Annotated in this window: 56 protein-coding genes, 2 tRNA genes and 1 pseudogene; 30 read left to right on the top strand and 29 right to left on the bottom strand. The window is 64.3% G+C overall.

Going from position 1 to position 54,254, the window contains the following annotated elements; all coding sequences use genetic code 11:
- Positions 1-52: 52 nt before the first annotated feature.
- From AB7531_RS37360 to trxB, 5 genes are all read right to left on the bottom strand, one after another.
- The gene (locus AB7531_RS37360) at positions 53-199 is read right to left on the bottom strand and encodes a hypothetical protein (protein WP_014492080.1); all 147 of its coding nucleotides are present in this window, start codon (positions 197-199) and stop codon (positions 53-55) included.
- Between the two features lie 340 nt (positions 200-539).
- Complete coding sequence (locus AB7531_RS37355) at positions 540-710, bottom strand: hypothetical protein (protein ID WP_161495798.1); 171 nt, start codon at positions 708-710, stop codon at positions 540-542.
- Between the two features lie 115 nt (positions 711-825).
- Positions 826-1,734: a 4-hydroxy-tetrahydrodipicolinate synthase family protein gene (locus tag AB7531_RS37350; RefSeq protein WP_063985508.1), complete on the bottom strand. Its 909-nt coding sequence runs from the start codon at positions 1,732-1,734 to the stop codon at positions 826-828.
- A 463-nt stretch (positions 1,735-2,197) separates the two neighbouring features.
- Positions 2,198-3,121: a LysR family transcriptional regulator gene (locus tag AB7531_RS37345; protein ID WP_027534296.1), complete on the bottom strand. Its 924-nt coding sequence runs from the start codon at positions 3,119-3,121 to the stop codon at positions 2,198-2,200.
- A gap of 5 nt (positions 3,122-3,126) precedes the next feature.
- Positions 3,127-4,092: a thioredoxin-disulfide reductase gene (trxB, locus tag AB7531_RS37340; RefSeq protein WP_063985507.1), complete on the bottom strand. Its 966-nt coding sequence runs from the start codon at positions 4,090-4,092 to the stop codon at positions 3,127-3,129.
- Positions 4,093-4,357: 265 nt separating this feature from the next.
- Between trxB and AB7531_RS37335 the strand changes: the two genes are divergently transcribed.
- On the top strand, positions 4,358-4,837 hold the full coding sequence (locus AB7531_RS37335; protein ID WP_028150670.1) for an Lrp/AsnC family transcriptional regulator: 480 nt from the start codon (positions 4,358-4,360) through the stop codon (positions 4,835-4,837).
- A 119-nt stretch (positions 4,838-4,956) separates the two neighbouring features.
- Here AB7531_RS37335 and greA read toward each other — a convergent pair whose 3' ends face one another.
- The 3 genes from greA to AB7531_RS37320 all read right to left on the bottom strand — a co-directional run bounded on the left by greA (position 4,957) and on the right by AB7531_RS37320 (position 10,419).
- The gene (gene greA / locus AB7531_RS37330) at positions 4,957-5,430 is read right to left on the bottom strand and encodes a transcription elongation factor GreA (RefSeq protein WP_063985506.1); all 474 of its coding nucleotides are present in this window, start codon (positions 5,428-5,430) and stop codon (positions 4,957-4,959) included.
- A 210-nt stretch (positions 5,431-5,640) separates the two neighbouring features.
- Positions 5,641-9,105, bottom strand: coding sequence for a carbamoyl-phosphate synthase large subunit (gene carB, locus AB7531_RS37325; RefSeq protein WP_063985505.1), 3,465 nt, complete (start codon positions 9,103-9,105; stop codon positions 5,641-5,643).
- Positions 9,106-9,249: 144 nt separating this feature from the next.
- The gene (locus AB7531_RS37320; protein ID WP_063985504.1) at positions 9,250-10,419 is read right to left on the bottom strand and encodes an MFS transporter; all 1,170 of its coding nucleotides are present in this window, start codon (positions 10,417-10,419) and stop codon (positions 9,250-9,252) included.
- A 112-nt stretch (positions 10,420-10,531) separates the two neighbouring features.
- Between AB7531_RS37320 and AB7531_RS37315 the strand changes: the two genes are divergently transcribed.
- On the top strand, positions 10,532-10,903 hold the full coding sequence (locus AB7531_RS37315; protein ID WP_028150674.1) for an ArsR/SmtB family transcription factor: 372 nt from the start codon (positions 10,532-10,534) through the stop codon (positions 10,901-10,903).
- A gap of 132 nt (positions 10,904-11,035) precedes the next feature.
- Here AB7531_RS37315 and AB7531_RS37310 read toward each other — a convergent pair.
- Together AB7531_RS37310 and AB7531_RS37305 are read right to left on the bottom strand one after the other, a co-directional pair.
- Positions 11,036-11,111: transfer RNA gene (locus tag AB7531_RS37310), tRNA-OTHER, on the bottom strand.
- 54 nt (positions 11,112-11,165) lie between these two features.
- The gene (locus AB7531_RS37305; protein ID WP_231143628.1) at positions 11,166-11,867 is read right to left on the bottom strand and encodes a class I SAM-dependent methyltransferase; all 702 of its coding nucleotides are present in this window, start codon (positions 11,865-11,867) and stop codon (positions 11,166-11,168) included.
- 115 nt (positions 11,868-11,982) lie between these two features.
- Between AB7531_RS37305 and AB7531_RS37300 the strand changes: the two genes are divergently transcribed.
- Positions 11,983-12,507: a Dps family protein gene (locus AB7531_RS37300; protein WP_063985503.1), complete on the top strand. Its 525-nt coding sequence runs from the start codon at positions 11,983-11,985 to the stop codon at positions 12,505-12,507.
- Between the two features lie 123 nt (positions 12,508-12,630).
- Here the strand turns inward: AB7531_RS37300 and AB7531_RS37295 are convergent, their stop codons facing one another.
- Positions 12,631-13,158 carry a cupin domain-containing protein gene (locus AB7531_RS37295; protein ID WP_063985502.1) on the bottom strand — a complete coding sequence of 176 codons (528 nt, stop codon included), beginning with the start codon at positions 13,156-13,158 and terminating at the stop codon, positions 12,631-12,633.
- A gap of 155 nt (positions 13,159-13,313) precedes the next feature.
- Entirely contained in the window at positions 13,314-14,504 is a 1,191-nt protein-coding gene (gene carA / locus AB7531_RS37290) for a glutamine-hydrolyzing carbamoyl-phosphate synthase small subunit (protein WP_063985501.1), read from the bottom strand.
- 146 nt (positions 14,505-14,650) lie between these two features.
- Here carA and AB7531_RS37285 point away from each other — a divergent pair, with 146 nt between their 5' ends.
- The 7 genes from AB7531_RS37285 (at position 14,651) to AB7531_RS37255 (ending at position 20,213) form a co-directional block, all read left to right on the top strand.
- Positions 14,651-15,379 carry an alpha/beta fold hydrolase gene (locus AB7531_RS37285; RefSeq protein WP_063985500.1) on the top strand — a complete coding sequence of 243 codons (729 nt, stop codon included), beginning with the start codon at positions 14,651-14,653 and terminating at the stop codon, positions 15,377-15,379.
- 33 nt (positions 15,380-15,412) lie between these two features.
- On the top strand, positions 15,413-15,868 hold the full coding sequence (locus tag AB7531_RS37280; protein WP_028150679.1) for a GatB/YqeY domain-containing protein: 456 nt from the start codon (positions 15,413-15,415) through the stop codon (positions 15,866-15,868).
- A gap of 95 nt (positions 15,869-15,963) precedes the next feature.
- Positions 15,964-17,103, top strand: a complete 1,140-nt coding sequence (locus AB7531_RS37275; RefSeq protein WP_063986690.1) for an epoxide hydrolase family protein — start codon at positions 15,964-15,966, stop codon at positions 17,101-17,103.
- 123 nt (positions 17,104-17,226) lie between these two features.
- Positions 17,227-18,837 carry an acyl-CoA synthetase gene (locus AB7531_RS37270; protein ID WP_063985499.1) on the top strand — a complete coding sequence of 537 codons (1,611 nt, stop codon included), beginning with the start codon at positions 17,227-17,229 and terminating at the stop codon, positions 18,835-18,837.
- A gap of 13 nt (positions 18,838-18,850) precedes the next feature.
- Positions 18,851-19,318: a MarR family winged helix-turn-helix transcriptional regulator gene (locus tag AB7531_RS37265; protein ID WP_028159428.1), complete on the top strand. Its 468-nt coding sequence runs from the start codon at positions 18,851-18,853 to the stop codon at positions 19,316-19,318.
- An 80-nt stretch (positions 19,319-19,398) separates the two neighbouring features.
- Positions 19,399-19,767: a YybH family protein gene (locus AB7531_RS37260; protein ID WP_063985498.1), complete on the top strand. Its 369-nt coding sequence runs from the start codon at positions 19,399-19,401 to the stop codon at positions 19,765-19,767.
- 2 nt (positions 19,768-19,769) lie between these two features.
- Positions 19,770-20,213 carry a hypothetical protein gene (locus tag AB7531_RS37255; protein ID WP_028159430.1) on the top strand — a complete coding sequence of 148 codons (444 nt, stop codon included), beginning with the start codon at positions 19,770-19,772 and terminating at the stop codon, positions 20,211-20,213.
- A 2-nt stretch (positions 20,214-20,215) separates the two neighbouring features.
- Here the strand turns inward: AB7531_RS37255 and AB7531_RS37250 are convergent, their stop codons facing one another.
- A complete protein-coding gene (locus tag AB7531_RS37250; protein WP_063985497.1) occupies positions 20,216-22,447 on the bottom strand; it encodes an ATP-binding protein in 2,232 nt (743 codons plus the stop codon).
- Positions 22,448-22,746: 299 nt separating this feature from the next.
- Here AB7531_RS37250 and AB7531_RS37245 point away from each other — a divergent pair, with 299 nt between their 5' ends.
- The gene (locus AB7531_RS37245; RefSeq protein ID WP_063985496.1) at positions 22,747-23,520 is read left to right on the top strand and encodes a DUF2189 domain-containing protein; all 774 of its coding nucleotides are present in this window, start codon (positions 22,747-22,749) and stop codon (positions 23,518-23,520) included.
- Positions 23,521-23,548: 28 nt separating this feature from the next.
- Here AB7531_RS37245 and AB7531_RS37240 read toward each other — a convergent pair whose 3' ends face one another.
- Complete coding sequence (locus AB7531_RS37240; protein WP_063985495.1) at positions 23,549-23,734, bottom strand: hypothetical protein; 186 nt, start codon at positions 23,732-23,734, stop codon at positions 23,549-23,551.
- The gene (locus AB7531_RS37235; RefSeq protein WP_063985494.1) at positions 23,734-24,540 is read right to left on the bottom strand and encodes a transglutaminase-like domain-containing protein; all 807 of its coding nucleotides are present in this window, start codon (positions 24,538-24,540) and stop codon (positions 23,734-23,736) included. Before AB7531_RS37235 ends, AB7531_RS37240 begins: the two co-directional genes overlap by 1 nt.
- A gap of 394 nt (positions 24,541-24,934) precedes the next feature.
- Here AB7531_RS37235 and AB7531_RS37230 point away from each other — a divergent pair, with 394 nt between their 5' ends.
- Positions 24,935-25,114 carry a hypothetical protein gene (locus tag AB7531_RS37230; protein WP_063985493.1) on the top strand — a complete coding sequence of 60 codons (180 nt, stop codon included), beginning with the start codon at positions 24,935-24,937 and terminating at the stop codon, positions 25,112-25,114.
- 18 nt (positions 25,115-25,132) lie between these two features.
- Here the strand turns inward: AB7531_RS37230 and AB7531_RS37225 are convergent, their stop codons facing one another.
- From AB7531_RS37225 to AB7531_RS37215, 3 genes are read right to left on the bottom strand one after another with little or no spacing between them, the layout of a single operon-like run.
- Positions 25,133-25,645: an SRPBCC family protein gene (locus AB7531_RS37225; RefSeq protein WP_063985492.1), complete on the bottom strand. Its 513-nt coding sequence runs from the start codon at positions 25,643-25,645 to the stop codon at positions 25,133-25,135.
- The gene (locus tag AB7531_RS37220) at positions 25,642-26,112 is read right to left on the bottom strand and encodes an SRPBCC family protein (protein ID WP_014492102.1); all 471 of its coding nucleotides are present in this window, start codon (positions 26,110-26,112) and stop codon (positions 25,642-25,644) included. Before AB7531_RS37220 ends, AB7531_RS37225 begins: the two co-directional genes overlap by 4 nt.
- The gene (locus AB7531_RS37215; RefSeq protein WP_063687468.1) at positions 26,105-26,419 is read right to left on the bottom strand and encodes an ArsR/SmtB family transcription factor; all 315 of its coding nucleotides are present in this window, start codon (positions 26,417-26,419) and stop codon (positions 26,105-26,107) included. The genes AB7531_RS37220 and AB7531_RS37215 overlap by 8 nt, the downstream gene beginning before the upstream one ends.
- A gap of 116 nt (positions 26,420-26,535) precedes the next feature.
- On the opposite strand from AB7531_RS37215, the gene AB7531_RS37210 reads away from it, so the two are divergent.
- From AB7531_RS37210 to AB7531_RS37195, 4 genes are all read left to right on the top strand, one after another.
- Positions 26,536-27,984: an LVIVD repeat-containing protein gene (locus AB7531_RS37210; RefSeq protein WP_063985491.1), complete on the top strand. Its 1,449-nt coding sequence runs from the start codon at positions 26,536-26,538 to the stop codon at positions 27,982-27,984.
- Positions 27,985-27,986: 2 nt separating this feature from the next.
- Entirely contained in the window at positions 27,987-28,523 is a 537-nt protein-coding gene (locus tag AB7531_RS37205; RefSeq protein WP_063985490.1) for a hypothetical protein, read from the top strand.
- Positions 28,524-28,568: 45 nt separating this feature from the next.
- A complete protein-coding gene (locus AB7531_RS37200; protein ID WP_080586526.1) occupies positions 28,569-29,189 on the top strand; it encodes a LysE family translocator in 621 nt (206 codons plus the stop codon).
- Positions 29,190-29,273: 84 nt separating this feature from the next.
- Complete coding sequence (locus AB7531_RS37195) at positions 29,274-30,257, top strand: DUF3592 domain-containing protein (RefSeq protein WP_084795399.1); 984 nt, start codon at positions 29,274-29,276, stop codon at positions 30,255-30,257.
- Here the strand turns inward: AB7531_RS37195 and AB7531_RS37190 are convergent.
- Complete coding sequence (locus tag AB7531_RS37190; RefSeq protein WP_441280247.1) at positions 30,254-31,060, bottom strand: N-formylglutamate amidohydrolase; 807 nt, start codon at positions 31,058-31,060, stop codon at positions 30,254-30,256. The genes AB7531_RS37195 and AB7531_RS37190 overlap by 4 nt on opposite strands.
- A 206-nt stretch (positions 31,061-31,266) precedes the next feature.
- On the opposite strand from AB7531_RS37190, the gene AB7531_RS37185 reads away from it, so the two are divergent.
- Positions 31,267-31,665 carry a gamma-glutamylcyclotransferase family protein gene (locus AB7531_RS37185; protein WP_063985489.1) on the top strand — a complete coding sequence of 133 codons (399 nt, stop codon included), beginning with the start codon at positions 31,267-31,269 and terminating at the stop codon, positions 31,663-31,665.
- Positions 31,666-31,741: 76 nt separating this feature from the next.
- Here the strand turns inward: AB7531_RS37185 and AB7531_RS37180 are convergent, their stop codons facing one another.
- Positions 31,742-32,305: a chlorite dismutase family protein gene (locus AB7531_RS37180; RefSeq protein ID WP_063985488.1), complete on the bottom strand. Its 564-nt coding sequence runs from the start codon at positions 32,303-32,305 to the stop codon at positions 31,742-31,744.
- 203 nt (positions 32,306-32,508) lie between these two features.
- Here AB7531_RS37180 and dnaG point away from each other — a divergent pair, with 203 nt between their 5' ends.
- Together dnaG and rpoD are read left to right on the top strand one after the other, a co-directional pair.
- Complete coding sequence (gene dnaG, locus AB7531_RS37175; protein ID WP_063985487.1) at positions 32,509-34,527, top strand: DNA primase; 2,019 nt, start codon at positions 32,509-32,511, stop codon at positions 34,525-34,527.
- Positions 34,528-34,906: 379 nt separating this feature from the next.
- Complete coding sequence (gene rpoD / locus AB7531_RS37170; RefSeq protein ID WP_063985486.1) at positions 34,907-37,066, top strand: RNA polymerase sigma factor RpoD; 2,160 nt, start codon at positions 34,907-34,909, stop codon at positions 37,064-37,066.
- Between the two features lie 109 nt (positions 37,067-37,175).
- On the opposite strand, the gene AB7531_RS37165 is transcribed toward rpoD, so the two are convergent.
- On the bottom strand, positions 37,176-37,412 hold the full coding sequence (locus AB7531_RS37165; protein WP_028150700.1) for a hypothetical protein: 237 nt from the start codon (positions 37,410-37,412) through the stop codon (positions 37,176-37,178).
- A gap of 634 nt (positions 37,413-38,046) precedes the next feature.
- Entirely contained in the window at positions 38,047-38,979 is a 933-nt protein-coding gene (locus tag AB7531_RS37160) for an OmpA family protein (protein WP_187387816.1), read from the bottom strand.
- 167 nt (positions 38,980-39,146) lie between these two features.
- Here AB7531_RS37160 and AB7531_RS37155 point away from each other — a divergent pair, with 167 nt between their 5' ends.
- Complete coding sequence (locus AB7531_RS37155; RefSeq protein ID WP_063985485.1) at positions 39,147-39,953, top strand: lytic murein transglycosylase; 807 nt, start codon at positions 39,147-39,149, stop codon at positions 39,951-39,953.
- A 187-nt stretch (positions 39,954-40,140) separates the two neighbouring features.
- Here the strand turns inward: AB7531_RS37155 and AB7531_RS37150 are convergent, their stop codons facing one another.
- Positions 40,141-40,977, bottom strand: a complete 837-nt coding sequence (locus AB7531_RS37150) for an SDR family NAD(P)-dependent oxidoreductase (protein WP_063985484.1) — start codon at positions 40,975-40,977, stop codon at positions 40,141-40,143.
- Positions 40,978-41,097: 120 nt separating this feature from the next.
- Between AB7531_RS37150 and AB7531_RS37145 the strand changes: the two genes are divergently transcribed.
- The 4 genes from AB7531_RS37145 (at position 41,098) to AB7531_RS37130 (ending at position 44,653) form a co-directional block, all read left to right on the top strand.
- Positions 41,098-41,472, top strand: coding sequence for a response regulator (locus AB7531_RS37145; protein ID WP_028150703.1), 375 nt, complete (start codon positions 41,098-41,100; stop codon positions 41,470-41,472).
- A 55-nt stretch (positions 41,473-41,527) separates the two neighbouring features.
- On the top strand, positions 41,528-42,139 hold the full coding sequence (locus AB7531_RS37140; RefSeq protein WP_063985483.1) for a LysE family translocator: 612 nt from the start codon (positions 41,528-41,530) through the stop codon (positions 42,137-42,139).
- A 641-nt stretch (positions 42,140-42,780) separates the two neighbouring features.
- A complete protein-coding gene (locus tag AB7531_RS37135; protein WP_063985482.1) occupies positions 42,781-43,992 on the top strand; it encodes a GGDEF domain-containing protein in 1,212 nt (403 codons plus the stop codon).
- A gap of 34 nt (positions 43,993-44,026) precedes the next feature.
- Complete coding sequence (locus AB7531_RS37130; RefSeq protein ID WP_063985481.1) at positions 44,027-44,653, top strand: peptidoglycan recognition protein family protein; 627 nt, start codon at positions 44,027-44,029, stop codon at positions 44,651-44,653.
- Positions 44,654-44,764: 111 nt separating this feature from the next.
- Here the strand turns inward: AB7531_RS37130 and AB7531_RS37125 are convergent, their stop codons facing one another.
- The 4 genes from AB7531_RS37125 to AB7531_RS37110 form a co-directional block, all read right to left on the bottom strand.
- Positions 44,765-45,112, bottom strand: a complete 348-nt coding sequence (locus AB7531_RS37125; protein ID WP_223153852.1) for a hypothetical protein — start codon at positions 45,110-45,112, stop codon at positions 44,765-44,767.
- 333 nt (positions 45,113-45,445) lie between these two features.
- Positions 45,446-45,787, bottom strand: a complete 342-nt coding sequence (locus AB7531_RS37120) for a hypothetical protein (RefSeq protein WP_063985480.1) — start codon at positions 45,785-45,787, stop codon at positions 45,446-45,448.
- A gap of 334 nt (positions 45,788-46,121) precedes the next feature.
- Entirely contained in the window at positions 46,122-47,021 is a 900-nt protein-coding gene (gene rpoH / locus AB7531_RS37115) for an RNA polymerase sigma factor RpoH (protein WP_014492123.1), read from the bottom strand.
- Positions 47,022-47,237: 216 nt separating this feature from the next.
- Positions 47,238-48,245 carry an RluA family pseudouridine synthase gene (locus AB7531_RS37110; RefSeq protein ID WP_063985479.1) on the bottom strand — a complete coding sequence of 336 codons (1,008 nt, stop codon included), beginning with the start codon at positions 48,243-48,245 and terminating at the stop codon, positions 47,238-47,240.
- Between AB7531_RS37110 and AB7531_RS37105 the strand changes: the two genes are divergently transcribed.
- From AB7531_RS37105 to AB7531_RS37090, 4 genes and pseudogenes are all read left to right on the top strand, one after another.
- Complete coding sequence (locus AB7531_RS37105; protein ID WP_063985478.1) at positions 48,244-48,588, top strand: hypothetical protein; 345 nt, start codon at positions 48,244-48,246, stop codon at positions 48,586-48,588. The two genes, AB7531_RS37110 and AB7531_RS37105, sit on opposite strands and share 2 nt — an antisense overlap.
- A 98-nt stretch (positions 48,589-48,686) precedes the next feature.
- A complete protein-coding gene (locus tag AB7531_RS37100; RefSeq protein ID WP_063985477.1) occupies positions 48,687-49,277 on the top strand; it encodes a DUF2846 domain-containing protein in 591 nt (196 codons plus the stop codon).
- A gap of 139 nt (positions 49,278-49,416) precedes the next feature.
- Positions 49,417-49,491: transfer RNA gene (locus AB7531_RS37095), tRNA-Glu, on the top strand.
- A gap of 158 nt (positions 49,492-49,649) precedes the next feature.
- Positions 49,650-49,931: pseudogene (locus AB7531_RS37090) on the top strand (2'-5' RNA ligase family protein); the annotation flags it as partial.
- Here AB7531_RS37090 and AB7531_RS37085 read toward each other — a convergent pair.
- Together AB7531_RS37085 and AB7531_RS37080 are read right to left on the bottom strand one after the other, a co-directional pair.
- A complete protein-coding gene (locus AB7531_RS37085; RefSeq protein WP_341850541.1) occupies positions 49,867-50,586 on the bottom strand; it encodes a HigA family addiction module antitoxin in 720 nt (239 codons plus the stop codon). The pseudogene AB7531_RS37090 and the gene AB7531_RS37085 sit on opposite strands and share 65 nt — an antisense overlap.
- Positions 50,520-51,614, bottom strand: coding sequence for a tetratricopeptide repeat protein (locus AB7531_RS37080; protein ID WP_084795304.1), 1,095 nt, complete (start codon positions 51,612-51,614; stop codon positions 50,520-50,522). The genes AB7531_RS37085 and AB7531_RS37080 overlap by 67 nt, the downstream gene beginning before the upstream one ends.
- Positions 51,615-51,799: 185 nt before the next feature.
- On the opposite strand from AB7531_RS37080, the gene AB7531_RS37075 reads away from it, so the two are divergent.
- Together AB7531_RS37075 and AB7531_RS37070 are read left to right on the top strand one after the other, a co-directional pair.
- A complete protein-coding gene (locus tag AB7531_RS37075) occupies positions 51,800-53,290 on the top strand; it encodes an amidohydrolase family protein (RefSeq protein WP_063985473.1) in 1,491 nt (496 codons plus the stop codon).
- A 4-nt stretch (positions 53,291-53,294) separates the two neighbouring features.
- The gene (locus tag AB7531_RS37070; RefSeq protein WP_063985472.1) at positions 53,295-54,224 is read left to right on the top strand and encodes a CobW family GTP-binding protein; all 930 of its coding nucleotides are present in this window, start codon (positions 53,295-53,297) and stop codon (positions 54,222-54,224) included.
- Positions 54,225-54,254: the final 30 nt, after the last annotated feature.

Raw genomic sequence — 54,254 nt, 5'->3', positions numbered from 1 at the left:
GGAAAGCGCGCGGAAGTCCGCGCGTTTTGCGTTTTGGCCCGGTGGAGATGCGTTACGCCACCATCAGCATGTAGAACACGATGACCGGCGACAGCGTCAGGATCACCGACCAAATGCCGGCGGCCCAGAGAATGTCCTCGGTGGTAAAGCTCTGCTGTCCGGCGTCGTAATGCGACGCCACTTCATTCTGGATATTCACAAAACGCCCCCGCGATTTCTTCGCTTATGGGCGCCAGTGATAGCCGCGATGTTTTAAGAATCCGGATCGCAATTTCGGGCGCATTCGAACACAGGTGCTACCACGGATTAACCATGCCAGCGCGGTGCGCGCGTTCGCGCGGGTTAACTACGGGCACGTTCTAACCCTCCCCTGGAGGGGGAGGGTCGCTACGCATTGCGCGAAGTGAAATGCGTAGCGGGGCGGGGTGACGGTGCCTCCGCAGCCAACAGTGCCCGAGTGGAGAGATCACCCCACCCCGCTCGCGCTGCGCGCGACCGACCCTCCCCCTCCAGGGGAGGGTGAAGGACTCGCGCCGCCGCTAAACCCACTCGCTGTATTTCCTTCTGATCTCGTCGATGTAGTCCGCGCGCGATTTCACCTCATCCGCGGTCAATCCGATATCGCGCCGCAGCCAGTCGGATAACTCGCTCGCATATGAAACGCGTTCCCATGCCGCCTTCAGCGCATCGCGCCATTGACGAATGTCCATAGGTCGATCTCTTTTCCGGATTGAGATGGTGTCGAGCGGACACGACGCTGCCTTCCCTCTCCCGCACGGGGAGAAGGGGGTGGCGGCGTGCGTGTGAAGAGAGGAAGCGGAGGCGCTACGCGGCGACTTTCATCCGTCGCTCGATCTCGCGGTCGATCTGGGCTGCGAGCTCGCTGCTCACTTCCACCATTGGCAGGCGCACTTCGGGGCTGTCGATCAGGCCGCACCGCCACAGCCAGTACTTCGCCGGCGCCGGGCTCGGCTCGGTGAACAACAGGCGCGTCAGCTCGGCGACCTCGTGCCAGCGCGCCTGCGCCGCGTCGTGGTTGCCTCGCTTCACCTCGGCATACACGGCCGCAAACGTCGCGGTCTCGACATGGGCGGATAGCACGATGCCTCCGTCGGCGCCGTCGGTGAGCGCCTCAAGGTAGTTCGCATCCTCGCCGGTGAGCACGCGAAAGCCCTTCGGCCTGTCGCGCAGGAGCGCGATGGATTGATCGCGGTTCGCGCCGCAATCCTTCAGCCCGACGATGTTCCGATGTTCGGCAAGCCGCAGCAGCGTCTGGTTGGTGATGTTCACCGAGGTGCGATAGGGGATGTTGTAGAGCGCGATCGGCCACGCCGCGTGATCGGCAAGGGCTTCGAAATGAGCCAGGAGCCCGCGCTGCGACGGCCGCACATAATAGGGGCTCGCGATCAGATAACCGTCGATCGGCCAGTCCGCGGTCTCGTCGAGGCGTTCCTTCAGCCGCGAAGTGTCCGCGCCCGACAGTCCGAGGCAGATCGGAATGCTGCGGCGCTCCGTCGCCATCTCGTCGCGCACGATGGCGACGAGACGCTCGAGCTCGACCTCGCGCAGCGTCATGCCCTCGCCGGAGGTCGCCCCCAGGATGAAGCCGTCGACGGCCTGTCCGCTGTAATGTCGCGTCAGCCGCCGCAACGACCTCTCGTCGATAGCGCCGTCGCGAAACGGCGTCACCAGCGGCAGCCAGAGTCCGTGCAAATGATCTTGTAGACCGGTCATGTTCCATCTCCTTCTCGGGAAAAAACCTGAGACGGAGGGCACATGAAAAAACCCCGTCCAGGCGGCGGGGTTTCGGGATTTGCTAGCGATGACGAAGCTGTGTTAGCGCGCGCAAAAATCCGAGGTCCCCGGATGGGGGCCTTTTTTCGAGGCGACTGCCTTGAACGAGATTGCGCACGACTTCGTGATCATTCGCAAATGATGCGGGGTGTACGTGGAACTGTCAATACACGCGGAACGTGAAACCAGAATGGGACAGAAAAAAAGCCGGGCTCAAGCGAGCCCGGCTTAAGGTATTGGCCACGTGAGGCCGACACAATCACCTTCCAAGAGGGATTACTGAACTCCCGCGCCACTGGAGGAGGGGGACAAATGCGCAACGCGAAGGCTCAGCGTGGAAACATTATGGGCTCGACGAGCGCCATGCAGCAACCGTTCAGGTCGCATGTCAGACATGCGGAAATCAGGAAGGCCAGCGCTGCGCCTTGCTCACCACGAAGTCGCGGAACACCTGCACGCGCGCGACCGTCTTCAACTCCTCGGGATAGACGAAATAAGTGTCGAGCTGGATCGAATCCGATTCTCCGAACAGCTGCACCAGGCGGCTCTGTTCCTCGATCAGATAATCCGGCAGCGCCGCGATGCCGAGGCCTTGCTGACAGGCGCGGACGAGGCCGAGGATGTTGTTCACTCTGAAATAGGCCTCGCGCGGACCAGAGCCGTTGCGGCCGGCTTCGACCAGCCAGTTGCGGTTCTGAAGATGCGGCGCGAAGTTGCCGTCGGAGAGCGTGATGATGCGGTGGGAGTCGAGCTCCTCGAGCGTGCGCGGCGTGCCGAAGCGCTTGATGTAATCCGGCGAGCAATAGGCGTGGAAGCCCATCGCGAACAGCTTGCGCTGGATGAGATCCGGCTGCGTCGGCTTGCGGGTGCGGATCGCGACGTCCGCTTCGCGCATCGACAGGTCGAGCTCCTCGTCGGTGACGATCAGCGAGATCCGGATCTCCGGATAGAGCGCAGTGAATTCGCCGAGCCGCGGGATCAGCCAGTTGATGCCGACGCCGGGCGTGGTGGTAATCTTGAGGTCGCCGCTCGGCCGCTCGCGGCTGTCGGTCAGCTTGGCGCGCGCCGCCTGCAGCTGCATGAACACGTCATGCGCGGTGCGGAAGAGCAGGTCGCCCTGCTCGGTGAGGATCAGGCCGCGGGCGTGGCGGTGGAACAGCGAGACCGAGAGCTCCTGCTCCAGTGCCGAGACCTGGCGTGAGACCGCCGATTGCGACAGGCCGAGCTGCTCGCCCGCATGCGTGAAGCTGCCCGCTTCCGCCGCCGCGTGAAACACCTTCAGCTTGTCCCAATCCATATCCGTAAATCCGTCGCGTGTTCGAGGCATGATCTTTATTCCGCTGCAGCGCGCTCGCTGGCGCGCAGGGCCAGGAAACGTTCGGCTTCGAGAGCTGCCATGCAGCCGAGGCCGGCAGCCGTCACGGCTTGGCGATAGGTCTCATCGGCGACGTCGCCGGCGGCGAACAGGCCGGGCACCGAGGTGGCGGTCGAGTTCGGGGCAACCTCGACATAGCCCGACCGTTTCAGCTTGACCTGGTCCTTCACGAGCTCGGTCGCCGGCGCGTGTCCAATGGCGATGAAGACACCGTCGGTCTTCACGTTCGTGAGCGCGCCGGTCTTGACGTTCTTGAGGCGGACATGGGTGACCTTGTTCGGGTTCTCGGTGCCGCAGATCTCGTCGACAGCCGAGTCCCAGACCACCTTGATCTTCGGGTGCTTGAACAGACGCTCCTGCAGGATGCGTTCGGCGCGGAAGTGATCGCGACGATGCACGATGGTGACCTGCGAGGCATGGTTGGTGAGGTACAGGGCTTCCTCGACCGCGGTATTGCCGCCGCCGACCACCACGACTTCCTTGTTGCGGTAGAAGAAGCCGTCGCAGGTGGCGCAGGCCGACACGCCGCCGCCCTGGAATTTCGTTTCCGACGGGAGCCCGAGCCAGCGCGCTTGCGCGCCGGTGGCAAGGATGACGCTGTCGGCGAGATAGACGTCGCCGCTGTCGCAGGTGAGGCGGAACGGCCGCTGCATAGTCTCCAGCTTGGTGACCAGGTCGGAGACGATCTTGGTGCCGACATGGACCGCCTGCTTCTCCATCTGCTCCATCAGCCAGGGGCCCTGGATCACGTCGGCGAAGCCCGGATAGTTCTCGACGTCGGTGGTGATGGTGAGCTGGCCGCCCGCCTGGATCCCCTGGATCAGGATCGGCTCAAGCATTGCGCGCGCGGCGTAGATCGCCGCCGTGTAGCCGGCGGGGCCGGAGCCAATAATGACGACCTTTGCATGAACAGTGGCAGACATTTTGACGGACGCCTTTCACGGGGGATCTGCAGCGCGGGTGCGGAACGTGCCGGGAGGCGTCGCGGAAGCGCTGAAATATCAGAGCTAATCTAAGCCTTCTGGTGAGCTATGCAAGAATTGCATTCCCTGTCGGCGGATTTTTCCAACAGGGAACAAAAGTCGATTGCGCTGCACGCGCAATAAAATTGCGCAATTGCTGCGGACTGGCTATGAGGATTGCGTCAAATCCACCAATACAGCCGCAAAGGCCAGGAGTTCCAATCACGTGTCGCGGAACCTAGACGAGATCGACCTGAAAATTCTCACCGAGGTCCAGGCCGACGGTCGAATCACGAATGTCGAGCTGGCCAAGCGCGTCGGCATCTCGCCGCCACCCTGCCTCCGCCGCGTCCGCGCGCTGGAGGAGGAGGGCTATATCCACGGCTATCGCGGCCTGCTCGACGCCCGCAAGCTCGGCTTCGACGTCACTGTGTTCGCCGCCGTGCACCTGTCCAGCCAGGCCGAGGCGGATTTGCGCGCCTTCGAGGAGTTCGTCCGTGCCGAGCCCCTGGTGCGGGAATGCTGGATGCTGTCGGGCGAGGTCGATTTCATCCTGAAATGCGTCGCGCCGGACATGGCCACCTTCCAGGATTTCGTGACGCACCTCACCGCCGCACCCCATGTGCGTAACGTGCGCACGTCGCTGGTGCTGCATAATTCGAAATACGAGGCGGCCGTGCCGCTTGATGTGAAGGGGAGAAGGTAAGCCTTCTCCCTCTCCCGGTTCTTGCGGGGAGAGGCACACGGCCCTCGCAATACCCCGAAACAAAAAGGCCGCGCAGGGCGCGGCCTTTTCAAAACATCATCACGCTTAGCGGCAAATCCTTACCGCCACTCTACCTTGGTGATCTCATACGCCTTGGCGCCGCCGGGGGCGTTGACCTCGACGGTTGAACCCTTCTTCTTGCCGATCAGCGCGCGCGCGAGCGGCGAGGTGATGGAGATGCGGCCCTTCTTGGCGTCGGCCTCGACCTCGCCGACGATCTGCCACACCGTCTTCTTCTCGGTGTCCTCGTCGACCAGCGTCACAGTGGCGCCGAACTTGATGGTGTCGCCGGACAGCTTGGAAATATCGATGATGTCGGCGCGCGCGAGCTTGTCCTCGAGCTCGGCGATGCGGCCCTCATTGTGGGACTGCTCTTCCTTCGCGGCATGATATTCCGCGTTCTCCGACAGGTCGCCGTGCGAGCGCGCTTCCGCAATATGCTCGATGATGCGCGGACGGTCCTCGGACTGGCGCCTCTTCAATTCTTCTCCGAGCGCGGCAAAGCCGCCCGCTGTCATCGGAACCTTTTCCATCTCTTCTCTCGTCCTTCGGCCGCGCGCCCCGGCAAGACACAGGGCGCGGCAACCTTGATTCGTCAGTACTTCCGGGGCTGAGTATACGGCCACCGGAACGGTTATGTGGGTCTGGCGCCGGAACAGAACAACCACAACGGCCGGACAGTTCCTCCGGCCATTGTGGCTTCATTGCCAGTCACTTAGCGGAAGCGTCGCCGTTGCTAGCGATCAGGTTTCCGAAAAGTAGCTCTGCAGGGTACGAACCTCAAGGTCCCCGCCCAGATAGGCGCGGATGCCCTGCGCGGCCGCCACGGCCCCGGAAAGAGTGGTGTAATACGGCACTTTATGCAAGAGGGCCGCGCGCCGCAGCGAGCGGCTGTCGGCGAGCGCCTGCGGGCCCTCGGTAGTGTTGAGGACGAGCTGGACGTCGCCATTGGTGATGGCATCGACGATGTGCGGCCGTCCCTCAAGCACCTTGTTGACCCTCTCGGTCGGGATGCCCTGATCGGTCAGGAAGCGCGCCGTGCCCGATGTCGCCAGCACCTTGAAGCCGAGCGAATGCAATTCGCGAACGGCCTCGGCGATGCGCGTCTTGTCGCTCTCGCGAACCGAGACGAACACCGTGCCCTTGCGCGGCACCCGCGTGCCGCCGCCGAGCTGACTCTTGGCAAAGGCTATCGCGAAGGAGCTGTCGATGCCCATCACCTCGCCGGTCGAGCGCATCTCGGGGCCGAGCACCGTGTCGACGCCGGGGAAGCGGGCGAACGGAAACACCGATTCCTTCACACCGACATGCTTGAAGTCCGCCTTCTTCAGCTTGAAGTCGGCGAGCTTCTCGCCGGCCATGATGCGCGCTGCGATCTTGGCGACCGGCGTGCCGACCACCTTGGCGACGAAGGGCACCGTGCGCGAGGCGCGCGGATTGACTTCGAGCACGTAGATCTCGCCGTCCTTGATCGCGTACTGCACATTCATCAGGCCGACGACGTCGAGGCCGAGCGCCAGCTCACGCGTCTGCCGCTCCAGCTCCTCGATCATCCTGGCGTCGAGCGAGTGCGGCGGCAGCGAGCAGGCGCTGTCACCGGAATGGATGCCGGCTTCCTCGATGTGCTCCATGATGCCGACGATGAAAGTGTCCTTGCCGTCGCAGAGGCAGTCGACGTCGATCTCCGTTGCATCGGACAGATAGCGGTCGAACAGCAGCGGGTTCTTGCCGAGCACGGTGTTGATCTGCCCGGTCTTGTCGTTCGGGTAGCGCGCCTTGACGTCGGCCGGCACCAGCTCTGGCAGTGTGCCGAGCAAATAGTCGCTGAGCTGGTTCTCCTCGCGGATGATCTGCATCGCGCGGCCGCCGAGTACGTAGGACGGGCGCACCACCAGCGGCAGGCCGAGATCGGTTGCGACCAGGCGCGCCTGCTCGACCGAATAGGCGATGCCGTTCTTCGGCTGCTTCAGCCGGAGCTTGTCGAGCACGCGCTTGAAGCGGTCGCGGTCTTCGGCAAGGTCGATGGCGTCGGGCGAGGTGCCGAGGATCGGCACTTCGGCGGCTTCCAGCGCGCGCGCCAGCTTCAGCGGGGTCTGGCCGCCGAACTGCACGATCACGCCGTGCAGCGTGCCGTTGGTGCGCTCCTTCGCGATGATCTCCAGCATGTCCTCGGCGGTGAGCGGCTCGAAATAGAGCCGGTCGGCGGTGTCGTAGTCGGTCGACACCGTCTCGGGGTTGCAGTTGACCATGATGGATTCGTAGCCGGCGTCATGCAGTGCGAAGCAGGCGTGACAGCAGCAATAGTCGAACTCGATGCCCTGGCCGATACGATTGGGCCCGCCGCCGAGGATGATGACCTTCTTCTTGTCCGACGGCGAGCTCTCGTCCGCAGGCGCGCCCGCAAACAGCGCCTCATAGGTCGAATACATGTAGGCGGTGGGCGAGGCGAACTCGGCCGCGCAAGTGTCGATGCGCTTGTACACCGGGCGGACGTCGAGCGCGTGGCGCTTCGCTGTCACCTCGGCCTCCGTCGACGCCACCAGCACGGCGAGCCGCGCATCGGAGAAGCCCATGGCTTTGAGCGTGCGCATGCCGAAGGCGTTGCCCGGCAGGCCGTTCTTCCGGACCTTCTCCTCCATGTCGACGATGCCGCGCATCTCGCTGAGGAACCACGGATCGATCTTGCAGGAGTTGAAGATGTCCTCGTTCGACCAGCCGAGTCGCATGGCCTGGGCGACCTGGAGCAGCCGGTTCGGCGTCGGCGTGCCGAGCGCGGCGCGGATCGCGTTCTTGTCGTCGTGCTGGCCTAGCCCCTCGATCTCGATCTCGTCGAGCCCGGTCAGGCCGGTCTCGAGTCCGCGCAGCGCCTTCTGCAGGCTCTCCTGGAAGGTACGGCCGATCGCCATCACTTCGCCGACCGACTTCATCGACGTGGTCAGCGTGGTCGACGCGCCCGGGAATTTCTCGAAGGCGAAGCGCGGAATCTTGGTGACGACGTAGTCGATGGTCGGCTCGAACGAGGCCGGCGTCGCGCCGCCGGTGATGTCGTTGGCGATCTCGTCCAGCGTGTAGCCGACCGCGAGCTTGGCGGCGACCTTGGCGATCGGGAAGCCGGTGGCCTTGGAGGCCAGTGCGGACGACCGCGACACGCGCGGATTCATCTCGATCACGACCATGCGGCCGTCTTCGGGATTGACGCCGAACTGCACGTTGGAGCCGCCGGTCTCGACGCCGATCTCGCGCAGCACCGCCAGCGAGGCGTCGCGCATGATCTGGTATTCCTTGTCGGTCAGCGTCAGCGCCGGCGCGACCGTGATGGAGTCGCCCGTGTGCACACCCATCGGATCGAGGTTCTCGATCGAGCAGACGATGATGCAATTGTCTTTCTTGTCGCGCACGACCTCCATCTCGTACTCTTTCCAGCCGAGCACGGATTCTTCGATCAGCACTTCGTTGGTCGGAGACGCATCGAGGCCGCGCTCGATGATGTCGAGGAATTCTTCCTTGTTGTAGGCGATGCCGCCGCCGGTGCCGCCCATCGTGAAGGAGGGACGGATGATCGCGGGCAGGCCGATCTCGGACAGCGCCATCAGCGCCTGGCCGAGCGCATATTCCTGGTAGCGCTTGCGGCGGTCGCTTTCGCCGAGCACCCATTGCCGTTCGTGTTCCTCGAGGGCGGCACCCGACAGCTTCTCGCGTTCGGCCCGGTGCTTGTCGCGGAAGGACTTCTTCAACTCGGACGCGTTGGCGAGCCGCGACTTTGGCGTCTCAAGTCCAATCTTGGTCATGGCCTCGCGGAACAGCTGACGGTCTTCCGCCTTGTCGATCGCATCCGCGGTCGCGCCGATCATCTCGACATCGAACTTTTCCAGCGTGCCCTGCCGGCGCAGCGACAGCGCGCAGTTCAGCGCGGTCTGTCCGCCCATGGTCGGCAGCAGCGCGAAGCCGCCGGGAATGACGTGACGTTCCTTCTCGATGATTTTTGCGACGATCTCGGGCGTGATCGGCTCGATATAGGTCGCATCGGCCAATTCCGGATCGGTCATGATGGTGGCCGGATTGGAATTGACGAGGACGATGCGATAGCCCTCTTCCTTCAGCGTCTTCACCGCTTGCGTGCCCGAATAGTCGAACTCGCAGGCCTGGCCGATCACGATGGGACCAGCGCCGATGATCAGGATGGTGGTGATGTCTGTACGTTTGGGCATCAACTCTCGCCGAAGTGGATTTTGGGCACAAAAAAAGGGCGCGCTTGCCGCGCGTCCCCTTGAGCCGAGAGCGCGGGGTCTCCCCTCGCGCGCGGGTGGGTCTTAGACCAGTTTTCGGGGCGGCGAAACCCCGAAAAACGCCCATCAACCGGCAATTTTGACGGGTTTTGGCCGTGCCTGCCAGCCACGGGCGAGATGCACCAGCAGCGAGGCCGCAACGCTCGATCCGCCGATCCAGCCAAGATCAGTAGGCGAAAGGGTGGCCAGCACCGCGCCACCCAGGGCCCCGCCGATGGCAAAGCCGAGATACATGGCGGAGGCGTTGAGCGAGAGTGCGATCATCGAGGCCTGCGGCTCGATCCGGATGATGCTAGCGACCTGGGCCGGATAGAACGCCCAGCCCGAGATGCCCCAGAGGAAGATCGCGCCCAGCACCGCATAATGCGCCTGTCCAGGCATCAACTTCAGGACCAGCGAATGCAGGATCAGGGCGCTCGCCATGCCGGCGAGCCCGAGGCCTGCGGTGGCGAGAGTCCCGAGCCGGTCGGCCAGGACACCGCCCAGCATGTTCCCGATGGCGGCGGCGCCGCCGAACACCAGCAGCGCGAGGCTGATCTGCGCGGCGTCGAAGCCGAGGCCGCGCAGCGGGACCGCGAAATAGGTGAACACGGTGAAGCCGCCGAGCGCCCATAAGATGGTGATCAGCAGCGCGATCACGACATTGCTGTGACGCGCCACTGCCAGCCGTTCGCTGAGCGAGGCGGTGTTGCGCGGCAGGCCGCGGGGCAGGCCAAGCAGCAGGCCGGCAAGCGCAACCGCGCCGATCAGGGCCACCATGGCAAAGGTCGCGCGCCATCCGAGCAGGCTGCCGACGAGATTGCCGAGCGGGACGCCGATCACGGTTGCAATCGTGAGGCCCGAGGTGACCAGCGCCACCGCGCGGCCGCGCCGTTCGGGCGCGGCGACCGCCACCGATACGGCGAGCGCCGTCGGCATGCACAGTCCGGAGCCCAGCGCCATCAGCATGCGGGAGGCCAGCAGCAGGGCGTAGCTGGAAGCCACCATCGCGACGAGATTTCCGGCAATGAAGGTCGATAGCGCCAGGGCCAGCACGGTGCGGCGGTCGATATTGTTCAGCGTCACCGCCAGGATCGGCGAACCCACCGCATAGGTGAGGGCGTAGGCGGTGACCAATTGGCCGGCGGCCGGGACGGAAATCGAAAGATCGCTGGCGATCGATGGCAAAAGCCCTGCAATGACAAAGCCTTCCGTACCAATCGCGAAGGCCGCGAGAGCCAGCCAGAACACGCTCATTGGACGATATCCCTATGTTCAACGTTTATTGAACTATTGAATGCAAAGGCTAAGAAGTCAATTGGTTCAAGAACTATTGAACATCACGGTCAGTTTGCTATGATTCCAGACCATGAGCCGCACGCCCCTTCATCCCACCCGCGAGCAGATCGAGCTGCCGATGGTTCTGGATTGCCTGAGCGATCCGATCCGGTTGGCCATCGTCTATCAGCTCGCCCAGCAGGAACGTGTCAGCAGCGAACTCTGCTGTGGCGACTTCAGCGGCCTTTCCGGCAAATCCAACCTCGCCTACCATTTCGCCAAGCTGCGCGAATGCGGCCTGATGCTGACGCGCGTGGCGGGCACCAACCGCTTCATGCGGCTCCGCCGCGAGGATCTGGACGCACGCTTTCCGGGGCTGCTCGATGCTGTCCTCAGCTCCGCAGCCAAGGATGCCGACCGGCTACAGCTGCTGTCGGAGTGCGAAACGGTTGAAGTGGATTGAAGTTTGCGAGTTTTCGAGAATTCGCTTTGGGCGGTCCGTCGAAGCGTGCCCGTCTTCGCCCTTCGGGCTTCGCCGAGGCAGCCTTCGCACGATACGGCTTGCCTAGCCGAAGCTGGCGGAGCCAGCGAAGGCTGGAGACCCGGCCTGGATTTGAACCAGGATGAAGAGCGTTGCACCGCCCTCGCGTAGACGCTTCCGCCACCGGGCCGCGACGATCTTTACCTATCGGCGTGTGACAAGCCACCTCGGGCAGTCATTATGCTTAACGGACCAGAGGCGGCCGCGCGATGAAGGTCATGCGCCAGCGATTATGGCCGATATTGGTGTGGGCGCGCTGGACAGCGAAGCCGGCCGCGGTCAGCTTGGCGACGATCTCGTCCTCGCTATAGCGCTGGAGCCCGATGCGCGTGCGCAGATGACGGTAATCTGACAGCGCGGTGCTGATCAGCCCGATCAGCGCGTCCTTCAGGAAGCCGTGACGCAGGCCGAAGCTGAGCAGCGCCATCACATCCCTGAACATGCCGACATTGGGCTGCAAGATATCTCCGAGCACGAGCTTGCCGGATGGGGTCAGCAATCGCCGGATGTTCACAAGCGCGGCATCGAGCTCGTCCGGCGTCATGTATTGCGCGACCGAGTTCATCACCGCGAGGTCGATCGACTGGTCCTGCATTTTGCGGACGTCGTCGAGGGAGCGGACGCGGATCCTGGTGTTCGGGGCAAATCGCGCGATCAGCCGGCCACGCACGCCGGGGGCGGGCTCGGCGAGAATCAGCTTGCCGCAGGCCGCGGCCACCTGGCTCGCCGACAGCGCCTCGCCGCAGGCATAGTCGAGCACGGTCGCCTCGGGCGATGAGATGTAGCCGATGATGTCCCGCGCGATGATCTGGAAGTGCAAGTCGCGATGCAGCTTGCTGACATAGATCGTATGCGTGGAGTCGTAATAATCGATCCAATCGTCCATGGTATTTCGTAGGTCCCGGCCAAACGGTTCCTGTCAAGGAACCGGCGCTGCCCGCCTTGCGTTAGGGGTGCGACGGCGCGCCGTCAATGTCCGCGTCCTAACAGGAAGGTTTCCCGTGAGCAAAGCCCCCACCAAGGTCTCGCCCGATCTCGATACCCCCACCGATCTGTCGCCCGATGGGGTCAAGAAGGTCTCTGAGGCGCTCAACGTGCTTTTGGCTGATGCGTTCGCGCTCTATCTGAAGACCAAGAATTTCCACTGGCACATCAGCGGCCGGCATTTCCGCGACTATCATCTGCTGCTCGACGAGCAGTCCGACCAGATCTTCGCCACCACCGACCAGCTCGCCGAACGCGTCCGCAAGATCGGCGGCACCACGCTGAAGTCGATCGGCCAGGTCGCCAAACTCCAGACCATCAAGGACAACAACGAGGACTACGTCCCGCCACGCGAGATGCTGCGCGAGCTGATGCAGGACAACAAGCACGTCGCGAGCGCGATGCGCAAGGCACACGAGGTCTGCGACGACGCCGGCGATGTCGCCAGCGCCAGCATCCTCGAAAACTTCATCGACGAGACCGAGCGCCGGACGTGGTTCCTGTTCGAGGCCACCCGCCAGGAGGGTGGCAACGAGGCGTAGGGGGTACGCGACTGCGTAGGGTGGGCAAAGGCGCGCTTCTTGCGCGCCGTGCCCACCATCTATCCTTGCGGCTTGAACTGATTGGTGGGCACGCTCCGCTTTGCCCCCCCTACGGCGTCGCGCTTATGGCCGGCTCCACAGCCTCATCAACGCCCCGTTCTTGCCCGTCACCGGATCGGCCGGCGGCAGCGCGACCTCGGGAATCGTCTTCAGTGCCCTGGCGTGGTTCTCCGGAGTTGCCCGCGTCACCACCATCTTCGATCCCGGCGGATAGGCGCCGATGATGCAGAAATCGTCGCTCGCCCTGATGCACTGATGCCCCGTGCCGGCAGGCAGGATCGCGACGTCGCCTGCCTTGATCTCCAGCTCCTGGCCATGATCGCCGCCGAAGCGGACGCGGGCACTTCCGCGCGCGACGCCGAGCACCTCATGCACCGTCGCGTGATAGTGCAGATAGTCGTAGACACCGTTGCGCCACGTGCCGCCCCAGCTATTCGCTTCGAACAGGTTTTCGATGGTCGCCTCGGGACGCCTGGAATCGAGCTTCACCGCACCCCGATAGACCAGGAAGGGAAGGATGTTGTTCGGCACGAGCCCGTCATCTTCGAACACGATGGCGCGTGGCTCGGCATTGTCGCGGACAACGGACATGGCAGGGCTCCTGCGTGAGCGTAGCAGGAATCAACGAGGGGCGTGAGACGACGTTCCTTGCGTCCGGGCGAACCGCAGCGTCGAGCCCGGAATGACAAGAGCCCGGGTCAAGGCCCGGGCTCGATGTCGTCAAGGCAATTGCAGGAGAGCCGGCGTTACGCGCTCTTCTTCTGCCGCATCAGATCCGCGAAGCGCTGGAACAGATAGTGCGAGTCGCGCGGGCCTGGAGAGGCCTCGGGGTGGTACTGCACCGAGAACACCGGCTTGCCGTCGAGCTGGATGCCGCAATTGGAGCCGTCGAACAGCGAGATGTGGGTCTGCGTCGCGCCCTTCGGCAGCGTCGCCTCGTCCACCGCAAAACCGTGGTTCATCGAGGTGATCTCGACCTTGCCGGTGGTCTCGTCCTTCACGGGATGATTGGCGCCGTGATGGCCCTGATGCATCTTCTTGGTCTTGGCGCCGACGGCGAGGCCGAGCATCTGGTGGCCGAGGCAGATGCCGAAGGTCGGCGTGCCCGACTTGATCACGTCCCGGATCACCGGCACCGCGTATTTGCCCGTCGCGGCCGGATCGCCGGGGCCGTTGGACAGGAACACGCCGTCCGGCTTCATCGCCAGAATGTCTTCCGATGAGGTCGTCGCCGGCACCACCGTCACCTTGCAGCCGACGCCGGCGAGCAGGCGCAGGATGTTGCGCTTGATGCCGTAGTCGATGGCGACGACGTTGAACTCCGGCTTGTCCTGGCGGCCAAAACCCTTGTCCCACAGCCAGGGCGTCTCGTCCCAGGTGAAGCGCTGGCCCGAGGTGACCATCGGCACGAGGTCCATGCCCTCGAGGCCCGGCCATTCGCGCGCTTCTTCCTTCATGCCATGCAGGTCGAACTCGCCGTTCCTGGCATGCGCGATCACGGCGTTGGGCATGCCCTTGCTGCGGATCAGCGCGGTCAATGCGCGGGTGTCGATGCCGGACAGGCCGATGATGCCGCGGGCCTTGAGCCAGGCGTCGAGATGCTTGGTGGCGCGGTAGTTCGAGGGATCGGTGATCGCGGTGCGCAGGATCACGCCGCGCGCGCCGGGCGTCGCGGCCATGTTCACCGTCTCGATGTCTTCCTCGTTGGTACCGACATTGCCGATATGCGGGAAGGTGAAGGTGATGAGCTGGCCGGCATAGGAGGGATCGGTGAGGATCTCCTCATAGCCGGTCATCGCGGTGTTGAAGCAGACTTCACCGACGGCATGGCCTTCGGCGCCGAGACCGAAGCCTTCGAGCACCGTGCCATCGGCGAGCACGAGGAGCGCGGTCGGTTTATGGTCCGGCCAGGCGGTATCGTTGTCATGTTGTGTCATGAGCCCGGTTCATAGTCCGGGCCGGCGCCGCCGTCAAAGCGGACGAGCGCCGATTCACATGCGTTTTTGCATATTTGACAGGTCTCCTCAGGCACTTAAGCTTGGCAGAATAATTTCCGCCAATTTCCCGGGCTTGCGAGGCAATAATGGACCAGACCACCCCGCTTCTGCTGGTTCCGGGGTTGGCCTCTTCGGCCCGGATCTACGCCCCGGTGGTCCCCGCGCTCTGGCGGTTCGGCCCGGTGATGATTGCCAACCATATCCGCGACGACAGCATAGCGGCGATCGCCCGGCGCGTGCTGAGCGAGGCCCCGCCGCGCTTTGCGCTCGCCGGCCACTCCATGGGCGGCTATATCGCGCTCGAGATCATGCGCCAGGCGCCCGAGCGGGTTTTGAAGCTCGCGCTGATCAACACCCAGGCCCGGCCCGATACACCGGAAGCGACCGCGCGCCGCCGCGGCCTGATGGAACGGGCCAGGCGCGGCGAGCTGAGCGCGGCGCGCGAGGAGATGTTTCCGGAGCTGGTGCATCCCTCGCGCCGCGACGATGTCGGCATTCGAAAGCTCGTGCATGAGCAGGGCGAGGACGTCGGGGTCGAAGGCTATCTGCGGCAGCAGACCGCGATCATTGCGCGGGTGGATTCACGGCCGACGCTGGCGACGATCAAATGCCCGACGCTGGTGCTGACAGGCGATCAGGACAACACGATTCCGAACGCGTTCTCCAAGGAGATGGCGGAGGGCATAGCGGGCGCGAGACTGGTGATCCTCGAGCGTTGCGGGCACCTGCCGCAGCCGGAGCAGCCCGGGGCGACGACGCGGGCGCTGGTCGAATGGCTGGCCGCCCCGGTTGTCTCAGGGCCGCGAACGGCCTAGATCAGGCGTCGGATATTCGAAGGGATCACGATCATGCTGCGCGACGACATCAACAACGCGGTCAAGGAGGCCATGAAGGCCAAGGACGAGCGCAAGCTGTCCACCCTGCGCATGGTCAACTCGACCATCAAGAACGCCGACATCGAGGCGCGCGGCAACGGCAAGCCGCCGCTGTCGGACGCCGACCTGCTCGGTGTGTTTCAGAAGATGATCAAGCAGCGCCAGGAGTCGGTCGAGCTCTACGACAAGGGCGGCCGTGCCGAACTCGCCGCCCAGGAGCGCGAGGAGATCGCGGTGATCTCGGCCTATCTGCCGAAGCAGATGTCGGACGACGAGGTCAAGAAGGCGATCGCGGATGCGATCGCCGAGACGGGCGCAGCCGGCATGAAGGACATGGGCAAGGTGATCGCGGTGTTGCGCGCGAAGTACGCCGGTCAGATGGATTTCGGCAAGGCCAGCGGCCTGGTGAAGGCGGCGCTGACAGGCTAGCTTCTTCCCTCTCCCGCAAGGGGAGAAGGTGCACCTTTGATGCCGCGTGAGTTCGGTCTACTCTCTCCCGATAGACAAATCGGGGGCAACCGATGATCGGCGCCATCAAACCGTTTCGCATCGCCATCAGCGACGACATTCTCACCGACCTCAAATCGCGCCTCGCCCGCACGCGCTGGCCGGAGGCGGAGCTGGTCGACGACTGGAGCCAGGGCGCGCCGCTGAAATGGATCCAGGAGATCTGCGCCTACTGGGCCAACAGCTATGACTGGCGCGCCCGCGAGGCAAAGCTCAACCGCTTCGACCAGTTCACCACCGAGATCGACGGGCTCGATATCCACTTCCTGCATGCGCGCTCGAAGGAGCCGTCCGCACTGCCGCTGATCATCACCCACGGCTGGCCGGGGTCGATCGTCGAATTCCAGAAAGTGATCGCGCCGCTGGTCGATCCTGCCGCGCATGGCGGTAATCCTGCGGATGCGTTTCACGTGATCTGCCCGTCGCTGCCGGGCTTTGGCTTCTCCGCCAAGCCAAGGACCACCGGCTGGGGCGTCGACCACATCGCCGCGACCTGGGCGAAGCTGATGGATCGGCTCGGTTACGCGCGTTACGGCGCGCAGGGCGGCGACTGGGGCTCGGCAGTGACGACATCGCTGGGCGCGCAGGACGCCGAGCACTGCGCCGGCATCCACATCACGCTCGCTTTCAACGCGGCGCCGAAGGTCGAGGGCGAGCCGACGGCGGAAGAGAAGCGCGCGCTCGCCGGCCTGAAGCATTATGTCGATCTCGATTCCGGCTATTCCAAGCAGCAATCGACGCGGCCGCAGACGCTCGGCTATGGCCTGACGGATTCGCCGAGCGGGCAGGCGGCCTGGATTTTGGAAAAATTCTGGGCCTGGACCGATTGCGACGGCCATCCCGAAAATATTTTTGACAAGGACGAGCTGCTCGACAACGTCATGCTCTATTGGGCAACGGAGACGGCGACCTCCTCCGCACGGCTCTATTGGGAGAGTTTTGGCAAGCGCCGCACCACGCCCAGGGTCAACGTGCCGACCGGCGTCGCCGTATTCCCGAAGGAGATCATCACGCCGGTCAGGCGCTGGATGGAGCCGAACTTTCCTAACATCACGCACTGGAGCGAGATGGAGAAGGGCGGGCATTTCGCCGCATTCGAGCAGCCGGAGCTGTATGTTGGCGACGTCAGGAAATTCTTCCAGACGGTGCGCCGTTAGGGGATGCCTCCGCATCGTCATGCCCGGGCTTGTCCCGGGCACCCACGCGCATAAACTCAGGTCCAACAAGAACGTGGATGGCCGGGACAAGCCCGGCCGTGACGACGCTGCCGGGAAACGACCATGCTGACCGAAGCCGCAACCTACGACGAGCTCTATCGTAACTTCCGCTGGGACGTCCCGGCGCGCTTCAACATGACGGAGGCGTGCTGCGACCGCCATGCCGACGGCACGGGCCGCCTCGCGCTGGTCTATGTCGACGAGAACGGCGCAACCACGCGTACCTCCTTCGACGAGGTCGCGGAGATGTCGCGCCGCTTCGCCAATGTGCTGAAGGCCGATGGGCTCGTGCGCGGCGACCGCGTCGCGGTGTTCCTGTCGCAGTCGCTGGAGCTGCCGATCGCGCATATGGCCGCGTTCCGCTCCGGGCTGATCTCGATCCCGCTGTTCGCGCTGTTCGGCGAGGACGCGCTGGAATTCCGCCTGTCGAATTCGCAAGCAAGAGCCATCATCACTGATGAGGCGGGCTGGGAGAAGCTCACGAAGGTCCGCGATCGGCTGCCCTATCTGCAGGACATCTATATCACGAGCGGCGCCGTCCACGCCGGCGCAAAACCGTTCTGGCCGGCGATCGAAACCGCGTCCGAGGACTTTGCGACCGTCGACACCTCCGCCGATGATCCCGCCCTGATCATCTACACGTCAGGCACGACAGGCAATCCGAAGGGCGCGCTGCATGCGCATCGCGTCGTGCTCGGCCACTTGCCGAATGTCGAGATGTGCCACAATTTCCTGCCGCGCCCCGGCGATCTGATGTGGACGCCGGCGGACTGGGCGTGGATCGGCGGCCTCGTCAACGGCCTGTTCGCGTTCTGGTATCACGGCATCCCCCTGGTCGGTCACCGCGCGCGAAAGTTCGAGCCGCAGGCGGCGATGCAGATGATGGCCGACCTCGGTGTCCGCAACGTCTTCCTGCCGCCGACCGCGCTGAAGCTGATGCGGCAGGCCGGCGTGAAGCATCCGGGCGTCAAGCTGCGCAGCATTTTCACCGGCGGTGAATCGCTCGGCGGCGAGCTGCTGGGCTGGGTACGCGAGACGTTCGGCATCGATGCGCATGAAGTGTTCGGACAGACCGAGTGCAATCTCGTGATCGGCAGCAACTCCAACCTGTTTCCGATCCGCCCGGGGTCGATGGGCAAGGCGACGCCGGGCTTCGACGTCCGCATTGTCAACGACAAGGGCGAGGAGCTGCCGACGGGGCAGCGCGGCATCATCGGCGTGCGCCAGCCATGTCCGTGCACGATGCTCGAATACTGGCGCAATCCAGACGCGACGGCGAAGAAATATGCCGGCGAATTCCTGCTGACCGGCGATCTCGGTACCCGGGATGAGGACGGTTATTTCTGGTATGTCAGCCGCGAGGACGACGTCATCACCACCGCCGGCTATCGCGTCGGCCCGTCCGAGATCGAGCACACGCTGATGAAGCATCCGTCGGTGGCGATGGCGGCGGTGGTCGGCATCCCCGATCCGATCCGCACCGAATCGATCAAGGCCTGGATCGTGCTGCGTCCCGGCTTCGCGGCAAGCGACACGCTCGCGCGCGAGATCCAGGAGTTCGTGAAGGTGCAACTCGCCGCGCACGAATATCCACGCTTCGTCGAGTTCGCGGAGACGCTGCCGATGACGGCTACGGGCAAGGTGCTGCGGCGCGAGCTGCGGGCGCGGGGTTAGGCTCTTTCAGACAATGGCAAAGACGTCTCAAGCTGCGGGGCTTCACCGCGCCTCACTTCCGAAGCTGCACGATCTCGATGCGGCGCTGGAGCTGATGTATTACGGCTGGCGCGGGATGACGCTGGAGGCCGACGAATATCTTGCGAAGCAGGGCCTGTCGCGTCCACACCACCGCATCCTCTACGTGGTGGCGCGCCGTCCCGATATCGCGATCGGCTCGCTGATCGAGATCCTCGGCATCTCCAAGCAGGCCCTGAACCGGCCGCTCAACCTGCTGCTGGAGCGCAAGCTCCTGACGTCGAAGCGGGCACCCGAGCAGCATCGCTCCAAGCTGTTGCGCCTGACGGAGGCCGGGCGACGCATCGAGCAAAAGGCATCGGATCACGAGCGCAAGGTCCTGCGCGAAGCGTTTGATCGCGCCGGGGCGTCGGGTGCGGCGGCATGGATGGCCGTCATGGGGGCGATCGCCGACAACAACTGACGGTTCCTCAAGTCAATATAGTTGACATGAGGCGCGAGCTTTGCCACTTTCCCGGCAACGAGCCAGGGGAGGGCTCCGCCATGAGCGGATGGAAAATGGATCGCGCAGCCGCCGAGCGCTTTGTCGCGGCATGGTGCGCGAGCTGGCGCCGGGTCGATATCGACGCGGTCGTCGCGCATTTCGCCAACGATGCGCAGATGCGCAGCCCTCTGGCACTATCATTGACCGGTTCTCCGGTCGTCAGCGGCGCCGAGAACATCCGCGCTTATTGGCGCGAGGCTTATGGCCACATCGAAAGCGCCGACCTGAAGATCCTGAGCTGGAGCTGGGACGAGGCGATCGCGCGCCTGACGGTGTGGTGGCAGCTCGGCGACACGCGCGCCAGCGAGTTCATGGATTTCGACGATGCGGGCCGTGTGGTGCGCAGCGAAGCCTTCTACGGAAAATGATCATGCATCTTTCGGATTTCGTCCTGCTCCTCAACACGCTCTGGTTCGGCGGCGCGTTCATCCAGTTCAGCGTCGCCCAGGGCAACACGCTGAAGATACTCCTGCCGCGCGAAGAGCGCAGCAATCCGATCGCGCCGACGCTGGCGGCCAGCGTGGCGTTCCTGGGCGGGATGAATCTGCCGATCGGGCTTTTGTCGTTCTATCTTCTGGCCGCTCGTCCGGCCTTCTTCCAGCCGATCGAGGCGCAGCTCGCGCTGTTCCTGTTCTTTGCCGCCTGCCACTTCAGCCAGTTCGCCTATAACCTTCCGGTCCTGATGCGCGGAGGGCGCGTCGGGGTGGCCTACTGGCCCGTGCTGAAAGGTCCGATGCTCAGGATCTTCGTCATCGACGCGGCTCTGTTCGTAGCCAATCTCGGCGTAGCGCTCCGGCTGGCGTTTTCTTCCTGATTTCAGCGCGGCGACGCCGACAGGGCGGACCGCAGCATCGCGGCAAGATCCTTCCGCCGGAACGGTTTTGTCAGGATGCGGGCGTCGCCGACCCCGTCGGGCGTCTTGACGGGATTTTGGGTGTAGCCCGAGGTGAAGAGCACCTTGAGCCCGGGCCGCAAGCCGGTCGCTTGCCTGGCAAGCTCTGGTCCGAACATGCCGCCCGGCATCACGACGTCGGTGAGCAGCAGGTCGATGTCGCCGGGGCGGCGCAACAGTTCGAGAGCCGCGGGACCGTTCGACGCCGCGATGACGCGATAGCCGAGGGTCTTCAGCTCGCTCTCGACATAGGCCCGAACCATGTCGTCGTCCTCGACGACAAGAATGGTCTCGCTTCCGTCGGGGGCGACGATCCGTTCCGCCGGTGACGGATGCTCGTTTGGTGGCGCCGCAAGGCGGGGAAAGAACAGCCTGACGACGCTGCCTTGTCCCGGTTCGGACTGCATCTGCACAACGCCGCCGGATTGCCGCACAAAGCCGTAGACCATGCTCAGGCCGAGGCCGGTGCCCTTGCCGACCTCCTTGGTGGTGAAGAACGGCTCGAACGCCCGGCTCGCCACCTCGGCGGTCATGCCGCTGCCGGTGTCGGTCACGGCCACCATGACGTAGTCGCCCGGCCGCGGCTCGCCATTGACGTCAAGGTCGGATTCACCGAGCGAGGTGTTGCGCGCCTCGATCGTCAGCTTGCCGCCGAGCGGCATGACGTCGCGCGCGTTGAGCACGAGATTGAGCAGCGCCGTTGTCAGCTCGCCGGGATCGACGCTGGTCAGCCACACATCCGATTCGAGCGCGAAGGTGCATTCGATGTACTCGCCCAGGGGCCGGCGCAACAGCTGCTCCATCTCGTGAATCTTCACGGCGATGTCGATGTCTCGCGGCCTCAGGGGCTGCTTGCGCGCGAAGGCGAGCAGGCTCCGCGTCAGGTCGGAGCCGCGCTCGGCGGCGGTCGCGATGTCGTTGGCGATCCGGTGCAATTCCTTGTTGCCCGCCAGTCTGTCGGCAAGATGCTCCGAATTGCCGAGAATGACGGTCAAGAGGTTGTTGAAATCGTGCGCCACGCCGCCGGTGAGCTGGCCCATGGCTTCCATCTTCTGGGATTGGCTGAGCTTGTGGCTGAGGTCGGCGATGGCGGCGCGTTGCTGTTCGAGCGACTCGGCGGTGTCGTTGAGCAGGGTCATCAATCCGCCCAGTTCGCCGCCCGGGTGGGGAGGCGGAATTCGCGCGCTGAGATCTCCGAGCCCAAGTTTCTTCGCCATGGTGGCGAGACGTCCGACCTGGCGCCCGACGCTCACGGTGGCAAGGATCCAGACGGCCGCCAGCAGCAGCAGCGAGGCCACCGCGAGTATCGCCACATCCTCGTAGAGCCGGCGATTCGCCGCGGCGACCAGTCCGTCCTTGGACCGTCCGACCATGATGTAGAGGCCGGCATCGCGGGTCGAAGGCGAGCGCGCGGCGACAGCCCAGACCTGCGTCCGGCCGTCGCGATCGGTCACCTCCTGATACGCCTTCCGGTCCGGCGTTGCAGCGAAGCGGAGCAGATCGGATCCCGCGATCGACGTGCCGACCGGCTCGGTCCATCCTCCGCGGGAGGGGGCGACCAGAACCGTTCCCTTGCTGTCGAGGAGCAGGATCTCCTTCTGGCCGAGCAGCCGCTTGTCGTGAAACTCCGCGAATTTGCGCAGGTTGAAGGAGGCGAGCAGGATCAGCTTCAGGGCGCCCGTCTCCGATCGCACTGGATAGGCGATCTGGAGCACCGATAGTCCGGTCAGCCGGCCGAATACCGGCTCGAGCGCGATGCCGCGCGACGCCAGGGCCTGCTTGAAATAGGCGCGATCCCGGAGGTCGAGGGTGCGGTTGGTCCGCAGCGAATCGCAGAACAGGCTGCCGTCGGGATCGATGGTCAATATCCCGGTGAACTGTGGGTATTCCTCGCGCACTTCCGACAGGAACGCCGAGCACGCCGCCTTGTCGCGCGTGTCGAGGTCGCGTGCACGGGCGAGACCATAGTGAAGCTGGGCGGTGCCCTGGATCTTCTCGTCCAGGTCGCTCGCAATGTCGTCGGCTGTCGCGGTCAGATTGGCCAGGGCTGCGTTGATTTCGCTGCTGCGATTTTGCACGAAACGTAAGCCGACGAGGATGGCCGGCACCAGCATGGCCGCAATGACGAGTATCAGTAGCCGGGTACGCAAGCTCATCGGTCGGGCGGTCCAATTTGGTCGTCGCGCGTGCTGGTTCGAAGATGCAATCTGCGGCACCACCCTCCGCTCAGTCCATAGGCATCCGCCGAAAAAGCCCCGCGGGGAAAGATTTCGGCCGCGTACATCACGGATGAGTCCCCGGAAAGTTCGCCCGCGAGGCCCTGTCGGGCTGGTGTCGGGCCTCCCGGGATACCGTCATCCCGCAATCAACGCGCGCGTGCGCGCCGGTCGCGAGGGCGCTAATATCGGGATCGCGCGCGACGGAGATCGTGCCGGTGATGAGGAGAGGGAGCCGCATGTCGATCTCGGGCAAAGTCGATCCGGTGGTGCGTCCCGTGGCGGCGACCGACATCGCCGAGGCGCTGGTCGAGGGTTTGCGCGATTTCCAGGCGCTGCCGCTCTACGGGCTCTGCTTCGGCGCGCTCTACGCAGGCGGCGGCATCGCCATCATGCTCTGCCTCACCGCCTTCGGCATGGTCTATCTCGTCTATCCCCTTGCGGCCGGCTTCGCGCTGATCGGGCCGTTCGTCGCGATCGGCCTCTACGAGGTCAGCCGTCGCCGCGAATGCGGCGAGCCGGTCTCCTTCGGCGCGATCTGGTCGGCGATACGCGCGCGCAGCGAGATCGGCTGGATGGCCTTCGTCACGCTGTTCGTGTTCGTGATCTGGATGTACCAGGTTCGGCTGCTCATCGCGCTGCTGCTCGGCCTGCACGCCTCGTTCTCGAGCTTGCAGGAATTCATGACGGTGGTGCTGACGACGAATGAGGGCCTGCTGTTCCTCGTCATCGGCAATGCGGTCGGTGCCGCGCTGTCGCTGATTTTGTTCTCGCTGACGGTGGTGTCGTTTCCGCTGCTGCTCGACCGCGAGGTCGATTTCGTCACCGCCATGGTGACGAGCGTACGCGCGGTGGTGACTAGCCCGCTGCCGATGATCTCGTGGGCCGCGGTGATCGTGATGCTGCTGATCGTCTCGGCGCTGCCGTACTTTCTCGGACTGGTCGTGACGCTGCCCGTGCTCGGACATGCGACATGGCACCTTTACCGGCGGTTGGTGGTGCCGGTGGCGTAAAGGGGAAGCCGGACGCAACGGAAGCGAGCTATTCGCCCGTTGCCAGGCGGCGAGCGCCTGACGAAGTCAGCTCGAGTTCGCCGAGCCGCCTGATCGCATAACCCAGATTGGCCAGACGTTCGCCGTGCGCCTGCGGAATGTCGCCTTGACCCTTGCCGACTATGGCCAAGGACGCAAATTCATCGGCGGTGAGCGCAGGGGTGCTGTCTGTCATCAGGCAACCTCGTCGGTCCATACCTTGAAATTGAGCAGGGTATTCGGACCGAAGGTCTGGACGATCGGGACGTCTGCGGCATCGCGCCCCTGCGCAATCAGCACGCGGCCGATCCGCGGCGTATTGTTGCGCGGATCGAACATGTGCCAGCTTCCACCGACGAAAGCCTCGAACCAGGCGGCGAAATCTCCAGCAGGCCATGGTTGTGGGGTGCCGATGTCGCTGAGGTAGCCGGTGCAGTAACGCGCCGGAATGTTCATGCTGCGGCAGAACGCGATGGCGAGATGGGCATAGTCACGGCACACGCCCTTGCCTTCGTCGTAGGCTTCCCGGGCTGTCTTGGTCGCACGCGCGTGCTCATGGCCGAACGTGATGTGGCGATGAACAAAATCGCAGATGGCCTGGACCCGCGCCCAGCCCGGCGGCGTCTGTTCGAACAACTTCCATGCGATATCCGACAGGCGATCGGTCTCGCAGTAGCGACTGCCGAGCAGATAGACGAGCGTGTCGGCCGGCAGCGCTTCGACGGCGTGCTGAAACGCGTTCGGAAACACCGGGTCGGGCAGGCCGCTGTCGCGAACGATGCCATCGCCGGCAAGACGGAAGGCGCCGGCCGGCGCAACGATGCGGCTGCACCAATTGCCGAAGAGGTCGCGATAGGGACTGATCGCCACCGAAGGTCGGGTGGTCAGCAGGTCGGGCACGACGATATCAGAGGCGCGCGTGAAGTGCGTGCCCAACACCATGATCATAGGCGTCGGCTGCGGGAACTCGTACAGCATCTCGAACCCGACGCGGAGCTTCATGCAAACTTCTTTCTCTTGGCCAAGCTCCCAACATGGCTACGAAGCGATCGAACACAAGGCATTCACGGCCTTATTCGATCGAGAGCGGCATTTGGCGCTTCAAAAGCGCGGCGCGGGCGAGAAAACGATAGCTAATTGCGGCGATTGCGCGCACGGTGCGCCAATGTCGGAAAGAGCGGTCGTCTGTGCGCACACGCTGCGTCACGACGATTCGCGCGCGACTTGAAGCGACTCATTCTTCGCATCGGCGGAGCCTTCTCATCGCGACGTCGTAACGGCGATCGTCGCGCTTATTGCCACTTCCCGCGGGCGAGCCGGACGCAGCAGGCGTGCCGCGGACGCCTGAAAAATTCCACAGCGGTTCGATACGAGATCGAACGCCAACCGAAAGCACATGATGCAAACTCTCTCCCCACGGCACGTCAAGACAGACGAAGCGCTCCGGCTCGGCGTGGAGTCAGGCTGGTACGCGATCAAGGTCAGCGGGACCTTCGTCTCGGGCCCGCACGACTCGGAAGGGGATTGCCGTCGCAAGATCGACGAGATTCAACCGCCGGTGAAGAAGAAGCGATAACAGCGCCGATTTCGGCCGCTACGGCGTCTTGATCCCCATCGCCTTCAACGCCGCCAGCATCTGCGCTGGCGGTGTCATTTTGATCTGCGGCGCCTTGCCGGTTTCCAGCAAACTCTTCAGTCCCGACAGGATCGCGGGCCAGCCGGTGCGGCCGCCGGAGAGGATGCCTTCGCTGAGCGCGCGGTCGTGGCGTTCGCTCATGGTGAGGCGGACGGCCTCGCCGGCTTGCTCGATCTCGTAGGTGACGAGCGTGGTGCCGAGCTTTGCGACGAGGTCGGGCCAGTTGACGTTCCATGTCACCGTCAGCTTGTTCGGCGGATCGTATTCGAAGACTTCACCCGAGATGTGCTCCGAACCGTCAGGCGCGCGCACGGTGAAACTCCCGCCGAGCCTCCGTTCCATCTCCACGGCAAAACCGGAAAAGTACTTCCTGCTGAACTCGGCCGAGGTCAGCGCTTCCCACACCTTCTCCGGCGTGGAGACGATGTAGATGGTGTAGACCGTCAGTGGTTTGAACTGATCGAGGTTCATTTTGCGTCGAATCCCTTGTTGAGCGCGGCGCGGGGAATGCCGAGCAGCTTGCCGGTCTCGAGCAGGCTCTTGAGCTGGGACAGGATCGCCGGCCAGCCGTTGGAGACGGCGCCGAGATATTTGCCGCCCTCGACGAAGCCGTCATGCAACACGGTCAAACGCACGAGCGAGCCGAACGGTTCGATCGTGAAGACGACGCGCGATATCGGCTCGCCGCGCAGCTCTTCGAACTTCTGGTGCTTGAAGCTGTAGGACAGGCGGCGCGGCGGATCGGCCTCCAGAATCTCGCCGGAATCGGTGACCTCGCCGTCGAGCGTGAGCGCGAAGGGGGAGCCGACCTTCCAGTCTGACCTGACCTCGGCGCCGAACCAGTATTGCCTGGTGAATTCGCTCGACGTCAGCGCCTCCCACAGCTTTTCCGGCGTGGTCTCGATATAGCTCACATAGACGAATTGGGGCTTACTCATCGCGCTTCTCCAACTGACGTTTCAACTCGCCGAGCGCGGCGAGCTTGCCGCGCTCGAATTTCCTGATCCAGCGTTCGCCGATCTGATGGATCGGCACCGGATTGAGGTAATGCAGCTTCTCGCGGCCATGTCTGATGGTCGTGACCAGATTGGCCTCTTCGAGAATGACAAGGTGCTTGGTCACGGCCTGGCGCGTCATCGCGAGGCCTTCGCAGAGTTCGTTCAGCGTCTGGCCGTTCCTGGCGTGAAGCCTGTCCAGCAGCGACCGTCGTGACGCATCGGCGAGCGCTTTGAAGACCTCATCCATGGTGGCGATAATAGGCAACCAAATGGTTGCATGTCAAGATGGTGTCTTTGGCGCCCGGAAATGGCTGTGCTAGCCTTGAAGCTCAGCCAACGCAGATTGGTTCCGGGAGAGCTTTGATGTTCCGTTGCTTCTCACTCGCAGCAGGTCTTGTCCTTTTCGCCTGCAGCACCACGGCCCAGGCACAACAGAAGCAGACCATCGGCGCGCCGCAGGAAGCGTCCAACATGAAGCTGGTCGGCACCAACGACCTGCAGGCGCGCAGCGCGTACCAGCCGACCATCCATCATCAGGCCGATCGCTGGATCGCCTATATCGGCCATCACGGTGGCACCGACGACGTGCCCGCGCCCGTCAACCCGATGACGGGGCAGGCCGAACCGAACGGAACGTCCATCGTCGACGTCACCGATCCCGCGCGTCCAAAATATCTGCGGCATCTGCCGGGACAGGAAGGCAAGTACGAATCCGGCGGCGCGCAGATGGTACGGGTTTGCGACGGCAAGTCGCTGCCGAAGGGCGATCCCAATGCGGTCTATATGCTCCGCACCTTCGGCAGCGAGGCGCATGAGATCTGGAACGTCGCCGACCCCGTAAATCCCGTGCTCGTTACCCGCATCGGCGGGCTGAAGGACACCCACAAGAGCTGGTGGGAGTGCGACACCGGCATCGCCTTTCTTGTCTCCGGCGCGCCGGACTGGCGCACGCGGCGCATGACGCAGGTCTACGACCTCAGCGATCCCGCGCATCCGCAGAAAATCCGCGACTTTGGCCTGCCCGGCCAGGAGCCCGGCTCGACCGGCGCCGTGCCGACCGAATTGCACGGGCCGATCTCGACCGGACCCGACGGCAATCGCGTGTTCTTCGGCTACGGCACCAACAAGGGCGGCATCCTGCAGATCGTCGATCGCGACAAGTTGCTGAACGGGCCGAAGGAGCCGACGCCGGAGAATCTTCGCTATCCCGAGATTTCGCGCATGCCGATGTCCGCCTTCAACGGCGCGCATACGACGTTCCCGATGCTCGATATGCCGGTCGCGGAATTCGCCGAGGACAAGGACGGCAAGACCCGCGACATCGTCATGATCGTCGACGAGGCGATTCTGAACGAATGCGGCGAGGCGCGGCAGATGGTGTGGTTCGCCGACGTCACCACCGAGACGCGGCCGATGATGATCTCGAGCTACACCGTGCCGGAGGCGGGTGGACAGTTCTGCCAGCGCGGCGGCCGCTTCGGCTCGCACTCCTCGAACGAGAGCATGGCGCCGGTCTATTACAAGAAGATGGCCTTCATCGCCTTCTTCAATGCGGGCGTGCGGGCGCTCGACATCCGCGATCCCTATCATCCGAAGGAGGTCGGCTATTTCATCCCGGCGATCACGCAGGCCACAGACAAGCGCTGCATTCCCGTCGAGGGCGGCGAGCGCTGCAAGGTCGCGATCCAGACCAACAATGTCGAGACCGACGATCGCGGCTACATCTACATCGTCGACCGCGCCAATACCGGTCTGCATATCCTCGAACTGACCGGACCGGCGCGCGCGGCCGCCGGCCTGCCGAGGAACTGACGATGCGGCGCGGGGCGGCGATTGCGGCTGTGGCCATCGCGCTCGGTGTGTCCGGCGTCGGGGCTTATCGGCTGGCGCCGGCGGCGGAATCGGCAGGCTGGCGCGAAATCGCATGGCCGTTCCCGCGCGACGGCTGGCCCGCCGGCCGCGCGTTCCGCTGCGACGGCGCCTGCGCGGGCACCGAGCTCTACGTGCGCGCCAAGCGTGGCTTCTGCAATTGCGACCGCGGCGTCGCCGACGATGATGAGGTCGATCGCGTTGCCGACATCGATCTGATCAGCCCGCGCTTTGCCGCCGTCGCGCCGGGCGAGGAGGTGGGTCTTGGCGAGATGCGCGGCCGTGCCAGGCGCTATGATCTCGATATGCTCGACGACGTCCGCCATGCCGCGATCGGCATCGCCGTCTCGCGCCGCTGCGATCTCTTCGTCGCTGCGGCCCAGGGGCGTGGCGAAGCAGGCGCCGTGCAACGCGCAGCGCTGGCGTTCCTGGAGACGCGGGAGATGAAGGTATGGGCGACCGCGGCGCTGGACGGACAGTGAGTGTCATGCATTAATGCGCCAAACCGCTCTCAGCGAGTCCTCCCCATGATGTCCATGCAAGCCTATTTCGCCTTCGTCGCCGCCTGCATTGCGCTGGCCTTGCTGCCGGGGCCGATCGTCACCCTCGTCGTCGCCAACGGCCTGCGTCACGGCACGCGCGCGGCGTTGACCAATGTCGCGGGCGCGCAGGCCGGGCTCGCCATCGTCATCGGCATCGTCGCAGTCGGCCTGACCTCGCTGATGGCGACCATGGGTTACTGGTTCGACTGGGTGCGCTTTGCCGGCGCCGCCTATCTGATCTGGCTCGGCATCAAGCTGATCTGGGCGCCGGTCGAAGGCCTCAATGTCGACGAGCCGCCGGCGCCGCCGCGCGGCGGGTTCTTCCTGCAAGGCTTCCTTGTGCTGCTGTCGAACCCGAAAGTGCTGATCTTCTTCGGCGCCTTCATTCCGCAGTTCATGGACATGAACCGCGATCACTTCCCGCAAGTCGCGGTGCTGGGCGCCACTTTCATGGTCACCGCGGCGATGACGGATGCGCTCTACGCTCTTGCCGCGGGGCGTGCGCGAAAATTCTTCTCGGCCCGCCGGACGCGGCTGATGTCGCGCATCTCCGGCGGCTTCATGATCGGCGGCGGTATCTGGCTGGCGCTGACACGGGCAAAATAACCTCGCTCGTACCGGTTCGCGCTTGAACCCTTCGCGGCGGCGATGCGTCCAATCGGGCATTGCCGCTGACGAAGGAATTTGGCCGTGCCCGATCTGCCCTGGTTCGTCTATGCGATGCTGTTCGCACCGCTCGGGCTGTTACTGGTCGCCTCCGTTGTGAAGACCTGGCAGGTGCGCGAGGCGCGAAGCTGGCCGCAGGCATCGGGCAAGGTCGTCCGCTCGGTCGCCGAGGTACGCGAGGTCAGGGTGTCCGACAGCGACCGCGAGGAAGGCTATCGGCTCGAGAGCCGCAATTTTGCGAACGTGACTTACGAATATCCGGTCGGCAGCCGCAAGCTGAGCTGTAACCGCATCTCGATCGGCGAGGACCTCGGCAATTTCGAGGTCGCCGAGAAGCTTGCAAAATATCCCGCCGGCAGCATCGTCACCGTCTATTACAATCCGCGCCATCCCGATCAGGCCGTGCTCGAGCGCGACCTGCCCAAGGGGCTGTGGGGCTGCCTCGGCATCGGCACGGCGATCGCGTTTGGCATCGTGTTCGGCTCGGCGTTCGGGCTCAACCAGACTTATGCCTACCTTGCGCACCGCATCGGGCGGCCCGATCTCGCCGGCCTTGTCGTCGGCTTCGGCGCGTTCGGCCTCGTCATCGCGCTGATGGGGTATGGGGTGCGGCGGCAGGCGTTGAAGGCGGCGCGCTGGCCGGTGGTGCCGGGCACGATCAAGCTGTCGGGGATCGAGCAATATCACGAGGCCAGCGAGCCGGGCGAGCGCCGCGGCACCGAGATGTTCGGCAAGCGCGTGACCTACACCTATCGCTATCAGAATATCAGCTACACCAATGAATGCGCGCGCGTCGCGGCCGGGACGCAGTCCGGGTCCGACGAGATGTTGAAGAAGCTGATGTCGCGCTACAAGCACGGCGCGACCGTCGAGGTGCGCGTCAATCCCGACAACCCGGCCGAGGCAACGCTCGATACAAGCGGCCCCGTCCGCATCGCCTGGCTGCTGTGGGGTATCGCTGCGATTTTCGCTGCGCTCGCGGTGTTCGTCGCGACGCGGGGCAGCTAGTCGACCAGCCTCTCCCTGCGCAACTCCAGCTCGATCTCCGCAAAAATCCTCGCCAGCCGCTCCGCCCATTGCTGCTGGCCGGACTGATCCGCGATCAGATCCTGGCGGATCTCGATGCCGGTGTTGACGAGGCCGCTGGCTTCGCCGTGGACGGGGATGGTGTAGTCGCTGAGGTCGCTCACCGCATAGGGCTCGTTGTCGCCGACGACGAGATCGCCTTCAGCGCGCAAATGTTTCAGCAGCAGCTGCGGCAGCACGGTGTCGCGGTTATACAGCGCGGCGATGTGCCAGGGCCGGGCGACGCCGGCATAAACCGGCGTGAAGCTGTGCAGCGACACCAGCACCGTCGGCCGCGTGTCGTGCAGGCGGCGGTCGATCGCGGCATCGATGCGGCGGTGATAGGGCTCGAAGATCTCGCGCCGCCGCGCCGCGCGCTCGCCCTCTGAGATGCCCTCGTTGCGCGGGATCGCGGTCGCCTCGGATATCACGGGAATCGAGCTTGCTACGCCGGGCGAGCGGTTGCAGTCGATCACGAGCCGGGAATAGCGCTGCGCGATCAGATGCGCATCGAGCATTCTTGCCAGCCGCTCGGCGACGCCGGCAATGCCGATGTCCCAGGCGATGTGTCGCGTCAGCTCGCTTGCCGCGACGCCGAGGTCGCCGAGCGCGCGCGGCAAGATCCGTCCGTAATGATCCGAGGTGAGCAGGAAAGGCGATGCCCCATCCGCATTGACCTCATGCACCGGCGGAATGTCCCCCGCGCCGAGCAGTTGATCGGTCGCGTCGGCCGTGTTCAAGTCCATCCTGATTGCCTATGGAAAAAGCAGTTACCGTCCAAATTGGGCAGCAATCGCTTGCAGGTCGGTCCACCCAAAATCATCATGATCGCCAGACGATGCCGTTGCCGGCGATTCATCACAAGACCAAATCTCGATTGCCCCCGGGGACTTCGCTGGGACGAGGAAATGTGCGGCTGTCGTTTCGTTCGATTGACGGCTATAGACACCCCATGACCTCCGATCGTCTTTTCGTCTACGGCACCCTGATGCGCGGCTTCGACCATCCGATGGCGCGGCTGCTTGCAGGACATGCGGACTTTTTGGGTGACGCGACGTGTCGCGGCCGGCTCGTTCTCGTGAAGCATTATCCCGGATTGCTGCTGTCGAACGCGGCCTCCGATGTCGTCCATGGTGAGCTTTTTCAATTGCGCGTGCCCGACGAGCTCCTGCGCGAGCTCGACATGTACGAGGCCTGCGGCGAGGGCTTTCCGGAGCCGACCGAATATCTGCGCAAGCTGATCGACGTGACGCTGCCTGATGGCACCACGGAGAAGGCCTGGACTTACGTCTACAATTGGCCCGTCATCGATCTGCCGCGCATCGAGTCCGGGCGCTTTCTCGAGCACTAGGCGCGGATGCGGACTTCACCTCTCCCGCGCAAGCGGAGCGAGGGATCGCACCTTCATCGTGGCCGGCGTTCGATCACTAAGCCGACAGCACTTCCTTCACCAGGCGCACGTCGATCTCGTGCTCGACGTAGCTCCACTCCTCGGTCTGCCTCAGCATCGCCACCAGCTCCTCGAACAGCGAGGCATCGGGGGGCGCGAACTCGAACCATGTCAGGAAGTCGAAGGGACCGCCGAGATCGCGGCTGTGATAGAGCTGCCGCGCGATGGCGGGCAGGAAACGAAGAGTGCTGGCGATGTGGTGCGACTTGTCCTCGAAGATCTTGCGGCGCTCTTCCTGCGTCAGCTCCCACCACGCCTCCGATTTGCGGATCGGAATCAGCGCCGCGGAAGTGGCCCCTAACCGGCCGAGCTCGGCCTGCACCGCGGTGAGCTGCTGCTTCTCGGCGCGCTCAGTATAGCGCGGCGTGCTCGCAACGCCGACCAGCCGCCACGCATTGCGAGAGGGCACCAGGGGCAATGAAATCGCCTCGCTGTCGGTCACCGACAGCGCCGGCACGAAGGGCAGGGGCTCGCCCACCACGGGTGAAATCGAGGTCACACGCCAGCCCCCGCTGTGGCCGCCGCGAAACATCCTGAACATGGCCTATGGAAGCGCGGAACCGGTCCGGGTTCAAGTCTTTCCGCGGTCATTCCGGGCTCGATGCTTCGCATCGCCCCGGAATGACGCCTGTGCATAGGTCGAATAACCCGGATAAGCCGGACAAACCTGACTTTTGGGCAGGCCGCGCCTATATCCGTAACCCTTCGCCCGACTCACGTTGATTCGCGCCAGACCCAGAGCCCATGCGCTTCACGCCCCAGTTCCTCGACGAGCTTCGTGCCCGGCTTTCGGTCTCCGAAGTCGTGGGCAAGCGCGTGAAGCTGAAGAAGGCCGGGCGGGAATGGAAGGGGCTGTCGCCGTTCCAGCAGGAGAAGACGCCGTCCTTCTACGTCAACGACCAGAAGGGATTTTACCACGACTTCTCCTCCGGCAAGCACGGCGACATCATCACCTTCGTGATGGAGACCGACGGCCTGCCGTTCGCCGAGGCTGTGGAGCGGCTCGCCGGCATGGCGGGCCTGCCGCTGCCGGCGGTGACGCCGGATGCGGCGCGGCACGAGCAGCGGCGCCGCACGCTGCATGACGTCATGGAGCTCGCTGCAAAATTCTTCGCCGAGACGCTGGCCTCGCGCGCCGGCGCCAAGGCGCGCGGCTATCTCGCCGATCGCGCGATCTCGCCGGCGACGCAAGTGCAGTTCCGCCTCGGCTATGCGCCGCCGCCACCCGAGCGTTTCGCGCTGAAGGAGCATCTCGGCAAGCTCGGCGTCTCCATCGAGGACATGATCGAGACCGGGCTGCTCGTTGCCGGCAACGACATTCCCGTGCCCTACGATCGCTTCCGCGATCGCGTGATGTTTCCGATCACGGATCTGCGTGGCCGTGTCATCGCCTTCGGCGGGCGCGCGCTGGAGAAGGACGTTCCGGCAAAATACCTGAACTCGCCGGAGACGCCGCTCTTCCACAAGGGCGACAATCTCTACAATCACCAGACCGCGCGCAAAGCCACCCACGATGGTAGCGCGCTGATCGTGGTCGAAGGCTATGTCGACGTCATCGCCATGGTGACAGCAGGCTTTGCAGGTGCCGTGGCGCCGCTCGGCACCGCGCTGACCGAAAACCAGCTCACGCTGCTCTGGAAGATGGCGGACGAGCCGATCCTCTGCTTCGACGGCGATCGTGCCGGACAGAAGGCGGCTTATCGCGCGGCCGACTTGGCCTTGCCATTTCTTGCGCCGGGCAAGAGCCTGCGCTTTGCGCTGCTGCCGGAAGGGCAAGACCCCGACGATCTCGCCCGCTCGGGCGGTCGCGGCGCGATCGAGGATGTCATTGCTGCGGCGAAGCCGCTCGCCGAGATGATTTGGTCGCGCGAACTCGAAGGCGGCAACTTTGCCACGCCCGAGCGTCGCGCCGCGCTGGAAGCGCGCGTCAAGGAGCTGTCCAACGGCATCCGCGACGAGGTGGTGCGGCGCTATTATCGCGACGATTTTGCCGAACGGCTTCGACGCACCTTCGCGCCTGAGGGCGGGCGCGGCGGTTTTGCCGGCCGGGGCAATTTCCAAGGCAATTCCGGCCGCTCCTTCCAGCCGCGCAACGGGGGACAGGCGAATCGATTCGGGGGTCAGGGATTCGGCAGCCAGGGGCGGCGTGGGGCCTCCGGTCCCGCCTTTATTCCCTCCGGCCCCTACCAGGCGGCGAGCCCCCAGCTGGCGGCCAGCCCGATCATGAAGGGCCAGCGCAGCGCCATATCCCGGCGCGAAGCCCTGATCCTGCAAATCCTGATCAACCACCCCTGGCTGCTGCACGACCACCTTGAGGAGGTCGCCGCCCTGGAGCTGGCCCATCCCGAGGCCCATAAGCTCCGGGCCGGCATCATCGCCGCCTTCGCCAACGACCACCACCACTCGCCGGACCCCGGCGAGCTGGCCGAGAAGATGCGAGCCGACATCGAAAAGGGCGGATTTTTACAGCTTCTTCAAAGGGTTGAGAACGGCATCACGACCGCGGCGGTGTGGGGTGCCCGCGAGGGCGCCGCCCGGGACGACGTTCTCTCCACCTGGCACCAGCTCGTTGCCTTGCATCGGCAATACCATTCACTACTTAGAGAACTGAAGGACGCCGAGCTGGCCTTGGGGGAGGACCCCAGCGAGGCCAATTTGGCGTGGCTGCGTGACGTCAAGGCTCGGATAGGAGAAGTCGACGGTACCGAGGCCCTGATCGAGGGTTTTGGCGAGCTGTCGGGCCGGTTCCAGAAGAGCGTGTGATGAAAGAATCATGCGGACGGCCGGGACCGGAACCGCTAAAAGACTCGCCAAATCCAAGGTTTGGCGGCAAAAACAGGGTTAATCGAGGCTTAACGGTCTTGTAGCACTTTGGCCACCAGGCGGCCGCAGGCAGAACAGACGCGTCAGGAATGAATCCGCGCAATCGCTGTTGGCACTACACCTGCATCCGCTGCGACAAAGAGGCTCACGAAGCGTTAGGCAAATCCGGCGAGAGAGAAGGTCGGGGTGGCGAGAGATATCCGCGCCGCCCTTTCCGTGTCGCGATCTGACGAAGCGAGAGCGTCGAACAACAGGTTCAAGTGAATTCAGGCGGGCGGGCCGTTCGGCCTTCTGCATGAAGCGCGTTTAGGAGCAATGGATGGCCACCAAGGCAAAGACGCTGCAGGCGAAGGACAAAGAAAAGGACGACAAGGCAGCGGACGCGCCGGAGAAGGACTCCCAGGACGCGCCGTCGCCGTTGCTCGATCTGTCCGACGCGGCCGTGAAGAAGATGATCAAGCAGGCCAAGAAGCGCGGCTTCGTGACCTTCGATCAGCTCAACGAAGTTTTGCCGTCCGACCAGACCTCCCCCGAGCAGATCGAGGACATCATGTCCATGCTCTCGGACATGGGCATCAACGTCACCGAAGCCGACGATAGCGACGGCGAGGAGGACAAGGACGAGGGCGGCGAGGACGAGACCGATAACGAGCTCGTCGAGGTCACCCAGAAGGCCGTCACCGAGGTCAAGAAGAGCGAGCCGGGCGAGCGCACCGACGACCCCGTGCGCATGTATCTGCGCGAGATGGGTACGGTCGAGCTCCTGTCCCGCGAAGGCGAAATCGCGATTGCGAAGCGCATCGAGGCCGGCCGCGAGGCGATGATCGCAGGCCTCTGCGAAAGCCCGCTGACCTTCCAGGCCATCATCATCTGGCGCGACGAGCTCAACGAAGGCAAGATCTTCCTTCGCGACATCATCGATCTCGAAGCGACCTATGCCGGGCCCGACGCCAAGGGCGGCATGAACACCGCGATGATCGGCGGTCCGACCGGCGAGAACGGCGAAGCGTCCGCCGAAGGCGGCGAGGCCGCTGTCGTGAACGGAGCTGCGCCGGCGCATGTCGCTCCGCCCGCCGCGCCGCCGTCGCCGACCCCGTTCCGCGCCGCGCCTGCGCCCGGCAATGCCGGCGAAGGCGAGAAGGATCCGGGCGAAGCCGCCGCCGAAGCCGACATGGACGAGGACGACGAGTTCGAGAACCAGATGTCGCTCGCGGCCATCGAGGCCGAGCTCAAGCCGAAGGTCGTCGAGATCTTCGACAAGATCGCCGACAGCTACAAGAAGCTGCGCAAGCTTCAGGAGCAGGACATCCAGAACCAGCTCGAGAGCACTTCGCACGGGCCCTCGCTGTCGCCGCACCAGGAACGCAAATATCGCAAGCTGAAGGACGAGATTATCGTCGAGGTGAAGTCGCTGCGCCTGAACCAGGCGCGTATCGACTCACTGGTCGAGCAGCTCTACGACATCAACAAGCGCCTCGTGTCGCACGAGGGCCGCCTGATGCGCCTTGCCGATAGCCATGGCGTCGCGCGTGAGGACTTCCTGCGCAACTACACCGGCTCCGAGCTCGATCCGCGCTGGCTCAACCGCGTCTCGAAGCTCTCGGCCAAGGGCTGGAAGAACTTCGTCCATATCGAGAAGGACCGCATCAAGGACCTCCGTCACGAGGTGCACCAGCTCGCCGCGCTCACCGGCCTCGAGATCGTCGAGTTCCGCAAGATCGTGCACTCCGTGCAGAAGGGCGAGCGCGAGGCACGCCAGGCCAAGAAGGAGATGGTGGAAGCCAACCTCCGTCTCGTGATCTCGATCGCCAAGAAGTACACCAACCGCGGCCTGCAGTTCCTCGACCTGATCCAGGAAGGCAACATCGGCCTGATGAAGGCGGTTGATAAGTTCGAATACCGCCGCGGCTACAAGTTCTCGACCTACGCCACGTGGTGGATCCGGCAGGCGATCACCCGCTCGATCGCCGACCAGGCGCGCACTATCCGCATCCCCGTGCACATGATCGAGACGATCAACAAGATCGTGCGCACCTCGCGCCAGATGCTCAACGAGATCGGCCGCGAGCCGACCCCGGAAGAGCTCGCCGAGAAGCTCGGCATGCCCCTGGAGAAGGTCCGCAAGGTCCTCAAGATCGCCAAGGAGCCACTGTCGCTCGAGACCCCGGTCGGTGACGAAGAGGATTCACACCTCGGCGATTTCATCGAGGACAAGAACGCGATCCTGCCGATCGACGCCGCGATCCAGTCGAACCTGCGCGAGACCACGACGCGCGTGCTCGCCTCGCTCACCCCGCGCGAAGAGCGCGTGCTGCGCATGCGCTTCGGCATCGGCATGAACACCGACCACACGCTGGAAGAAGTCGGCCAGCAGTTCTCGGTCACCCGCGAACGTATCCGCCAGATCGAAGCGAAGGCGCTGCGCAAGCTGAAGCATCCGTCGCGGAGCCGGAAGTTGCGGTCGTTCCTGGACAACTAATTCGGATCGTCGTGCCCGGGCCAGTCCCGGGCATTCATCCAAACGAAAACGGCGGGCCGAAAGCCCGCCGTTTTCTATTTGTGCCGACGCTTCGCGAGTCGGACGGAGCCTACTTCTTCTTCGCGCCGACCCGGTCGAGGGTCTTGATTGCCAGCGGCGGGCGGCCGGACTTTTCCGCGATCTCGCGGTCCTGCTCCATGATGAAACCGCGCGCGGGCTCGTCGCCGTCCAGGCCTCCGAGCAGCTCCGCAGGCACGCGCCGGTTGGAGCGTTGGGAGCCGTCTTCGTAGAAGACGTTGAAAAAGGCGAACTCGCCCTTGGGATTGGTTCCAGGTTTTTTGGCCATGGCGGGCTTGTCGTCGATCAGGGCGCTATAGTCAAATGACTTTGGCGGGTTTTCCGGTGGTCACACGGACCTGTCGCGGCGGTCTCGGCTGCGCAATCGATCGATGAAGTCCGTTTGCTGGATGTTCGGATGCGTCCGGCGCTTCGTAAAATCCGATGCAACCCTTCGCTCAACAAACGGCGGGCCGCAAAGCCCGCCGTTTATTTTTGGTCTTCAGCGTCGCCCGGGGCTGGCGGGGCGACAACCTAGAATAGAATACTATAACTTGCGCCATAGCGTGGCAAGGCAAATCGTTGACGCCGTGATGTCGCATCGAGCGCGTCAGATATGCGCTGATCGCGACATCTGGTTTCGATGCGCATCAAAGCAATTGTTTGGATGGCCAAATCACTTTGTTCATATTTCCCGCTCTCGCAACGCAACGAGAGGTGCGTGCTTTGTAAAAATGCGCGTTCGCCTGCACGTCTTCCGTCCGCGTGCACAGGTTGTGTTCCATTGTGCGAACGAGTTCCATATCCGTGGTTGCACATCTCACTGCGTACACGTGACGAGTTCCGCTACGACGAGCCACTTCTCCACCGACAACGCCATTCAACAGATACTCGGAGCGCAGGTGGGAAGATGAGTGAGGCCGTTACGGCGCCACCAGCTCCACGCGCCGGTTGAGCGCGCGGCCGGCGTCCGTAGCGTTGGAACCGACTGGTGCCAGCAATCCGACGCCGGCGGTGCGCAGCCGCGTCTGCGCGATCCGAAAGCTTTTCACGAGTTCGGCTGCGACCGCTTCGGCGCGGCGCTTCGAGAGATCGAGATTGTACTCGTAAGCGCCCTGGCCGTCGGTGTGGCCGACGATGAAGACGTTGAGCTGCGGCTGACTCGTCAGCAGCTTTGCGATCTGCTCCAGCGTCGGGCGGCTCTCCGGCTTCAGCACCGCCTTGTCGGTATCGAAATAGATGCCGTAGAGCGCGATGTGACCGGTCTCGCCAAGACCCTTCGCCATCGCGGCGGCATCGACCATCTTGTTCGCGATGGCGCCGAGCTCGGCGACTGTAACCTGCGCATAAATGTCCTGGTTGTTCTGGCTGACGATGACGCTGGCATAGGTCTCGCGCCCGCCTTCGGTCTTGCGGCCGGCAAAATAGCGGTAGTTGAAGCCGTCGACCCACATCTGCGGCACCGGCAGCGTGTCGATCGCCTCGGTGAAGGGAATCGCACCGCAGGCGTCGGTGTCGCAGGCGAGCAAGGTCTCGAAGCCGGCTTTCGCAAGCTGCGTCTCGAAATTGCGCGACACTTCCAGGATCGAGGGGCCGGGATTGGTGCGATAGGCGATGCGGAAGATGCGGCCTTCGAGCCGCCGCGCATCTGCCGGCTGGCCGTCCCTAAAGGCGGCCGCCTGCATCCGTGCGGCGTCAAAATCCTTCGTCACGTAGCCGGTGATGACGCTGCCGGTGAAGCGGCCGATGCCGGGATAGTCGCGGCTGCCTGCGACATCGCGGGTCTGCGCGGCGGCGGCCGTGGCGGTGAAGGAGAGCAGGGCGAGGACAGCGAGCATCCGGTGCGGAATGGGCATGGTGATCTCGATCGGTTGGGGACGGGGCGAGCGCAATTCATTTGTCGCGGCCAAGATACGATCGGTTCTGACGATCGGTTCTGGCGAGGATCTGCCGCTTTGACGCGAATCCGGTTCCCGGGCATGATCGCGCGCTTCCGCGTTCATTCTTCAAAGGATTTTCCCGCATGTCGAGACTCGCCCTGGCCACCGCCTTCATCCTCTGTCTGGCCGGCGGATCGGCGCAGGCCGCGCGTTGCGGCGGCGACTTCAACAGCTTCGTCGCCAGCATGAGCTCGGAGGCGCAAGGAGCCGGCGTCTCGGCGAGCGTGACCAGCGCGGCCTTCAGCGGTATCGCCCAGGATGGCGCGGTGCTCGCCTTCGACCGGCGCCAGCGCTACACCTTCAACAAGAGCTTTGAACAGTATGTCTCGACCCGCGTCGGCCCTGGCCGCATCAATGGCGGCAAGGCACTGTTGCAGCGCCACGCGGCGCTGCTCTCGCGCATCGAGCAGCAGTTCGGCGTGCCCCGCTATATCCTGGTCGCGATCTGGGGGCTGGAAAGCGATTTCGGCAAGGGCGACATCGGCAAGCTGCCGGTGATCCGCACGCTCGCCACGCTCGCGCATGATTGCCGCCGCACCGAGCTGTTCCAGGGCGAGCTGCTCGCCGCGCTCAAGATCGTGCAGCGCGGCGACCTGCCGCTGCGCGACCTCATCGGCGCCTATGCCGGCGAGATCGGCCAGACCCAGTTTCTGCCGTCGTCCTACATCAAATACGGCGTCGATTTCGACGGCGACGGCCACGTCGATCTGCGCCACAGCGTGCCCGACGTGCTCGCCTCGACCGCGAACCTGCTTCACACCAGCGGCTTCAAGATGGGCCAGCCTTACGGCGAAGGCACCGCCAATTTCGAGGCGATGCGGGAGTGGAACAGAGCGGTGATCTACCGCAAGACGATCGGCTATTTTGCGGATCGGCTGGCGGGGCAGTGACCACATACTCGGTGTCATCGCCCGCCTTGTGCGCACTTGCGTACTGGGGCGGGCGATCCAGTATTCCAGAGGAGGCGCGGCTAGAACCGAGAAGCCGCGGCGTACTGGATGCCCCGGTCAAGCCGGGGCATGACAGCGGTGGTGTGGCGACAGCGGAGCACGCAGCGGCGATGCCGTCGCGTCACGCCTACTTCGCCGTCCCCTTTGCCATCTTCTCCAGCTTCCGCTGCAACGGCGCCCAATAGGTCCCGGGGCGAAAGCGCTGCAAAATGTCCATGAAGCGGGCGTCGTTGCCGATCAGGATGCGGGGCTGGTTGTTCTCGATGCCCTTGATGATGCGCAGCGCGGCGTCTTTCGGCGTGGTCTTTGCCGCGTTCTCGAACCGCTCGATCGATTGCGCGCGGCGCGCATTGTCGGTGACGCCGACCCCGGTGCGCGAATTGCGCGCGATGGCGGTGGCGACGCCGCCGGGATGCACCACCGACAGTTTTACGGGGCTGCCCGCGACCGCAAGCTCGTGCCGCACGCTCTCGGAAAAGCCGCGCACCGCGAACTTGGCGGCGGCATAGGCCGACTGTCCGGGCGGCGCGATGATGCCGAAGATCGAGGAGACGTTGACGATGTGCGCCTCTGCCAGCGTCTTCAGGTGCGGCAGGAAAGCGCGCGTACCGTGCACCACGCCCCAGAAATTGATGTCGAACAGCCACTCCATCTGCGCCTGGTCGATCTCCTCGAACGTCCCCATCAGCGCCACGCCGGCATTGTTGATGACGATGCCGAGCGCGGGATGGGCCGCGATCGCATCACGCGCGAACTCCGCGATGTCGCCGGGCTCGCTGACGTCGACGCGATGCACGCTGACCTTGCGTGCGGCACCGATCTCGGCGGCGAGCGTCTTCAATCCGGCCTCGTCGCGGTCGGCGAGCGCGAGATCGCAGCCGCGACTTCCGAGCTCGATCGCCAGCGCGCGGCCAATGCCGCTCGCCGCTCCCGTGATGGCGGCGGCGCCGCGAATGGCAGTCATGATGTCCCCCCGTCAAGCCGGTCGTGTGGAACTATGATCTACATTTTTCATGATGGAACTGAACCACCGGCGAACTGGCTCCTTAACATAGGTTACGCAAGCAAGCACTGGAGCAGCCCCATGGGACAGGCAGAACCATTTCGCGCCACGGCGTTGATCGTCGAAGACGACGTCATGCAACGGGAGATGCTCAGTCTTCTGCTGGAGGAGAGCGGCTACCAGGTCATCCAGTGCGACAGCGCCGAGGCTGCCCAGCGGGTGCTCGACAGAAGCGCCGGCGCGCTCTGTCTGATGCTGACGGACGTCCAGCTTGCGGGGCGCATGACCGGGGTCGAGCTCGCGCACGTCGCCAAGGACCGCAATCCAAAGCTCGATATCGTCGTCACCTCCGGCCGTCCCTTGGCGCAGCCGTTACCCGACGGCGCAAAATTCTGGGCCAAGCCGTGGGCTCCGCTCGACGTGCTCCGCGAGGCCGAGCTCGCGCAGCTGTCCTGACGATTGATCCGGGGGCTCGCTTTCTTGCCGTGAGGCGCGGTGATAGGGTCTGCCCATGACCTTGTCCTTCCTGCTTACCTCGCTCATCGTCGTCGCCTCGCCCGGCACCGGCGTGCTCTACACCCTGGCTGCGGCGCTGACCCGCGGCTCGCGCGCGAGCATCGCTGCCGCCTTCGGCTGCACGCTCGGAATCGTGCCGCACATGATAGCTGCGATGCTTGGGCTTGCCGCGGTGTTGCATACCAGCGCGCTCGCCTTTGCCGCGCTGAAATGGGGCGGCGTCGCCTATCTGCTCTACATGTCCTGGCAGGCGCTGCGTGAGACTGGAGCGCTCGCGGTCGATGGCGAGATCAAGGAGCGGTCGAGCCGCCGCGTCATCGTCACCGGCTTCCTGATCAACATCCTCAACCCGAAACTATCGATCTTCTTCCTGGCCTTTCTGCCGCAGTTCATTGCGGTGGATGAAGCCCATGTGCTGGCGCGGATGCTGGAATTGAGCGGCGCCTTCATGGCTATGACCTTTGCGGTGTTCGTCCTCTACGGTCTCTGTGCGGCGTCGGTACGCGATCGCGTCATCTCCCGCCCGCGTGTCATGGCCTGGCTGCGCCGCAGCTTTGCCGCCGGCTTTGCGGCGCTTGGTGCCAAGCTGGCGTTTGCGGAGCGCTAGGCTTCTCCTTCATCTCTCCCCGCTTGCGGGGAGACGCCGCAGCAGAGTGCGGCCAATAAAAAAGCGGGCCTTGCGCCCGCCATCCTCAAACTCTCTCGACCTTACCCGACGCCCGGGCGGAGCGAGGCTCCACCCGGGCAAAGAACATGCTGGCTACTTCTTCTTGGCGGCCTTCTTGGCCTTTTTCTTCGTCGCCTTCTTCGCCTTCTTCGCTTTCTTAGCCATAGTATCCTCTCAAGGGTTCATGGTTAAACGCGACACGAGGGATGCTCGGCGGAGGGCCAGCCTCGCAACATCCTCGACCACAAACTCAGCAGATTCGCGGGCGGCTGCCCCGTGCTGTCACATCTGTGTCATTACGTTATCCACAGCTCAGATGCGTTTTCGGGTGATTTTTGCCCACGAATCCGCATCGCGATGCGCATCGGCGTGGCCGCGCAGGGAGACCGCGACATGCCTAATGATCCGATAATCGCGGCGCACTGTTCATGAATCCAAAACCAAGGGCGAGCTTTCGCAGATCGCAGTGAGGTTCCGTTAAGTGCAATCCGCGCATTCTTCTCCGCAAGAACGCGGGGAAGGGTCATGGACGAACGGCTGCCAGAGATGGGGGGTGCGACGCTGCGCGTGCCGCACGCGCCATGCTGAACGTACCGACACTCTGGACGGTCTTCGTCGTCAACTTCCTGGCGCTTGGCCTGATCTGGGCCTACGTGACGCGCTCCTATCCGAAATTTGCGGCCGCGCGGTTCTGGATGGCATCGTCGTTCGTCGGCGCCGCCGGCGCGATGACGGCCCTAGTCCGCCTGTTCGTCGCCTCTCCCCTGCCGCTTCTTGTCGGCGCTGCCGGTATCATCGCGGCGAGCTGCCTCGCCGCCATGGGCATTCAGCGCTTCTATGACCGGCCGGTCTCATGGCGCGTCATGGCCGCAACGGGGGTGCTAAGCCTCGCCGGCGTCGTGTTCTTCATGGTCGGCTTCGAGCACATGCAGCTGCGCATGCTCAGCTACACGCTCGGCCAGGCCTTGCCGCTGGTGCTGGCGCTGCGTCTGCTCCTTGCGCCGCCGGAGGGCCGCGTCAGCCCGGGCGCGCGGCTGTCCGGCATCGTCATCCTCACCATCATCGGGATCTTTGCGGTTCGCACGCTGGGTAATCTGCTCGGCCACGATTTCTCGGCGCGCGCCGGCGGTCAGGCTCATGGCGTCATGGTGCTGGGCCTCCTGTTCCTGTCGATGACGCTCAATTTCGGCTTCCTGCTGATGGCGATGGATCGCCTGCGCAACGAGGTCGCCGACCTCGCGCTGCTCGACGATCTCACCGGCGTCGCCAACCGGCGCCATTTGTTGCAGCGCCTGTCCGAGGAATGCGCCCGGTCTGAGCGCAGCGGCGAGCCGTTCTCGCTGCTGGTGATCGATCTCGACGGCTTCAAGGCCATCAATGACTCCCATGGTCACGCCGCGGGCGATGCCTGCTTGCGGCACTTCACCCTGATGGCGCAAACGCGGCTGCGGCCGGGCGACATGCTGGCCCGCACCGGCGGCGACGAGTTCTGCGTCGTGCTGCCGTCCTCGTCCCTGCGCGAGGCTGCCGCGATCGCCCGCCGCGTGCTTGAGGTCTGCCGCCAGGACGCCGCGGCCTGTACAACCAGGGACATCCCGATCGCGATCTCGATCGGCGTTGCCGAATGGGACCGCGGCATCGGCCAGTTTCCGGACCGCCTCATCGCCCATGCCGACCACGCCCTCTATGACGCCAAGAAAAACGGCAAGAACGACTTTGCCGTCTACGATCCGGCTCCGCCGCTCTCGCCTGAGCGGCCCGGGCTCGGCGAGGCCACGCGCAAATTCGCATGAAGCCTGCTAGGATTTGGGCCCGCCTTGGACCCGTATGATGATCCTCCGCCTGCCCGCGGCTTTTTTCGCCGCCCTTCTTCTGTTGACCCCAGCCGCTGCGACGGATGCCGAGCTCGCAAAGATCGCGCGCGTCTCCGGCACGCCTGACATTCCCGGCCTGAAAATGGTCTGGCTCGCGCCATGGGGCGATGTCCGCGACGCCCATCCCTGGCGCAACATCATCGTGCACCAGACCGAGGGGCCGGCAGGCTCGGCGCGCGGTGGCGCGGCGGAGCAATCGAAGAACCCGACGCGCCGCGGCGTCACCGTGTGGGTCGAGACCGACGGCACGGTTTATTGGGCGGTTGCGGAGAATCTCGTGCCGACCCATGGCGACGGCGCCAACCGCAACGACAACAAGTATATCGACAACAGATCGACCTATCGCCAGGTGGTGCGCGACAACTCGATCGGCGTCGAGTTCGCCGGCAACTATCCGGATGTCACCGCGGGCCCGACCGAGGCGCAGGTCGCGGCCTGGAAGATCCTCGTGAAGGTGCTGCGCGCGCGCTACGGCATCCCGCTCGACCACGTCTATGCGCACAACTGGATCGACTACAAGGACGCCCGCTATTGCGAAGGCTGCTGGCTCGCGACGCTGGCGCGGATTTGGGGGGAGTGACGAGCAGGCGCGTCCGGCAACCAAAGGCCGAAACCTCCGGTGCCGGACGGCCATCGAGAGCGATCGCTATCGGCTCTCATCGCCATCCCAAGTCCACCGGTCTTCCCAGGCTCAGGGGAATGCCTTGGGAAGATCGGCGGAAGGCTTCGTGACGATCTGGTGCGCGTCGCGCCAGATCACTTCGCGCTGGCGCGAGGTTGTAATCGTGCGCACCGGCAGGCCACCCTCCTCGAGCAGCCAAGCGCAGTAGCGCGCGCGGCTGACAGCCTCGCGGGCTTGAGGATCGAACCAGCAAATGCCCCAGATCGAATCGCGCCGCTTGAAGTGACGCGCGATGCGTCCAGGAAGCGGCAGATGCTGCGCGAACCAATTGAACTGGTCCGAGAGCTCATGCCGGATCCAGTCCGGACAGTTGTTTCGCTGGACATACCAGGACGCACGAAAGAAGCCGCTCTCCACGCGACTGTGCGGGTGGATGAGCGGTGTAACGAACCGCAAATACATGACGACACGGCGCGACGCCTTGTTGCGTCGCGCCCCTCGCAGCCAGATGCAATGAATGGAGAACAGCCGCGAAGCGGCGTTCAGCTTATGACCGATTGCCGATCAAAGAGGTCGGCGGTCAGAACGTATCGATCTACTTTTCATGCCGCCTCCCTTGGTTGCGCTGAACAACAAAGGCGCGATATCGCGCCGGGCGGCAGCACATACATCAGCAAGCGTCCTGCGGCAAGCGTGATCGACAAGGACGATTGAGCGGGAAGCATCCATGACGCGCTCCGGAATGACGAGCTAAACCGGCTGCGCCATCCATCCGAACAGCCGCCGCATCAATCCCGGCCGCCGTGGCAATTCCGGCGGGCCGTCCGACGCCAGCACGCGTTTGAAGAAGTAGTCCAGGAACACCATGTCGTTCGGCTCGGTGACGGTGAATTGTTCGTCGCCGAAGAACACGCTGTAATTATAGAAGAACGGGCCCATGAGCGGGATCGTCGCGGTCGAGGCATAGTCCTTGGAGATGACGAACTCCGCGGGATCGAGCCCGTGCTCGCGCATCGCTTGCTCGACCAGCGGCAGCTTGCGCATGAACTGGGCGGAGAAGCCGCCGACGGTGGATTGCAGGATGATCGACACGGTTGGTGTCCGTTCAGTTGAGGCCGCCGGCCCGATCATTCTGGGTCGGTTGACCGGACGCGCGGGTTCAAGGCAAGCCCGGTTCTATGTCGGCCAGGGGAAGGAGACTGTGATGGCGATCTCACTTGGTAAGACTTTCCGCCACAACCACCGCTGTCATCGCCCGGTTCAAGCCGGGGCACGACAGCGAGTGTGGAGGTACGGCGCGCGTCGCATCGCGCAGAGAAGGCACGGCGGATCACTCAAACAGAGCATCGCCACAAACAAAAAAGCCGGCGTTGCCGCCGGCTTTCTGCCTCTTGTCGATCCGCCAATATCTACCGCGAAAGCCCGCTTAGTGCGCGGCTTCCAGTGCGGCCTGTTCCGCCCGTGCGATCGTGCCCTTGACCGCGGCCTGCACCTTTTCAAAGGCGCGGACTTCGATCTGGCGGACGCGCTCGCGCGACACGCCGAACTCGGCGGCAAGGTCTTCCAGCGTCATCGGCTCATCGGCGAGGCGGCGAGCCTCGAAAATGCGGCGTTCGCGCGGGTTGAGCACGCCCATGGCGCCGTTCAGCGCGTCACGGCGTTCGTCATACTCCTCGTGCTCCGCCAGCATGGCTTCCTGGTTGGGCGTGTTGTCGACCAGCCAGTCCTGCCATTCGCCGGCTTCGCCGTCATCGCGGATCGGAGCGTTGAGCGACGCGTCGCCACCGAGGCGGCGGTTCATGTCGATCACGTCCTGGTCGGTGACGCCGAGGCGCTTGGCAATGATCTTCACCTGGTCGGGGCGGAGATCGCCCTCGTCCAGCGCGTTGATCTTGCTCTTCGCCTTGCGCAGGTTGAAGAACAGCTTCTTCTGGTTCGCGGTGGTGCCCATCTTCACGAGCGACCAGGAACGCAGGATGTACTCTTGAATCGACGCCTTGATCCACCACATCGCGTAGGTGGCGAGACGGAACCCCTTTTCGGGTTCGAAACGCTTCACCGCCTGCATGAGGCCGACATTGCCTTCCGAGACGACCTCGGAGATCGGCAGGCCGTAGCCGCGATAGCCCATGGCGATCTTGGCCACGAGGCGGAGATGGCTGGTGACGAGTTGGTGCGCCGCGTCGCGATCATCATGCTCACGCCAACGCTTGGCGAGCATGTATTCCTGCTGGGGTTCCAGCATCGGGAACTTGCGGATCTCGGCGAGGTAGCGAGAAAGGCCGGATTCTCCATTGAGGACCGGCAAAGCAGCGGTACGGGCCATGATGAAGCCCTCCAAGGTTCAGGCCCCCGATAGCGGCGGGCCAGGCAGACGACCGCTGTGTTAAAGCCGGCCGTAGCTGCGATGTTCCGTTGGTCATTTCCAACGCAAGCGCAATATACCCCAAGGGGGGTCAAAAAGGGAAGGATTGCTGACGTCACGTCCCCGTGTGGCAGCTATAACTTTTTGTAATGTAACGCTTTTCCAAGGCGGCCTGCGTCATAGCGCCGCTTTCAGAGCGCCCTGAAGGAGAAGCAAATCCTTCGGCAGAGGCGCTTCCCAGTGGAGTAATTCTCCGGTTCTCGGGTGCTCCAATACCAGCAAATAGGCATGCAGGGCCTGCCGTCCAAGCGTGGCCAGAGTCGCCTGCGACTCCGGGCCGAGGTGGTTCGCCTTGGTCTTGAAGTGCGGGCCATAGACGGCGTCGCCCATCAGGGGATGGCCGATATGGGCGAGGTGGACGCGGATCTGGTGGGTGCGTCCGGTCTCGAGTTCGCAGGCGAGCAGGGAGGCGATCGGCTTGCCGTCACGCCCCGCAAAACTCTCCAGAAGCTCCCAATGCGTCACCGCCTCGCGGCCGCCCTGGCGCACCGCCATCTTCTCGCGCGCATACGGGTGGCGGTCGATCGGCGCATCGACGGTGCCGCGGTGGCGTCCTGGCAGCCCCCAGGCGAAGGCCATGTAGCCGCGGCGCATCGCGCCCGTCCGGCCGTGGTCGGCGAATTGCGCGGTGAGCGAGGCATGGGCGAGGTCGTTCTTGGCGACCACCATCAGCCCGGTCGTGTCCTTGTCGAGCCGGTGCACGATGCCGGGCCGGCGTACCCCGCCGATGCCGGAGAGCGAGCCGCCGCAATGGGCGATCAGCGCGTTGACCAGCGTGCCGGTCTCGTGGCCGGCCGCGGGGTGCACGACGAGGCCCTTCGGCTTGTTGAGGACGACGATGTCGTCGTCCTCGAACACGATGTCGAGGGCGATATCCTCGCCCTTGGGCTCGGGCGGGGCCGCCTCCGGCACGTCGATTGTGATCGTATCGCCGGATGTGACGTGATAAGCGGGGTCGCGGATCGCGGCGTCCTTGAGGCTCACCGCGCCCGCCAAAATCAGGGCTTTCAGCCTCGATCGCGACAGGTCGGTGAGGTGCGCCGCCAGCACGCGGTCAAGCCGAGCCGAGCCCTCGTCGCCGGCGACGACAACTTCCAACCTTTGCGCAGAGCCTGAGCTATCCATGACGACGTCTGATACCGCTGTTCCCGAACCGAGCCCCGAGCAGGCCGCGCTGTTCGCGCGGGTGCGGCGGATGATGCTGATCGCGGGGTTGACCACGGCGCTGGCAATCTGCGCCGTCCTGATTGCGGTGGGCTACCGCCTTTTCAAGTCGGAGGGAAGGGCGTCCGAAATGGCCGGTGACGTCACCGCCGCCCTGCCCAAGGGCGCCAGGATCGTCTCGACCGGGGTCGCCGGCGACCGCCTCGTGGTCACGCTGGACGTGGGCGGCGTCATCGAGATCCGCACCTTCGACGCCCACACCCTGAAGCCGGCCGGAAAGCTGAAATTTGCCAATGAGCCGTAGGGCCGGCCGCGGCTGTTGATCGTTCTCCGGTCCAGTTTGTCTTGCCGCGCAACTTCTGATTTAGCTCTTGGGCTTGGGAAGTTGGGCTGGGACTGGGAATGGGACGTATCAAGTCGCGCGTCGTCGCAATTGCACTCGTTGTCGGAACGTACGGATGCGCTGGATTTGCGGCGCTCGCAGAGCCGGCCAGGCAGCCCACAGCGCCAGCCAGGCAGGCTGGACTTGCCGCACCGGCCAAACAACCCGCGGCGCAGGCCAAGCCAACGGGCTCGCGGAACGCAAGGCTCTATTTCCTGCGCGAGAAGGGCATTTTCGGCGCGATGGGCGGAATGGCAGCCTCGTCGGAAATCCTGATCGACGGCAAGTCCGTCGGAAAGGTCGACATGGGGACGTTCTTCTTCGTCGACCGGCCGCCGGGCGTCCACAAGATCGCCTCCCACATGAAGATGTCGATGACGGACTATGAGGTCGAGGTCCCCGTCGAGGCCGGCAAGACCTACTATTTCGGCGTCGGGGTGCAGCGGACGGGCGCCATCGGCCAGGACCTCCTCAACCAGGCCTTCGCCGGCAGCAGCGGCCAGCAGATCCGGTCCTCTTCGCCGTTCAAATCAGCCTTTGCGGGCGCGGGCCTGTTCCGCCTGGAGCCGGCCGCCGGCGCTGCGGCGATCGAGAAACTGAAGCAGCCGTGAGTGTTCCCGGCAGTTTCGCGGGGCGCGGCGGCCTGCCCCGCAATTAAGCTTGAGCCGCATTGACCGTGCATATCCGGGATTTTCGTACCCCATCGAGGCTTGCCGTCGGCAAATTTCGCGGCTATGTCCTGTCCCTCACGCTCCCTTCGTCTAGCGGTTAGGACGCGGCCCTCTCAAGGCTGAAACAGGGGTTCGATTCCCCTAGGGAGCGCCATTGCCTTGAAGCTACCTTCCCTTGATCTCGATTTGATTGTTCCCCCCGCTGGGTGAGCGCTTGTGGCATTGGCGATCAACGTTCGAGCCGATAACAATTCAGCAAGTGAGATCGAGCGGCTGTGGGATCAGGTCGTAGCGTTCGAAGTCGAGCCTTCGATGCGCACCCTTGGCTACCGGCCACATTTTACATTTGCGATCTACGACTCGCCTGCGATCGACGAAAAGATAGCATGGGCGGCCATGCTGGCGGCCGTCGCTGGCGAAGCGCAATTTCGCATCGAGTTCAAACGGATTCGTTGGTTCGCAGGCTCGCCTCTCGTTCTCTGGGCGGAGCCGAACTCCAATGAGGCGCTAACCCGCATCCACAGCTCCGTCAGCGCCGCAATCGACCCGGCGCATTGCCGCCCTCATTACCGGCCCGGGGCATGGACGCCGCATTGTACGCTCGGCTTGCGCATCGCCGATGAGCGGCGTGATGACGCGATTGCTTTTGCGCGATCGTTTGATCGAAGCATGGAAGTGCTGTTCGACGTGGCAGATTGCGTTGCCTTTCCGCCGGTTCAGGTAATCGCTGAGCAGCGATTGCCCCCGTAGTCGATGGCACGGCCACGGTGGGCAAGGTCGGTAGCTTCGACGCCAAGTCGCTAGCAAACATGTTGCAGGCGAAGGCGATCTCGGCGGAGTTAAAGGTGATCTTCTCGCCCAGGGCATACCATCGAACTCGGTGTTCTCTCTTCATAAGGATCTCGGCCATGCCGGTGTGCTCGTGGGTGTCGATAATCACGCCGACGGCCGTTTCCAGATCGAAGCGCGTCTGAATGTTCATCCAGAACGCAGCGCCAGTCTTGAAGAATTTTCCGAGCTGCAGCGCAGTATCGGCCGTGACGGGCTTTTCCTCGCGCGCAATGTGCCCGATCCGGGTGCGCGGCACGTTCAGGGCGGCCGCGATCGCGTAGGGTGTCAGTTTGAGCGGAACGAGAAATTCCTCGCGCAGGATTTTGCCGGTCGCTTTCTCCGCCTCTGCGATCACTGCGCCTGCAATCGCTTCAGGTCGGCAATGGCGGCACGATACTCTCGAAACGAGGTCGGGCATCCGTCTCGCGCGGCCGCAAACTCGTTCCGGGCCGCGACTGTGTCGTTGGCCTTGAGCTGAACAATCCCACCGTAATAGTGCGCCTCGCAGGTTTGATCTGAATTCCTGGCCGAAGCCAGGGCTGCGGCGGGAGTGATCCGGCCGACGAGCAATTCGCCAACGGTTCTCGGCCAATCCCTGAGCTGGCCCTTGTCGAGTGCAGCAGACAGCGCGATGCCCGCATCGGCAGATCGTCCCTGCATCCGCGCCACCGATCCCCAAATCACGCCGTAGCCATCGGGATCGGAAAACCGCGCCTCCCGGTCATAGTCCGAAGCGGCATCCCTGAAATCGCCTCTCCGATAGTACGCATCTCCCCGGGCCGCGTAGTAGTCAGTCGCGACGCGATCGGCCTCCGGACGACTCACCTCCTGGTCTTTGGCAAAGGTGGTGTTCTTGTCGGGTCCAAGCCTGATGGCATCGGTGAAATCCCGGATCGCCTCGTCCAGCCTGTCCTCGGACATATAAATCTGCCCGCGAATGAACCGGCTTGCGGCACCTGAGGGATCAAGATTGATGGCCTCGGTGAGAGAAGCGATTGCGCGTGTGGTGTCGCCCTTTTTGGCCAAGGTCAGTCCCAGCTCGTGATGAGCGTAGTTGTTCTTCGGGTTGAGCCTGACCGCCTCGGTGAAGTCGGCTTGAGCCGCATCCATGTTGCCGAGTGCAAAATTTCCGAAGCCATGCTTGAGCAATGCCATGGATCTTGCACCGGGAGGTAGTCTGGCGTCCTGGGAGAGGCTGCTGCACGCTGCCATCATGCGCGGGACATCGGTGCTGTCCTGACAATCGTTCAGGTCTTGTGGGGTGGCCGCAAACGCGCTTGCCGCCGAGACGACGATGAAGATGATCAAAGCTGCCCTGCAGCCGATGCGCAGGCCCTGATTTGACATTGCAGACATTTCGCCCCCTTGCACGACACACTTGGCCGATGATCCCGACGCAGGCAACGCGACCTGCCGCGACGGCAACCTTATAGCGATCTTTTCCATCGTTCTACCGGAGGCTTGTTGGTCCGTTGCCCTTCGGGCAAGACATGCCGCGAGGTCGCGAGCGCATGCAGCATCGGCATCAGTGGCGGTAGTCGTTCTCCCCAAAATCTGCACTATGCGCTCCGCGCCTCCGGAGCTGCTGCCGGGCCTTCGGAGGTTCTGGCAATAGCATGCGGAGTTTTGACATGAGCGGCTTGGTGATCTCTGGCGGCCGGGTGGTGGATCCCGCGAGCGGGATGGATGCCATTGGCGATGTGGCGGTGATGGACGGCAAGATCGCCGCGGTCGGCACGGGCCTCGGCGGCGCCGAGCAGGTGATCGACGCGACAGGGCTCGTGGTCGCGCCGGGCTTCATCGACCTCCACGCGCATGGCCAGTCGATCCCGGCCGACCGCATGCAGGCGTTCGACGGCGTGACGACGACGCTCGATCTCGAGGCCGGCGTGCTGCCGGTCGCCTCCTGGTATGAGCGCCAGGCGCGTAAGGGACGCGTGCTGAACTACGGCGCCGCCACCAACTGGGCCTTTGCGCGCATCGGTGCGATGACCGGCTCGAATGCGGAGAGCTCGCTGGAGGCGTTCGGCAACGCCATGCGCGATCGCCGCTGGATGGACAACGTGGCGAGCGATGCGGAGGTCGCCGGCATCCTCGAGCGTCTTTCGCGCGGCCTCAACGAAGGCGGCATCGGCATCGGCATCCTGAACGCCTATGCGCCGGGTGCCGGCGTGCAGGAGCTGACCGCGGTCTGCCAGCTCGCGGCGAGGCAGGACGTGCCGACCTTCACCCACGTCGCCTACATGTCGCGCGTCGACCCCGAAAGTGCGGCGGAAGCCTATATCCGCCTGATCGGCTATGCCGGCGCCACCGGCGCGCACATGCACATCTGCCATTTCAACTCGTCGAGCAAGACCGACATCGAGCGCTGCCGCGTGCTGGTCGAGAAGGCGCAGGCGCAGGGCTTGCCCATCACGGTCGAGGCCTATCCCTACGGCACCGGCTCGACCGTGCTGGCAGCGGCCTTCTTCAGTGATCCCCAGTTCGTCGAGCGCAACGGCACCGGTTATGACTCAGTGCAGCGCGTGACCGACGGTCACCGCTTCCGCGATCGCGAGGAGCTGCTGAAGGCGCAGGCCGAAGAGCCGTCCTCGCTGGTGCTCTGGCACATCCTCGATACCGACAATAATGCGCATCATCGCGATCTGCTCGATATGTCGGTGCTGTATCCCGGCGGCGCGATCGCGTCCGATGCGATGCCGTGGACGACGTCGGACGGCAAGACCTACACCGGCGATGCCTGGCCGTTGCCGGATGATGCCACCTCGCATCCGCGCTCGGCCGGCTGCTTCACGAAATTCATCCGCGAATGGGTGCGCGAGCGCAAGACCGTGTCGCTGCTGGAAGGCGTGCGCAAATGCGCGCTGATCCCCGCAGAGATCCTGTCGCAGAGCACGCCGGCGATGCGCGCCAAGGGCCGGCTCGCGATGGACGCCGATGCCGATATCGTCGTGTTCGACTACGAGAAGCTCTCGGACCGCGCGACCTTCACGGCGATGAACCGTCCGTCGGAAGGCGTGCGGCATCTGATCGTCAGCGGCCAGCCGCTGATCAGCGATGGTGTGCTGGACGTGGCAGCGCGGCCCGGCCGCCCCGTGCGCCGTCCCGTCGTCGAGGGCTGATCCCATGCCGGTCCCCATTCTCCTGGTGACGGGTTTTCTGGGGGCGGGCAAGACCACGGTCGTCAACCATCTGCTGGCGAACGCGGAGGGACGGCGTATCGCGGCAATCGTCAACGATTTCGGCGCGATCAACATTGACGCGGAGTTGATCGCGGGTGCGAGCGACGGCGTGGTCAGCCTCGCCAATGGCTGCATCTGCTGCTCGCTCGAAGGCGATCTCCTGCGCACGCTCTCGACGCTGCTTCGGCGCGATCCGAAGCCCGAATATATCGTCATCGAGACCAGCGGCGTCGCCGATCCCGCCGACATCGTCCGCAACCTGATGGACCCCGTGATCCTGCGCGAGGCGCCGCTGGAAACCGTGCTCTGCGTGATGGATGCGGCGACGCTGCCGGCGGCTCTGGATGATGCGCTGATGCGGTCGCAGCTGCGCGTCGCCGATATCGTGGCGCTGAGCAAGCTCGACCTGGCGGACGAGGGCGCAGGCGCCCGCATGCGCGAAGCCATCCGCGCGCAACGCGTCCCCGCCGTGGTGGTCGATGCCAGGCACGGCGAGATTCCGTCCGTGCTGCTGTTTCCCGCGGCTGTCAATCGTGCGCCCGCGCCGCGCGACCCTGGACCACGACGGCCGTCCGAGGAGCGCTTCGAGACGCTGAGCTGGACCTCGGACCAGCCGCTGTCGCTGCCGCGCCTGCAGCAGGCGATCGGCCGCCTGGCGCCAAAGCTTGCGCGCGCAAAAGGCCTGTTCGAGACCGTCGAGCAACCCGGGCGCCAGATGGTGTTTCAGTTCGCCGCCGGCCGCGCGACGCTCGCGCCCGGCGATGCGCCGGCACCGGGCGTGCCGCGCGCGCGGATCGTATTCATCGCCGAACTCGGCGTGCTCTCGAAGGCCGAGCTCGACGGGATCATGGAGGCGTGTATTGCGGGTGGGTGAAGCAAGCGATCACGCCAGAAGCACGCCCCT

Origin of the sequence: Bradyrhizobium sp. 63_E2_N1_3 (genome assembly GCF_052076005.1) — a bacterium.
Lineage (GTDB): Bacteria > Pseudomonadota > Alphaproteobacteria > Rhizobiales > Xanthobacteraceae > Bradyrhizobium > Bradyrhizobium barranii.
The sequence above is the reverse complement of the archived record's forward strand: the minus strand, read 5'-3'. Positions and strand labels throughout refer to the sequence as shown.

Excerpts from the sequence above, each read along its gene's own strand:
- AB7531_RS37250 (WP_063985497.1), bottom strand. The coding sequence starts at position 22,447 with ATGAGCTTGCGTACCCGGCTACTGATACTCGTCATTGCGGCCATGCTG.
- AB7531_RS37270 (WP_063985499.1), top strand. The coding sequence starts at position 17,227 with ATGCTGACCGAAGCCGCAACCTACGACGAGCTCTATCGTAACTTCCGC.
- AB7531_RS37240 (WP_063985495.1), bottom strand. The coding sequence starts at position 23,734 with ATGACAGACAGCACCCCTGCGCTCACCGCCGATGAATTTGCGTCCTTG.
- AB7531_RS37205 (WP_063985490.1), top strand. The coding sequence starts at position 27,987 with ATGCGGCGCGGGGCGGCGATTGCGGCTGTGGCCATCGCGCTCGGTGTG.
- AB7531_RS37245 (WP_063985496.1), top strand. The coding sequence starts at position 22,747 with ATGTCGATCTCGGGCAAAGTCGATCCGGTGGTGCGTCCCGTGGCGGCG.
- AB7531_RS37110 (WP_063985479.1), bottom strand. The coding sequence starts at position 48,245 with ATGGATAGCTCAGGCTCTGCGCAAAGGTTGGAAGTTGTCGTCGCCGGC.
- AB7531_RS37080 (WP_084795304.1), bottom strand. The coding sequence starts at position 51,614 with ATGGAAAAGATCGCTATAAGGTTGCCGTCGCGGCAGGTCGCGTTGCCT.
- AB7531_RS37145 (WP_028150703.1), top strand. The coding sequence starts at position 41,098 with ATGGGACAGGCAGAACCATTTCGCGCCACGGCGTTGATCGTCGAAGAC.
- AB7531_RS37350 (WP_063985508.1), bottom strand. The coding sequence starts at position 1,734 with ATGACCGGTCTACAAGATCATTTGCACGGACTCTGGCTGCCGCTGGTG.
- rpoD (WP_063985486.1), top strand. The coding sequence starts at position 34,907 with ATGGCCACCAAGGCAAAGACGCTGCAGGCGAAGGACAAAGAAAAGGAC.
- AB7531_RS37075 (WP_063985473.1), top strand. The coding sequence starts at position 51,800 with ATGAGCGGCTTGGTGATCTCTGGCGGCCGGGTGGTGGATCCCGCGAGC.
- AB7531_RS37345 (WP_027534296.1), bottom strand. The coding sequence starts at position 3,121 with ATGCCTCGAACACGCGACGGATTTACGGATATGGATTGGGACAAGCTG.
- AB7531_RS37105 (WP_063985478.1), top strand. The coding sequence starts at position 48,244 with ATGACGACGTCTGATACCGCTGTTCCCGAACCGAGCCCCGAGCAGGCC.
- carB (WP_063985505.1), bottom strand. The coding sequence starts at position 9,105 with ATGCCCAAACGTACAGACATCACCACCATCCTGATCATCGGCGCTGGT.
- dnaG (WP_063985487.1), top strand. The coding sequence starts at position 32,509 with ATGCGCTTCACGCCCCAGTTCCTCGACGAGCTTCGTGCCCGGCTTTCG.
- AB7531_RS37320 (WP_063985504.1), bottom strand. The coding sequence starts at position 10,419 with ATGAGCGTGTTCTGGCTGGCTCTCGCGGCCTTCGCGATTGGTACGGAA.
- AB7531_RS37265 (WP_028159428.1), top strand. The coding sequence starts at position 18,851 with ATGGCAAAGACGTCTCAAGCTGCGGGGCTTCACCGCGCCTCACTTCCG.
- AB7531_RS37155 (WP_063985485.1), top strand. The coding sequence starts at position 39,147 with ATGTCGAGACTCGCCCTGGCCACCGCCTTCATCCTCTGTCTGGCCGGC.
- AB7531_RS37220 (WP_014492102.1), bottom strand. The coding sequence starts at position 26,112 with ATGAGTAAGCCCCAATTCGTCTATGTGAGCTATATCGAGACCACGCCG.
- carA (WP_063985501.1), bottom strand. The coding sequence starts at position 14,504 with ATGACACAACATGACAACGATACCGCCTGGCCGGACCATAAACCGACC.
- AB7531_RS37235 (WP_063985494.1), bottom strand. The coding sequence starts at position 24,540 with ATGAAGCTCCGCGTCGGGTTCGAGATGCTGTACGAGTTCCCGCAGCCG.
- AB7531_RS37260 (WP_063985498.1), top strand. The coding sequence starts at position 19,399 with ATGAGCGGATGGAAAATGGATCGCGCAGCCGCCGAGCGCTTTGTCGCG.
- AB7531_RS37200 (WP_080586526.1), top strand. The coding sequence starts at position 28,569 with ATGATGTCCATGCAAGCCTATTTCGCCTTCGTCGCCGCCTGCATTGCG.
- AB7531_RS37085 (WP_341850541.1), bottom strand. The coding sequence starts at position 50,586 with ATGCCCGACCTCGTTTCGAGAGTATCGTGCCGCCATTGCCGACCTGAA.
- AB7531_RS37160 (WP_187387816.1), bottom strand. The coding sequence starts at position 38,979 with ATGCCCATTCCGCACCGGATGCTCGCTGTCCTCGCCCTGCTCTCCTTC.
- rpoH (WP_014492123.1), bottom strand. The coding sequence starts at position 47,021 with ATGGCCCGTACCGCTGCTTTGCCGGTCCTCAATGGAGAATCCGGCCTT.
- AB7531_RS37255 (WP_028159430.1), top strand. The coding sequence starts at position 19,770 with ATGCATCTTTCGGATTTCGTCCTGCTCCTCAACACGCTCTGGTTCGGC.
- AB7531_RS37130 (WP_063985481.1), top strand. The coding sequence starts at position 44,027 with ATGATGATCCTCCGCCTGCCCGCGGCTTTTTTCGCCGCCCTTCTTCTG.
- AB7531_RS37355 (WP_161495798.1), bottom strand. The coding sequence starts at position 710 with ATGGACATTCGTCAATGGCGCGATGCGCTGAAGGCGGCATGGGAACGC.
- AB7531_RS37185 (WP_063985489.1), top strand. The coding sequence starts at position 31,267 with ATGACCTCCGATCGTCTTTTCGTCTACGGCACCCTGATGCGCGGCTTC.
- AB7531_RS37285 (WP_063985500.1), top strand. The coding sequence starts at position 14,651 with ATGGACCAGACCACCCCGCTTCTGCTGGTTCCGGGGTTGGCCTCTTCG.
- AB7531_RS37165 (WP_028150700.1), bottom strand. The coding sequence starts at position 37,412 with ATGGCCAAAAAACCTGGAACCAATCCCAAGGGCGAGTTCGCCTTTTTC.
- AB7531_RS37230 (WP_063985493.1), top strand. The coding sequence starts at position 24,935 with ATGATGCAAACTCTCTCCCCACGGCACGTCAAGACAGACGAAGCGCTC.
- greA (WP_063985506.1), bottom strand. The coding sequence starts at position 5,430 with ATGGAAAAGGTTCCGATGACAGCGGGCGGCTTTGCCGCGCTCGGAGAA.
- AB7531_RS37280 (WP_028150679.1), top strand. The coding sequence starts at position 15,413 with ATGCTGCGCGACGACATCAACAACGCGGTCAAGGAGGCCATGAAGGCC.
- AB7531_RS37150 (WP_063985484.1), bottom strand. The coding sequence starts at position 40,977 with ATGACTGCCATTCGCGGCGCCGCCGCCATCACGGGAGCGGCGAGCGGC.
- trxB (WP_063985507.1), bottom strand. The coding sequence starts at position 4,092 with ATGTCTGCCACTGTTCATGCAAAGGTCGTCATTATTGGCTCCGGCCCC.
- AB7531_RS37225 (WP_063985492.1), bottom strand. The coding sequence starts at position 25,645 with ATGAACCTCGATCAGTTCAAACCACTGACGGTCTACACCATCTACATC.
- AB7531_RS37140 (WP_063985483.1), top strand. The coding sequence starts at position 41,528 with ATGACCTTGTCCTTCCTGCTTACCTCGCTCATCGTCGTCGCCTCGCCC.
- AB7531_RS37190 (WP_441280247.1), bottom strand. The coding sequence starts at position 31,060 with ATGGACTTGAACACGGCCGACGCGACCGATCAACTGCTCGGCGCGGGG.
- AB7531_RS37215 (WP_063687468.1), bottom strand. The coding sequence starts at position 26,419 with ATGGATGAGGTCTTCAAAGCGCTCGCCGATGCGTCACGACGGTCGCTG.
- AB7531_RS37210 (WP_063985491.1), top strand. The coding sequence starts at position 26,536 with ATGTTCCGTTGCTTCTCACTCGCAGCAGGTCTTGTCCTTTTCGCCTGC.
- AB7531_RS37295 (WP_063985502.1), bottom strand. The coding sequence starts at position 13,158 with ATGTCCGTTGTCCGCGACAATGCCGAGCCACGCGCCATCGTGTTCGAA.
- AB7531_RS37180 (WP_063985488.1), bottom strand. The coding sequence starts at position 32,305 with ATGTTCAGGATGTTTCGCGGCGGCCACAGCGGGGGCTGGCGTGTGACC.
- AB7531_RS37305 (WP_231143628.1), bottom strand. The coding sequence starts at position 11,867 with ATGGACGATTGGATCGATTATTACGACTCCACGCATACGATCTATGTC.
- AB7531_RS37135 (WP_063985482.1), top strand. The coding sequence starts at position 42,781 with ATGCTGAACGTACCGACACTCTGGACGGTCTTCGTCGTCAACTTCCTG.
- AB7531_RS37070 (WP_063985472.1), top strand. The coding sequence starts at position 53,295 with ATGCCGGTCCCCATTCTCCTGGTGACGGGTTTTCTGGGGGCGGGCAAG.
- AB7531_RS37315 (WP_028150674.1), top strand. The coding sequence starts at position 10,532 with ATGAGCCGCACGCCCCTTCATCCCACCCGCGAGCAGATCGAGCTGCCG.
- AB7531_RS37100 (WP_063985477.1), top strand. The coding sequence starts at position 48,687 with ATGGGACGTATCAAGTCGCGCGTCGTCGCAATTGCACTCGTTGTCGGA.